Source organism: Streptomyces sp. NPDC046909 (genome assembly GCF_040644695.1).
GTDB lineage: Bacteria > Actinomycetota > Actinomycetes > Streptomycetales > Streptomycetaceae > Streptomyces.
Map to the genome: position 1 here is coordinate 1 of NZ_JBEYXC010000001.1, position 56,003 is coordinate 56,003.

General features: G+C 69.7%; 54 protein-coding genes and 3 pseudogenes (1 of these 57 running past the window's edge). 22 read left to right on the forward strand and 35 right to left on the reverse strand.

Annotation, left to right across the window (positions count from 1 at the left end; translation table 11 throughout):
- The 5 genes and pseudogenes from ABZ928_RS00005 to ABZ928_RS00025 all read left to right on the forward strand — a co-directional run.
- Positions 1-240, forward strand: a pseudogene (locus ABZ928_RS00005) (hydrolase TatD); the annotation flags it as partial.
- Between the two features lie 6 nt (positions 241-246).
- A complete protein-coding gene (gene eboE, locus ABZ928_RS00010) occupies positions 247-1,410 on the forward strand; it encodes a metabolite traffic protein EboE (protein ID WP_361513947.1) in 1,164 nt (387 codons plus the stop codon).
- Between the two features lie 42 nt (positions 1,411-1,452).
- Positions 1,453-2,829, forward strand: coding sequence for a nucleotide pyrophosphatase/phosphodiesterase family protein (locus ABZ928_RS00015; protein ID WP_361513950.1), 1,377 nt, complete (start codon positions 1,453-1,455; stop codon positions 2,827-2,829).
- A 17-nt stretch (positions 2,830-2,846) separates the two neighbouring features.
- On the forward strand, positions 2,847-4,028 hold the full coding sequence (locus ABZ928_RS00020; RefSeq protein WP_361513953.1) for a cytochrome P450: 1,182 nt from the start codon (positions 2,847-2,849) through the stop codon (positions 4,026-4,028).
- 90 nt (positions 4,029-4,118) lie between these two features.
- Complete coding sequence (locus ABZ928_RS00025) at positions 4,119-4,562, forward strand: TetR/AcrR family transcriptional regulator (protein ID WP_361513956.1); 444 nt, start codon at positions 4,119-4,121, stop codon at positions 4,560-4,562.
- 164 nt (positions 4,563-4,726) lie between these two features.
- Here the strand turns inward: ABZ928_RS00025 and ABZ928_RS00030 are convergent, their stop codons facing one another.
- The 5 genes from ABZ928_RS00030 to ABZ928_RS00050 form a co-directional block, all read right to left on the reverse strand.
- Entirely contained in the window at positions 4,727-6,295 is a 1,569-nt protein-coding gene (locus ABZ928_RS00030) for an MDR family MFS transporter (protein ID WP_361514896.1), read from the reverse strand.
- Between the two features lie 135 nt (positions 6,296-6,430).
- Positions 6,431-7,363: an ester cyclase gene (locus ABZ928_RS00035; protein ID WP_361513958.1), complete on the reverse strand. Its 933-nt coding sequence runs from the start codon at positions 7,361-7,363 to the stop codon at positions 6,431-6,433.
- Positions 7,364-7,417: 54 nt separating this feature from the next.
- Positions 7,418-8,275, reverse strand: coding sequence for an SDR family NAD(P)-dependent oxidoreductase (locus ABZ928_RS00040; protein WP_361513961.1), 858 nt, complete (start codon positions 8,273-8,275; stop codon positions 7,418-7,420).
- 209 nt (positions 8,276-8,484) lie between these two features.
- Positions 8,485-9,096, reverse strand: coding sequence for a TetR/AcrR family transcriptional regulator (locus tag ABZ928_RS00045; RefSeq protein WP_361513964.1), 612 nt, complete (start codon positions 9,094-9,096; stop codon positions 8,485-8,487).
- A gap of 98 nt (positions 9,097-9,194) precedes the next feature.
- The gene (locus tag ABZ928_RS00050; RefSeq protein WP_361513967.1) at positions 9,195-9,824 is read right to left on the reverse strand and encodes a TetR/AcrR family transcriptional regulator; all 630 of its coding nucleotides are present in this window, start codon (positions 9,822-9,824) and stop codon (positions 9,195-9,197) included.
- Positions 9,825-10,096: 272 nt separating this feature from the next.
- Here ABZ928_RS00050 and ABZ928_RS00055 point away from each other — a divergent pair, with 272 nt between their 5' ends.
- The 4 genes from ABZ928_RS00055 to ABZ928_RS00070 all read left to right on the forward strand — a co-directional run bounded on the left by ABZ928_RS00055 (position 10,097) and on the right by ABZ928_RS00070 (position 12,771).
- Positions 10,097-11,221: an oxygenase MpaB family protein gene (locus ABZ928_RS00055; RefSeq protein ID WP_361513970.1), complete on the forward strand. Its 1,125-nt coding sequence runs from the start codon at positions 10,097-10,099 to the stop codon at positions 11,219-11,221.
- A 23-nt stretch (positions 11,222-11,244) separates the two neighbouring features.
- Positions 11,245-11,892: an LUD domain-containing protein gene (locus ABZ928_RS00060; RefSeq protein WP_361513973.1), complete on the forward strand. Its 648-nt coding sequence runs from the start codon at positions 11,245-11,247 to the stop codon at positions 11,890-11,892.
- 45 nt (positions 11,893-11,937) lie between these two features.
- Entirely contained in the window at positions 11,938-12,291 is a 354-nt protein-coding gene (locus ABZ928_RS00065; protein ID WP_361513976.1) for a DoxX family protein, read from the forward strand.
- Positions 12,292-12,396: 105 nt separating this feature from the next.
- Positions 12,397-12,771 (forward strand): hypothetical protein, encoded by a 375-nt coding sequence (locus ABZ928_RS00070; protein ID WP_361513979.1) that lies wholly within the window; start codon positions 12,397-12,399, stop codon positions 12,769-12,771.
- A gap of 57 nt (positions 12,772-12,828) precedes the next feature.
- On the opposite strand, the pseudogene ABZ928_RS00075 reads toward ABZ928_RS00070, so the two are convergent.
- Positions 12,829-13,076 (reverse strand): annotated as a pseudogene (locus ABZ928_RS00075) (transposase family protein); the annotation flags it as partial.
- A gap of 75 nt (positions 13,077-13,151) precedes the next feature.
- On the opposite strand from ABZ928_RS00075, the pseudogene ABZ928_RS00080 reads away from it, so the two are divergent.
- Positions 13,152-13,374 (forward strand): annotated as a pseudogene (locus tag ABZ928_RS00080) (IS5/IS1182 family transposase); the annotation flags it as partial.
- Positions 13,375-13,402: 28 nt separating this feature from the next.
- Here ABZ928_RS00080 and ABZ928_RS00085 read toward each other — a convergent pair.
- From ABZ928_RS00085 to ABZ928_RS00135, 11 genes are all read right to left on the reverse strand, one after another.
- Positions 13,403-13,873, reverse strand: a complete 471-nt coding sequence (locus ABZ928_RS00085; RefSeq protein ID WP_361513981.1) for a GNAT family N-acetyltransferase — start codon at positions 13,871-13,873, stop codon at positions 13,403-13,405.
- A gap of 291 nt (positions 13,874-14,164) precedes the next feature.
- Positions 14,165-15,250, reverse strand: coding sequence for an ATP-binding protein (locus tag ABZ928_RS00090; protein ID WP_361513984.1), 1,086 nt, complete (start codon positions 15,248-15,250; stop codon positions 14,165-14,167).
- Positions 15,251-15,439: 189 nt separating this feature from the next.
- Positions 15,440-15,910, reverse strand: coding sequence for a nitroreductase/quinone reductase family protein (locus ABZ928_RS00095; RefSeq protein WP_361513987.1), 471 nt, complete (start codon positions 15,908-15,910; stop codon positions 15,440-15,442).
- A gap of 48 nt (positions 15,911-15,958) precedes the next feature.
- Positions 15,959-16,915: a pirin family protein gene (locus ABZ928_RS00100; protein ID WP_361513989.1), complete on the reverse strand. Its 957-nt coding sequence runs from the start codon at positions 16,913-16,915 to the stop codon at positions 15,959-15,961.
- A 42-nt stretch (positions 16,916-16,957) separates the two neighbouring features.
- Complete coding sequence (locus ABZ928_RS00105; RefSeq protein ID WP_361513991.1) at positions 16,958-18,637, reverse strand: NAD-dependent malic enzyme; 1,680 nt, start codon at positions 18,635-18,637, stop codon at positions 16,958-16,960.
- A gap of 83 nt (positions 18,638-18,720) precedes the next feature.
- Positions 18,721-19,161: an SRPBCC family protein gene (locus ABZ928_RS00110; RefSeq protein WP_361513993.1), complete on the reverse strand. Its 441-nt coding sequence runs from the start codon at positions 19,159-19,161 to the stop codon at positions 18,721-18,723.
- Positions 19,162-19,233: 72 nt separating this feature from the next.
- Entirely contained in the window at positions 19,234-19,980 is a 747-nt protein-coding gene (locus tag ABZ928_RS00115; RefSeq protein ID WP_361513995.1) for an Asp/Glu racemase, read from the reverse strand.
- A gap of 18 nt (positions 19,981-19,998) precedes the next feature.
- Positions 19,999-20,853, reverse strand: coding sequence for an alpha/beta hydrolase (locus ABZ928_RS00120; RefSeq protein WP_361513997.1), 855 nt, complete (start codon positions 20,851-20,853; stop codon positions 19,999-20,001).
- A gap of 11 nt (positions 20,854-20,864) precedes the next feature.
- Positions 20,865-21,617, reverse strand: a complete 753-nt coding sequence (locus ABZ928_RS00125) for an acetoacetate decarboxylase (RefSeq protein ID WP_361513999.1) — start codon at positions 21,615-21,617, stop codon at positions 20,865-20,867.
- Between the two features lie 13 nt (positions 21,618-21,630).
- Entirely contained in the window at positions 21,631-22,809 is a 1,179-nt protein-coding gene (locus tag ABZ928_RS00130; RefSeq protein WP_361514001.1) for a cupin domain-containing protein, read from the reverse strand.
- A gap of 50 nt (positions 22,810-22,859) precedes the next feature.
- Positions 22,860-24,176 (reverse strand): hypothetical protein, encoded by a 1,317-nt coding sequence (locus tag ABZ928_RS00135; protein WP_361514003.1) that lies wholly within the window; start codon positions 24,174-24,176, stop codon positions 22,860-22,862.
- A gap of 136 nt (positions 24,177-24,312) precedes the next feature.
- Between ABZ928_RS00135 and ABZ928_RS00140 the strand changes: the two genes are divergently transcribed.
- A complete protein-coding gene (locus ABZ928_RS00140; protein ID WP_361514005.1) occupies positions 24,313-25,122 on the forward strand; it encodes a GntR family transcriptional regulator in 810 nt (269 codons plus the stop codon).
- 63 nt (positions 25,123-25,185) lie between these two features.
- Here ABZ928_RS00140 and ABZ928_RS00145 read toward each other — a convergent pair whose 3' ends face one another.
- The 4 genes from ABZ928_RS00145 to ABZ928_RS00160 form a co-directional block, all read right to left on the reverse strand.
- The gene (locus tag ABZ928_RS00145) at positions 25,186-26,640 is read right to left on the reverse strand and encodes an aldehyde dehydrogenase (protein ID WP_361514007.1); all 1,455 of its coding nucleotides are present in this window, start codon (positions 26,638-26,640) and stop codon (positions 25,186-25,188) included.
- Between the two features lie 110 nt (positions 26,641-26,750).
- Complete coding sequence (locus ABZ928_RS00150; protein WP_361514009.1) at positions 26,751-27,518, reverse strand: 3-hydroxyacyl-CoA dehydrogenase; 768 nt, start codon at positions 27,516-27,518, stop codon at positions 26,751-26,753.
- Between the two features lie 38 nt (positions 27,519-27,556).
- Entirely contained in the window at positions 27,557-28,732 is a 1,176-nt protein-coding gene (locus tag ABZ928_RS00155; RefSeq protein WP_361514011.1) for a thiolase family protein, read from the reverse strand.
- 54 nt (positions 28,733-28,786) lie between these two features.
- A complete protein-coding gene (locus ABZ928_RS00160) occupies positions 28,787-29,584 on the reverse strand; it encodes a crotonase/enoyl-CoA hydratase family protein (RefSeq protein ID WP_361514012.1) in 798 nt (265 codons plus the stop codon).
- Positions 29,585-29,782: 198 nt separating this feature from the next.
- On the opposite strand from ABZ928_RS00160, the gene ABZ928_RS00165 reads away from it, so the two are divergent.
- The 7 genes from ABZ928_RS00165 to ABZ928_RS00195 are packed head-to-tail and all read left to right on the forward strand — an operon-like array spanning position 29,783 to position 37,801.
- Positions 29,783-30,979, forward strand: a complete 1,197-nt coding sequence (locus ABZ928_RS00165) for an acyl-CoA dehydrogenase family protein (protein WP_361514014.1) — start codon at positions 29,783-29,785, stop codon at positions 30,977-30,979.
- Entirely contained in the window at positions 30,976-32,610 is a 1,635-nt protein-coding gene (locus tag ABZ928_RS00170; RefSeq protein WP_361514016.1) for a long-chain fatty acid--CoA ligase, read from the forward strand. Before ABZ928_RS00165 ends, ABZ928_RS00170 begins: the two co-directional genes overlap by 4 nt.
- Entirely contained in the window at positions 32,607-33,812 is a 1,206-nt protein-coding gene (locus ABZ928_RS00175) for a CaiB/BaiF CoA-transferase family protein (protein WP_361514017.1), read from the forward strand. The genes ABZ928_RS00170 and ABZ928_RS00175 overlap by 4 nt, the downstream gene beginning before the upstream one ends.
- Positions 33,809-34,855: an LLM class F420-dependent oxidoreductase gene (locus ABZ928_RS00180; protein ID WP_361514019.1), complete on the forward strand. Its 1,047-nt coding sequence runs from the start codon at positions 33,809-33,811 to the stop codon at positions 34,853-34,855. The genes ABZ928_RS00175 and ABZ928_RS00180 overlap by 4 nt, the downstream gene beginning before the upstream one ends.
- Positions 34,856-34,866: 11 nt before the next feature.
- The gene (locus ABZ928_RS00185) at positions 34,867-36,033 is read left to right on the forward strand and encodes an acyl-CoA dehydrogenase family protein (RefSeq protein WP_361514021.1); all 1,167 of its coding nucleotides are present in this window, start codon (positions 34,867-34,869) and stop codon (positions 36,031-36,033) included.
- Positions 36,030-37,076: a phosphotransferase family protein gene (locus ABZ928_RS00190; RefSeq protein WP_361514023.1), complete on the forward strand. Its 1,047-nt coding sequence runs from the start codon at positions 36,030-36,032 to the stop codon at positions 37,074-37,076. The genes ABZ928_RS00185 and ABZ928_RS00190 overlap by 4 nt, the downstream gene beginning before the upstream one ends.
- Positions 37,077-37,099: 23 nt before the next feature.
- A complete protein-coding gene (locus ABZ928_RS00195) occupies positions 37,100-37,801 on the forward strand; it encodes an SDR family oxidoreductase (protein ID WP_361514025.1) in 702 nt (233 codons plus the stop codon).
- 27 nt (positions 37,802-37,828) lie between these two features.
- Here the strand turns inward: ABZ928_RS00195 and ABZ928_RS00200 are convergent, their stop codons facing one another.
- Positions 37,829-39,244 carry a phosphotransferase family protein gene (locus ABZ928_RS00200; RefSeq protein WP_361514027.1) on the reverse strand — a complete coding sequence of 472 codons (1,416 nt, stop codon included), beginning with the start codon at positions 39,242-39,244 and terminating at the stop codon, positions 37,829-37,831.
- Positions 39,241-39,894, reverse strand: coding sequence for a TetR/AcrR family transcriptional regulator (locus tag ABZ928_RS00205; protein WP_361514029.1), 654 nt, complete (start codon positions 39,892-39,894; stop codon positions 39,241-39,243). The genes ABZ928_RS00200 and ABZ928_RS00205 overlap by 4 nt, the downstream gene beginning before the upstream one ends.
- Positions 39,895-40,031: 137 nt before the next feature.
- Here ABZ928_RS00205 and ABZ928_RS00210 point away from each other — a divergent pair, with 137 nt between their 5' ends.
- The 4 genes from ABZ928_RS00210 to ABZ928_RS00225 all read left to right on the forward strand — a co-directional run bounded on the left by ABZ928_RS00210 (position 40,032) and on the right by ABZ928_RS00225 (position 44,480).
- The gene (locus ABZ928_RS00210) at positions 40,032-41,282 is read left to right on the forward strand and encodes an acyl-CoA dehydrogenase family protein (RefSeq protein WP_361514031.1); all 1,251 of its coding nucleotides are present in this window, start codon (positions 40,032-40,034) and stop codon (positions 41,280-41,282) included.
- A gap of 1 nt (position 41,283) precedes the next feature.
- On the forward strand, positions 41,284-42,891 hold the full coding sequence (locus ABZ928_RS00215; RefSeq protein WP_361514032.1) for an AMP-binding protein: 1,608 nt from the start codon (positions 41,284-41,286) through the stop codon (positions 42,889-42,891).
- A 42-nt stretch (positions 42,892-42,933) separates the two neighbouring features.
- Entirely contained in the window at positions 42,934-43,950 is a 1,017-nt protein-coding gene (locus tag ABZ928_RS00220) for a cyclase family protein (protein WP_361514034.1), read from the forward strand.
- Between the two features lie 116 nt (positions 43,951-44,066).
- Positions 44,067-44,480: a DUF6069 family protein gene (locus ABZ928_RS00225; RefSeq protein ID WP_361514035.1), complete on the forward strand. Its 414-nt coding sequence runs from the start codon at positions 44,067-44,069 to the stop codon at positions 44,478-44,480.
- Between the two features lie 72 nt (positions 44,481-44,552).
- Here ABZ928_RS00225 and ABZ928_RS00230 read toward each other — a convergent pair whose 3' ends face one another.
- The 12 genes from ABZ928_RS00230 to ABZ928_RS00285 all read right to left on the reverse strand — a co-directional run.
- Positions 44,553-45,482, reverse strand: coding sequence for an NAD(P)H-binding protein (locus tag ABZ928_RS00230; protein ID WP_361514037.1), 930 nt, complete (start codon positions 45,480-45,482; stop codon positions 44,553-44,555).
- Positions 45,483-45,536: 54 nt separating this feature from the next.
- Positions 45,537-45,878, reverse strand: a complete 342-nt coding sequence (locus ABZ928_RS00235; protein ID WP_361514039.1) for a hypothetical protein — start codon at positions 45,876-45,878, stop codon at positions 45,537-45,539.
- A gap of 285 nt (positions 45,879-46,163) precedes the next feature.
- Entirely contained in the window at positions 46,164-47,681 is a 1,518-nt protein-coding gene (locus ABZ928_RS00240) for a carotenoid oxygenase family protein (RefSeq protein ID WP_361514041.1), read from the reverse strand.
- Between the two features lie 246 nt (positions 47,682-47,927).
- On the reverse strand, positions 47,928-48,599 hold the full coding sequence (locus tag ABZ928_RS00245) for a TetR/AcrR family transcriptional regulator (RefSeq protein WP_361514043.1): 672 nt from the start codon (positions 48,597-48,599) through the stop codon (positions 47,928-47,930).
- 34 nt (positions 48,600-48,633) lie between these two features.
- Complete coding sequence (locus ABZ928_RS00250) at positions 48,634-49,791, reverse strand: thiolase (RefSeq protein ID WP_361514045.1); 1,158 nt, start codon at positions 49,789-49,791, stop codon at positions 48,634-48,636.
- Entirely contained in the window at positions 49,788-50,240 is a 453-nt protein-coding gene (locus ABZ928_RS00255; RefSeq protein WP_361514047.1) for an OB-fold domain-containing protein, read from the reverse strand. Before ABZ928_RS00255 ends, ABZ928_RS00250 begins: the two co-directional genes overlap by 4 nt.
- Entirely contained in the window at positions 50,237-51,085 is an 849-nt protein-coding gene (locus ABZ928_RS00260; protein WP_361514049.1) for a MaoC/PaaZ C-terminal domain-containing protein, read from the reverse strand. The genes ABZ928_RS00255 and ABZ928_RS00260 overlap by 4 nt, the downstream gene beginning before the upstream one ends.
- A 1-nt stretch (position 51,086) precedes the next feature.
- On the reverse strand, positions 51,087-52,025 hold the full coding sequence (locus tag ABZ928_RS00265; RefSeq protein ID WP_361514051.1) for an SDR family oxidoreductase: 939 nt from the start codon (positions 52,023-52,025) through the stop codon (positions 51,087-51,089).
- A gap of 14 nt (positions 52,026-52,039) precedes the next feature.
- Positions 52,040-53,482 (reverse strand): aldehyde dehydrogenase family protein, encoded by a 1,443-nt coding sequence (locus ABZ928_RS00270; RefSeq protein WP_361514052.1) that lies wholly within the window; start codon positions 53,480-53,482, stop codon positions 52,040-52,042.
- Positions 53,483-53,505: 23 nt separating this feature from the next.
- Positions 53,506-54,753, reverse strand: coding sequence for a cytochrome P450 (locus tag ABZ928_RS00275; protein ID WP_361514054.1), 1,248 nt, complete (start codon positions 54,751-54,753; stop codon positions 53,506-53,508).
- Complete coding sequence (locus ABZ928_RS00280) at positions 54,750-55,928, reverse strand: FAD-dependent oxidoreductase (protein ID WP_361514056.1); 1,179 nt, start codon at positions 55,926-55,928, stop codon at positions 54,750-54,752. Before ABZ928_RS00280 ends, ABZ928_RS00275 begins: the two co-directional genes overlap by 4 nt.
- Positions 55,925-56,003: the 3' portion of an NAD(P)-dependent alcohol dehydrogenase gene (locus ABZ928_RS00285; protein WP_361514057.1), read on the reverse strand. 1,022 nt of this gene lie beyond the right edge of the window; 79 of the gene's 1,101 nt are visible here — the last part of the coding sequence; its start codon lies off the right edge, out of view; the stop codon is at positions 55,925-55,927. The genes ABZ928_RS00280 and ABZ928_RS00285 overlap by 4 nt, the downstream gene beginning before the upstream one ends.

Below are 56,003 nucleotides of genomic sequence, written 5' to 3' on the forward strand. Positions count from 1 at the left end.
GGCACCGACCGGATGCTCGTCAACTCGGCCGCCGACTGGGGCCGCAGCGACCCCCTCAAGACCCGCAAGACCGCCGACGCGATGCTCACCGCCGGGTTCGACGACAACGCTGTCGACCAGGTCATGTGGCACAACCCGGTCGCTTTCTACGGACAGAGCGGCCGGCTCGACCTGGAGGACGTCAAGCCCGACGACACGGCCCTCTTCCAGGGCAACTCGATCAAACGCGGCGGGGAGTGACCCGCCGTGCGCTTCCTGCACCCCGACGGCACGACCGTCCACCTCGCCTACTGCAGCAACGTCCACCAGGCCGAGGACCTCGACGGAGTGGTGGACCAACTCGCCGCCTACGCCGAGCCCGTACGCGAAACCCTCGGCGCCGACCTGCTCGGTATCGGCCTATGGCTGGCCAACGACGTCGTGACCGAGCTGCGCGAACGGCCCGACGCCGTACACCGCCTGCGTGCCGAATTGAGCGCGCGCGGCCTGGAGACCGTCACGCTCAACGCCTTCCCCTACGGCGGCTTCCACCGCGAGGTCGTCAAGAAGGACGTCTACCTGCCCGACTGGGCCGACCCCGCCCGCCTGCGCTACACCGTGGACTGCACCCGGGTGCTCGCCGGACTGCTCCCCGAGGACGCGCGGCGCGGCAGTGTCTCGACCCTGCCGCTCGCCTGGCGCACACCCTGGCCCACCGAGGCGCGTGACACCGCCCGCCGCGCATTGGATCAACTCGCCGTAGAACTGGCTGAGTTGGAGCGCGAGACGGGCCGTACGATCCGGGTCGGCTTCGAACCCGAGCCCGGCTGCGTGGTCGAGAACACCGTCCAGGCCGCCCGGGAACTGGGGGGAGTGGACCCCGAGCGGCTCGGCATCTGCCTGGACACCTGCCACCTCGCCGTGCAGTTCGAGGAACCCGCCGCCGCGCTGCGCCGCCTCGCCGACGCCGGGCTCCCGGTCGTCAAGGTCCAGGCGTCCAGCGCCCTCCAGGCCGACGACCCCGCCGACCCGGAGGCGCGCCGAGCGCTCGCCCGGTTCGCGGAACCTCGCTTCCTGCACCAGACCCGTACGGCCCCCGATGGCGCCGTCATCGGGGTGGACGACCTCCCGGAGGCCCTCTCCGGTGGACTGGACGCCGGCTCCGCCTGGCGGGTGCACTTCCACGCACCCCTGCACGCCGATCCCGAACCGCCGCTGCGCACCACGGCCACCGAACTGACCGGTGCCCTGCGGGAGTTGCTGGGTGGACCGCAGGCCCTCTGCGACCACATCGAGGTCGAGACCTACACCTGGTCGGTCCTGCCCGAACACCTGCGGCCGCACGACCGGAAAGGCCTCGTCGCGGGCCTGGCTGCTGAACTGGCCTGGACCCGCGACCGGTTCGAGGAGCTCGGCCTCAAGCCCCGCTGAGGACTCCGGCCACACCCCCCACCACGAAAAGGAGCCCGTCTCATGACCCGACTGGTCGTCCTCGACATCGTCGGCCTCACCCCCCGCATGCTCCGGCACATGCCCGCCGTCTCAGCCGTCGCCGAACAAGGCTTCCAGGCCCGCCTCAACACCGTGCTGCCCGCCGTGACCTGCTCCGTGCAGTCCACGCTCCTCACCGGCGCACTGCCCTCCGAACACGGCATCGTCGGCAACGGCTGGTACTTCCGCGACCTCGGCGAGGTCTTCCTGTGGAGGCAGCACAACGCCCTCGTCGGCGGCGAGAAGATCTGGGACGCGGCGCGCGCCCAGAACCCCGACTACAAGGTCGCCAACGTCTGCTGGTGGTACGCCATGGGCGCCGACGTCGACTGGACGGTCACCCCGCGACCCGTCTACTACTCCGACGGCCGCAAGGAACCCGACTGCTACACGCGCCCGCCCGCCCTGCACGACGAACTCACCGACCGCCTCGGCACGTTCCCCATGTTCACCTACTGGGGCCCCAACGCGGACCTGCCCTCCAGCCAGTGGATCCTGGCCGCCGCCCGCCAGATCTTCGACGAGAAGCAGCCCGACCTGACCTTGGTCTACGTCCCGCACCTGGACTACGAGCCCCAGCGCTCCGGCCCCGGCTCCCCGCAGTCCGCCCGCGAGGCCCGCCGCCTGGACGACGCCCTGCGGCCCCTCCTGGAGCACTTCCGGCGGGAGGATGCCACGGTCGTCATTCTCAGCGAGTACGGGATAGCCCCGGCCGCCCGTCCGGTCGACATCAACCGCGCCCTGCGCCGGGCCGGACTCCTCGACGTCTACACGCAGGACGGCATGGAGTACCTCGACCCGTGGACCTCCCGCGCCTTCGCCGTCGCCGACCACCAGATCGCCCATGTCTATGTCCGCGAATCCGCCGACACCGAGGCAGTGGCGAAGATCGTCGCCGAACTCCCGGGTGTGGACCAGGTGTTGGACGCTGAGGGCAAGGCGGCCCACGGCCTCGACCACGACCGTTCCGGAGAGCTGGTCGCCGTGGCGGACTCCGACGCCTGGTTCACGTACTACTACTGGCTGGACGACGACCGCGCCCCGGACTTCGCCCGTCAGGTCGAGATCCACCGCAAGCCCGGATACGACCCCGCCGAACTCTTCTACGACCCCGCCGTGCCCGGTGTGAAGGCCCGCGCCGCCGCCCAGGTCGCCCGCAAGAAGCTCGGCATGCGCTACCGCATCCAGACCGTCCCCCTCGACCCCTCCGGCATCCGCGGCAGCCACGGCCGGCTCCCGGACGACCCGCAGGACAGCCCCGTCCTGCTGTGCTCGCGGCCCGGTCCGGCGTCCGAGGAGATCCACGCGACCGACGTCAAGGACCTGCTGCTGACCCTGGCCGGCCTCACCTCCGACTGACCACTGGAGCCACCCTCATGAACACCCCGTCCCTGCCTGGCCGCCGCCCTCTCCTCGACCCCGCCGCCGAGTACCGTCGCTGGATCGAGGAACGCCCCCTCGCCCGCATCTCGCTCTGGGGCGACACCCACCCCTGGCTCGTCACCCGGCACGAGGACGCCCGCGCCGTCCTCAGCGACCCCCGGTTCAGCTCGCGGAACACCAGGCCCGGCTTTCCTGGCCTGCAGCCGACCCCGCCGCCGGTCACGCCGGGACAGCTGTTCGCCATGGACCCGCCGGACCACACCCGGCTGCGCCGCATGCTCATCCCGGAGTTCACCTTCCGCCGGGTCGAGCAACTGCGGCCCGCCATCCGGAACATCACCGCCGACCTCCTCGACGGCCTCGCCAAACAGGAGCAACCGGCCGACCTGGTCGAGCACTTCACCCTCCCGCTGCCCCTCCTCGTCATCTGTGAACTGCTCGGAGTGCCGTACGCGGACCGCGACTTCATCAACACCCACGCCGCCGCATTCGCCACCGTCTCCGCCGGACCGGAGGCCATGCGGGCCGGCTGGGGAGCGCTCTTCGGCTACCTCCAGGAGCTCCTCGCCGCCAAGTCGCGCGAGCCCGCCGACGACCTGATGAGCAAGCTCGCGACCGAACGGGTAGCCACCAGCGAGGCCACCTCGGCGGAAGCGGCCGGGATGCTCGTCCAGCTCCTCATCGCCGGGCACGAGACGACCGCGAGCATGCTCTCCCTCGGCGTCATCGCCCTGCTGCGCCACCCCGAGCAGCTGGCCGCGCTGCGCGCCGACGAAGAACTCGTGCCGGGCGCGGTGGAGGAGCTGCTGCGCTATCTCACCGTCGTCCACATCGGCCTGCGCCGCATCGCCACCGAGGACGTCGAGGTCGGCGGCGTCACCATCAAGGCCGGCGAAGGCGTGGTGGTCGCCCTCCAGGCCGCCAACCGGGACCCCGCGGTCTTCCCCGACCCGGACCGCCTCGACCTCACCCGCGACGCCGACCGCCACCTCGCCTTCGGCCACGGCCTCCACCACTGCCTCGGCCAGTCACTCGCCCGCGCCGAACTCCAGATAGCCCTGCCGATGCTGTTCGAACGGCTTCCGGGGCTGCGGCTGACGGGGCCCGAGGCGGAGGAATTCGCGTTCGAGGGGCGCGCCATCCATGGGGTGCGGGAGCTGCCCGTGGCCTGGTGATCCCGGGCGCACAACGACTGTGAGACTGTGCGTAACAGAAGAGGAGAGTCACTTCCCGTCTCGCAGTTCTCGTGTGGACGAGGTGCGTCGATGTCGCGGACCAGTGACGACCTCCGGGCCCGCCGCAGTGGTGTGGCCGCACTGGCAGCCGCCACCGAACTCCTTCTGGAGGGCAGCCCGGAGAGCGTCACCCACGCGTCCGTTGCCGCACGTGCGGGCGTCGGCCGGGCCACCGTCTACCGGCACTGGCCCGATCTGGAGTCGCTGCTGCTCGACACCCTGGCCGGTGCCGCCCGTTTGCTGCTCACGCTGAGGACGGTCCCGTGCGTGAGCAACTTGTCGGGTATCTCAAGCAGCAGTCGCAGTGGTTCAACCAGCCGGTCTCCGCCTCCGTCATCGACCGGGCCGAACGGGATGACGGGGTGCGGCGCATCCGCGACGAGAGGTTCGGCCGTGCCGACGAGCACCTGGCGGACGCAGCGGTCGAACGTGGTGAGTTCCGGCCCGGTATCGAGGACGACGTCAGGGAAGTGATCTCACGCAGGCATTCTCGGCCCCCTGCTGTTCCGGCGTCTCATGCTGGGCGCGTGGCTCGACGACGACACCGTCGTGCCTACCGTCGAGGCCGCGCTCTCCCTGTGGCGGCCGGAGGAGTGAGGCCCGATTCGATCGGCCGGTCCCGCTGAACCGGGGCGGCTCTACGCGCTGGCCCCGGGCACCGCGTCCGCGCCGGTGGTGGGGGTGTCGCCCGACGTGGAAGCGGGACGTTCGGATTCGGGGGTCCGGTCCCTGAGTGCCGTCTCCCGGATGAACAGGGTGAGCAGCAGACCGAGCAGGGCTGCGGGGGCGGCGAACATGAACACGTCGGCGATGCCGTCTCCGTACGCGCTCTTGACCACGGTGCGCAGAGGCTCGCGCAGCTCGGACACGTTCGGCACGGCTCCCTGCGTGTCGGACGCTCCTGCCGGGGCGTCGATCCGAGCCAGCCCGTCGGCGACATAGTGGGTCACCCGGTTGGAGAGAACCGCGCCGAGCGCCGAGACGCCGATGGTGCCGCCCAGGGACCGGGTGAACGCCACCAGGGAGCTCGTGGCGCCGAGATCGGTGCCGTCGGCCTGGTTCTGTGCCGCGAGCACCAGGTTCTGCATGCTCATGCCGAGGCCGAGTCCCGTGAGCGCCATCGCGACGCCGACCTGCCAGTACGGAGTGTCGTAGTGGAGGCCGCCCAGCAGGGCCACACCGGCGGTGAGCAGCGTGCCGCCCGCCACCAGCCATCCCTTCCAGCGCCCGGTACGGGTGATGAACCGGCCGGAGACGGTGGAGGCGAGGAACAGCCCGGTGATCATCGGGATGGTCATGAGCCCGGCCTTGGTCGCGGAGTCGCCCCGGGCGAGCTGGAAGTACTGACTGAGGTAGACCGTGGCGGCGAACATGGCGGAACCGACGAACAGCGAGACGGTGCCGGCCAGGGCGATGGTGCGGTTGCGGAACAGCCGCAACGGGATCACCGGATCGGCCGCGCGGTTCTCGGCCAGGATGAACAGGGCCGCCAGAACGAGGGCGCCGCCGACCATCGCGTAGGTCTGCCAGGAGTTCCAGGCGAACGAGTCCCCGGCCAGCGTCACCCAGACCAGTAGCAGGCTGACCGTGGAGGTGAGCAGTGCCGCACCCGACCAGTCCACCCGCTTGCCGCCGTCGCCGACCGGCAGGCGCAGCGTTTGCTGCAGCACGGCCAGGGCCACCACGGCGAACGGTACGCCGACGTAGAAGCACCAGCGCCAGCCGAGCCATGACGTGTCGGTGACGACGCCTCCGATGAGCGGGCCGGCGACGGTGGCCACGGCGAACACCGCACCGAGATAGCCGTTGTAGCGTCCTCGTTCCCGTGGCGGGATCATCGAGGCGAGGACGATCTGGGAGAGCGCGACCATGCCACCGGTGCCGATGCCCTGCACGGCGCGCATGGCGATCAGGAGTGCCGTGCCGTGGGAGAGTCCGGCGAGGACCGAACCCGTCACGAAGATCACCAGGGCGGTCTGGATCAGCCGCTTCTTGTCGTAGAGGTCCGCGAGTTTGCCCCACAGGGGGGTCGACGCCGTCATCGCGAGCAGGGTCGAGGTGACGACCCAGGTGTAGGAGGACTGGGAGCCGCCCAGATCCGCCACGATATGCGGGAGCGCGTTGGAGACGATCGTGGACGACAGAATTGCCACGAACATGCCAAGCAGAAGTCCGGACAGCGCCTGCATCACCTGGCGCTGCGTCATGGCTGCCGGAACGACGGTGGAGGGTGCGGTCTGCGGTCGATCGGTGGTCGTCATGAGTGCTCTCAGGAGTCGCGGTGAACGCGGGCCGGGAGTGCGCAGGTGTTGATCCGTACGCCGTTCCCGGCCCGCGGTTGATCAGTGGTCGCCCAGAACCCCGAGGGAGCCGAGCATCGCCAGGAAGTCCGTGGTGTCCCAGTGCTCGACGATCACGCCTTCCTCGAAGCGGAAGGTGTCGGCCGTGGTGAAGTCGACGGCGCGTCCGGTGGCCGGCAGCGGGCCCAGGTCCCCGAGGTGGTAACCGTCCCAGCGGCTGCGCGTGATCACACGGTCCCGCTCGGCCACGATCTGCACCGGATACGAGCGGCCCTTCTGGAAGACCTGGCGGAATCCGACGAACTCCTGGTTGAAGTGGGAGGCGCCGTCGGGAGCGCGGCCGGTGTTCTGGATGTAGGAGTCGGCCATCCCGTAGGCGTCCTCGGCGTTGCCGGTCGCCACGACTCCTTCGTACATGGCTCGTACCTGGGACTTGTGCCAATCGGGCCTGGTGGTCTGCTGGTTGACGGCGATGCCGAAGGGGGAGCCCGGCTTCTCGTCGAAGAGCGGAATGCTCGCGGGGATCAGGCCCAGCTCGGCGAGGATGCGGTAGCTGTCCTCGACCTCCCAGTGTTCGACGAGGCGGCCGTTGCGGTGACGGAAGAAGTGGTGGTTGCCGATGCGGAAGCTCTTGCCCGTCGGGTCGTGACCGGCGTACGGCCCCTCGTGGGTACCGGAGACGTAGGTGCGCAGGGCGAGCAGGTCGCCTTCCACGACGACACCGACGTTCTCATGGACCTCGTAGGTCAGGTCCGGGAAGGCGGTGCGCAAGGTGAGCAGACGGTTCTTCTCGCCGTTGCGGCCGGTGGTTCCGGTGCGTCGGTGACTCTCGAAGGTCGGGGCCAGAAGCCGGTCGACATCGTCGTCCGTTCCCTCGTTGAGGGCCTGGAAATACTCTCGGACGAGGACGTCTGCCTGCTGGTTCTCCCATGTGAGGTGGAACCCGTCGAGGCTGGTGGCAGGGATCAGACTCATGGTGGTGCCTTTCGTGCTGAGCCAGGTTGTTGGAGCCCCCCTCCGGCTGGTCGGTCAGAGGACGCCCATCATGCGAGCGATCTTCTGGTCGGCGTCCTGGTCGGACAGGGAGTCGACGAGGTCGAGGATCTTCTGGTCCTCCGGGTCGGTGAGCACCCGTGTGGGCGGGTTCGGGTCGGCCAGCAGGCCGGCGATCTGGGCGGCCACGTCCTTGGGATCGACGCCACCGTCGGCCGCTTCGAGATCCGCCTTGGCGAACCGACGCAACGACTCCCCGTACAAGGCCTCCTGCTCGGGCGTGAGACCGTCGATGAGAGCCTGCTGATTGCGTGCCGCCTTGGGGAGCGCGTTGGTGCGCATCTTCCCCGCCCGGACGATGGTGACGGGGATGGACCAGGGCAGCAGTTCGCGACGCAGCAGGTCCATCAGGCCTTCCATGGCGAACTTGGAGCCGGCCAGGATGCCCTTGTACGGCAGGGCGACGTGTCCGGTGAGCGAGCCGATCTCGACGATGCGGCCGCGGCCGCGCCGGAGGGCCGGCAGCAACGCTTTGATGGTGGCCACGTGTCCGAAGACGTTCACATCGAACTGCCGGCGAATCCCTTCTATGGAGACGATCTCCATCGGCCCGGGAACGAGGATGCCGGCGTTGCTGATCAGGGCGAACAGTCCCTGGTCGCCCACTTGTTCATCGACGGTGCGCGCCATCTCCTCGACCTGGGCGTCGTCGGTGATGTCCATGACGATCGGAGTGACCCCGCCGCCGGTGGCGGAGGAGAGGTCGTCGGACTCGGCCTCACTGAGGGTGGTACCGAAGACGCGATAGCCCTCTTCGGCCAGCAGGATCGCGGTGGCCCTGCCGAGGCCCTCGGAGGCTCCGGTGACGACGACGGCTCGGGGATTGCCGGCCATGAATTTCCCTCTCCGGAGGGTGGCACCCTCCTTGATCCGGCATATGTGAATATTTCGGACTGTACTCATTTCTGAGCGTGGTCGCATTCGATCCCACCACAAAAGCGGTAATCACATATTCATACGTGAATTATCGGCTGTCAAGGGGATGGCGAGATGCTCCGTAGGGCAACAGCCGGGTGACTGGCAGTGGCATGTGCGGCCCTGATTCAGTGGAGGCCGATACGGCTCGCGAGTCCGGCGAACTGCATGGCGAAGGCGCGCTGCAGCAGTGCGCGGGCGCGATTGAGGTCGCTGTCCAGGCGCAAACCATCCAGGGCGGCCTGCCACAGGGCGTAGAAGTTCCATGCCGCCTGCGCGGGGTCGGCGTTTGGGTGCACCTCGCCGTGCCGCTGTGCTGCATGGATGAGATCGACCGTGGCTTCCAGGGTGTGGCTTCGGATGGCGGCGGCCTGGGCGGCGTACTCGCCGGTGCCCCGCCGCCGTGCTTCGGCGAGGAAGATGCGCAGGTTCCGGTCGTCGGCCACGTCGTCCAGCGCCTCGCCGTACAGCCGCCCCAATTGCTCGAGCAGTGTGCTGTCGGTCTCCAGTGAAGTCAGCCGCTGGTCAAGGCGCTGCTGGATCCGCTCACCGTAGACCAGCATCAGGAGTTCGGACTTGTCCTTGACGTACAGGAAGAGCGTTCCGGTGCCCACGTCGGCCGCCTCCGCGACCTCCCGGGTGGTCATCTGCTCGTACCCCTTGGTGTCGAGCAGTGTGGCCGCCGCGGCCTTGATGCGAGCCAGTTTCTCCTGCTTGTTGCGCTCTCTGCGACCAGTCACGGGCTCCGCACCTCCCAGGGAAACTGAGCGTACTCAATTATGAGCACATACCTGAGGGTGTGGCCTGGTGTGGGTGGTACGCCCGATGGGTGAGGTCGTCACGCCTGACTGCGGGGTACCGGCCGCACTCGTGCGCCTACTGTGCGCAGCGAGATCGCCACGTACCGGTCGGCGATCTCCTCCGGCGTCAACGGGCCTCCGGGGTGGAACCACGCGGCCACCGCCTGGCACATGCCGAGGAGTGCGCGACCGGTGTCGGGGGCGCGGTCCACCTCGAACAAGCCCTGTGTCACGCCCTCTTCGATGATTCCGAGGAGAAGCTCCTCCAGCTCCTTGCGCAAAGCCGCGTACTTCTTCCGGTTCGCGGGCTCCAGATAGCGCAGCTCCGAGTCCAGGCCGGCCGTCGCCGCCCGGTGGGTCATGTGGAGCACGATGCACTCGACGACGTTGGCGAACCGCTCCAGCACCCGGCCTTCAGCCGCCGCGTCGGCAAGTCGGGCCCGATGGAGCACTTCGCTGATCGCGTCCTCCAGGAGCGCCACGAGCAGCCCCTGTTTGTTCTCGAAGCGGTAATAGATCATCGGCAGGCTGACTTCGGCCCGGCGTGCGACGTCTCTCACTGAGGTGCCGTGGTAGCCGTGTTCGCGGAACTCTTCCAGTGCCGCCGCCAGGATGGGGTGCAGTTCGAGCGGGGCGAAGGCTCGCCAGTCGTCGATGCGCGCGTCCATGTCCGAAGGGGCGCTCCCGCCGGGCTTCGTGGCCGACATCCACTGCTCCTCGTGTTGTGGCCGACAGGCCGGTTGCACGATTCTAGCGAACGTTAGCTTCGGCTGGTTGGGTGGGGTCCGCGGCCTTCTCTGCGGGGGCCCGGGCGGTGCGGCGACTTGACCTTTCGCTAAATCACAGTAACTTAGGTGATTAAGTGATCGGCGGTGCTCGGTGACCACACCCGCGTAGTGCACGACCGGTCAAGGAATCCAAGCCTCCTTGGAGGTCAGGCATGACAACGCAAGCCGCCGCAGACGAGCGCATGGCCCTCATCGAACGGTCTCTCAAGGCCGGGGACCCGCTGGCCGACGCCGTGATCGCGGAGATGGACGAGCTGGGGGCACCCGCCCGGCGTCTCTTCAACGAAGGTCTGAAGAACGGGCTCGCGTCGCTGGACGACGCGCCCCCGGCGATCGCTGCCCTGTTGCGCGAGGTCCAGGCCGTACCCGAGTGGGTGGACACCGAGAAACTCGCCGAGGGCGAGACCGCGTACCTGTCCGTCGAAGTGCAGTGGACCCAGATCGCGCTCGCGCTCGGTTCCCTTCTGCCTGAGTACAGCGCGCCCCGCATCGCGGGTGTTCTCGCCGGTACGGGGCGGCTGGTGACCATCACCCAGCGCCGGCTGCAGGAGACGGGCAAGTGGCTCAACAGCGTCGCGTTGCCCGGAGGCATGCTCCTGGGCGGGCCCGGATACCTCGACACGGTCCAGGTGCGGCTGATGCACGCGCGAGTGCGCGCGACCCAGCAGAAGCACGGCTGGGACGTGGAGACCCTCGGTACCCCGATCAACCAGGTCGACCTGGTGCGCACCTGGCTGGACTTCACTTACAGCCCGTTGAACGCCCTGAAGACGCTGGGGATCACGTTCACCGACGAGGAACTGGCGAGCATCTACCGCTATTGGCACTACGTCGCCTACCTCCTGGGTGTCGACCCCGCGCTGTACCAGAGCATCAACGACCACGAGCAGGCAGGCGAGTGGTACGCCGCGATCGAGAAGGTTAACGGCGAGCCGGACGAGAACTCCATCGCTCTCACCTCCGCCACCCTGGAAGTGCTGATCGCGATGCTGTCGCAGATGACGCTCAAGACCCCGCTGCCCCTGACCGAACAACTCGTCTCGGCCTTCGCCCGCCGCATCCTGGGCGACGAACTGTGCGACCAGCTGGGTGTGGGCCACTCCGAACTCGGTCCCCTGGTCGACCTGTTCGCCCGGACCAACCAGCAGACCCGACGCTGGCAGCGCTCGTCCCCCGAAGCCTGGCAGCAGGCACTGCAGGAGACCATCGAGGCCCGGCGGTTCCTGGTCAGCCTCACCGAGGGCGCCACCGTGTACGAGAAGAACCTGGCTGCCTGAGCCGCAAGACAAGGAATCCCCCCATGACTGAGAGCATCACCAGCGAACTGCTGCCCGTGGACGAGTCCTTCGGCGTCCCGGTGTCGGCGGCGAGCATCGACCGAGCGGCGGACGCGTTGAGCGCGCACGGCTTCACCGTACGGATCGTCGACACGGCCGCGGACGCACGCCGGCTCGTGAACGAGATCCTGCCGACGGACAAGACCGTCTTCACCTCCACCAGCGAGACGCTGCGGCTCACCGGCATCACCGAGGACATCGACGGCTCCGGACGGTTCATGAGCGTCCGGGCGAGCCAGGCGGACTGGGACCTTCGGGCACGCTACGACGAGGTCCGCCGGTCGCGATCCGCCCCCGACGTCGTGGTCGGCAGCGTCCACGCCGTCACCGAGGACGGGCGCCTGGTCACCGCGTCGGCCAGCGGGAGCCAGCTCGCTCCCTACGCCTCCGGTGCGGCGAGCGCCGTGTGGGTCGTCGGGGCCCAGAAGATCGTCCCCGATCTGGAGACCGCCCTGCTCCGGATCGACAACTACTCGTATCCCAAGGAAGACACCCGTGCTCAGCAGGCCTACGGCCAGCGCAGTGTCGTCGCCAAGATCCTGATCAGCAGCCGGGAAGTCGTCCCCGGCCGCGCCACCGTCGTCCTCGTGCGCGAAGCCATCGGCTTCTGATGCGTTCGCGCGCCTGATTCTTTCAAGCACCCCCGGAGTTCAGTCATGTTCATCACCGCCGCGATAGTCGCCGTCCTGCTGGCCCTGGCCTTCCTGGCCGCAGGCGTACCCAAGGTCGCTGCTCAGGCCAAGGCCGTGACGCAGGCGGACCACCTGCGCGTGCCCCACGGTGTCAACCGTGTCATCGGGGTCCTCGAAGTCCTCGGCGCCGTAGGTGCTCTGGTCGGCCTGTGGCTGGCCTGGCTCGGCGTCGCGGCCGGCGCCGGGCTCGCTCTGCTGATGGTCGGCGCCCTTGCGGCGCACGCTCGGGCCAAGGATCCGGGCAAGGCGATGGCCCCGGCCGCCGTGTTCGGACTGATCGCCGTGGTGTACGTCGTGCTTCGGGCAGCGACCGCCTGACTTGGGCAATGCGCCGGGGGGCGGTACGCAGTGACCGACCGCCGGCCCGTGGGCCCCAGGGCACATGGGCCGGCGGCAGTCCGTTTTCCAAGATATGGAGGGGCGATGGACCGTCTGGAGTGGGTTCGCAGGCACTATGCGGAGTCGGCTGTCGCACTGGACCCCGACGCCTTTGTCGAGGGTCTGGGCAAGAACGTCCGGATGAGCCGCGGAGCTGCGGTCATCGTGGGACGGGACGAGATTCGGGACGCCGTCGAGAGGATGCGAGCCGCCGGCCTTCTCGCCATCCGGCACGACGTCAGTGGCCTCTGGGAACCCGAACCCGGAGTGGTGATCGCTGAGGCCACCGTGACGTACCAGTACGAGACCGAGGTGACTCCGGCTGCACCGGTCGTGAGTGTGTTCCGCTGGGAAGCGGACGAGGTCGTGGACCTTCGCGTGTATATGGACAGTGTGCGAGGGCCGCAGGGGACCGCCTGAAGCGCGTTGCAGAACGCCTCGATCAGGCAGGCGGAACTGGGCGTTTTGCGCGTCCGGTCACGCGGTGAGGGCGAGGTTGTGCATGCGGGCGACGGCCTGGGCAGCCTGATGGAGGCCGGCGCCATGTTGCTGGCAGTCGCGGAGGATCTTGTAGTTCTTCATCCGGCGATTACGTGCTCGACGCGGGCGCGGACCTTGCGGTGCATGGCGTTGTCCTCCTCCTCGCCCTTGAGTTGCGGTCGGCCGGGCCGTTTGCGGTGCGGGACGATCAGCCCGGTGTTGATGTAGGTGCTGTCGCCGGCCAGGACGTGCCCACCGTGCGGCCGCCGACCTCACCTGGTGCACCTCCGCGACCGCAGAGTGGCAGCCTGGCGGTGGTGATCGGCCTGCCACTGTCCGGCAGCCGCAACGACTGCCGGACGTTCACGGAGTCCGGCGTCGACCGGGTCTGCCGCGGCACGCCGACCATCGCCGACGGCGGATGTTGGGGCACCGGACTGCTCATCCCACATCGCGAACCACGAGGGCAGGCAACTCAAGGGCAATGGCGTTCTCCAGGTCATGCTCGATATCGCCCGCCTGCACGACTTGGCATCGGCTGGTGGAGCAGTTCTGGCAGCGGCGGGGGTGCTCAGCGCAGCGTCAAGTGCACCAGGTCGATGTCCTGGTCACGAGCCCGGGCGAAGCACCGGCTCTTCCCCGTGACGATGAAGCCGCACTTCTCCAGCACGCGGATGGAGCCGGCGTTGTCAGCGGCGGCGTCAGCATGCAGCGGCCGCGCGGGCTCCAGCTTGATCAGTTCAGCCAGGGCCGCGGTGGCAATGCCCTGGCCCCAATGCACTCGCCCAATGACGTACGTGACCTCACGTTCCGACGGCGAGCCGAAGACAGCGGCGTGCCCTGCTACAGCACCGTCGGCGAGAACGGTTCGCAAGATCACGGACGGATCCGAGCGCACCTTCGACCAGTGCTGGTCGAAGTGGCCGCGATCATAGTGATACTTCCTGGTCACCGCTGCCATCCGCTGCACCTCGGGATCCGTCAGCTGCTGCCAGAAGATCGGCAGGTCGCTGTCGTCAAGCTCGCGCAGGAATATGCCCATAGGCGCAGTCTCACTCTCCAGAAGATCGGTACCCAGGTAGAGCTGGTCCAGCCTAGGCCCAGCTCGCAGTTACGGGACAAGCTTTAAAGCCCCCTGATGCGCACCCGCCCCGCTGTCACTCGGCGAGCCGGCCACGGGCCGCCCGGAGCCTCGCCTTCGACCGCGGCTCCCCACATTCGCCGGCACCGTATCCATCCACTGACCTCTTGTTCGGTCTCGACCGCCGGAACCAGGATCTCGCCGACCCGGGGCGGGCCGCCGCCATGCCCGTCGGGCGTGATCTTCGCGGAATCAGTCATCCGGTACCCGCCGCGGTAGCCGCACAGTGAAGACGGCGCCGTCGTCGCAATGCGCGGCCGCATGACCGCCGAGGCGCATCGCCGCCTGCCGGACCAGCGCAAGCCCGAGTCCGCGATGTCCCTGGACGGCGGTCGGCTTTGTCGACCATCCCGACTCGAACACGCGTGGCAGGTGCTCAGGCGCGATTCCCGGTCCGTTGTCACGTACCTCGATCACCGCTTCGGCGCCGTCGACGCACAGGCCGACCTCCACTCGCGGGTGCACCACCTCCGCCAGAGCGTCCATCGCGTTGTCGATGAGGTTCCCGACGATCGTCACCAGCTCCGCAGCGGGCAGAACCGCGCTGGTGAAACTCGGATCCGGAGCGATCACCAGGTCGATGCCGCGCTCGCGCGCGACGGCCGTCTTGCCGAGCAACAGCGCGACCAGCGCCGGCTGTTCGATCTGTTCCTGCAACCCGCTGAGCAGGTCCTGGGCAACCTCCACCTGCTCGGTGGCGAAGCGCACTGCCTCCTCGTAGCGTCCCAGCTCGACCAGAACGACGATGGTGTGCAGTTGGTTGGCCGATTCGTGCACCTGTGCCTGCAACGAGTTGGCGAGCGCGCGTACCGTCTCGAACTCGCGCGAGAGTTCAGCCTGCTCGTAGGCGAGCTTGCCGCGCTCCTGTTCCGCTGCCAGAGCTCGTCGGCTGGTCGCTTCGGCGAGCGCCCCGACCAGGACACCGAGGCCGAGGTACATGGCGACGGCCAGGAAGTTCTGCCAGTTCTCAGAATTGAAGGGGCGCAACGGCGGGATGTAGAACGAGTCGAAGGCCAGGGCCGCCGCAATCGCCAGCGGGATGCCGTACAGCGGACCACGGCGCCTGGCCACCACGACCACCGCGCACAGATAGGCCATGCCCCAGACCACGATCAGCACGATCTGGTCCCGGAACGGGACCGCCGCCGCCACGCTGACGAAGAAGACCACGCTGACGACGAAGGCCGACGCAACTTCGGCCAGTCGACGCCCGTTCACGCCCCGAATCCAGCCCATCAAATGCACCTCCACGCCGTTGACGCCGAGGTCCGCCTTCAAGAAAGCCCGCGGCTGGGCTCGCCCTGATCAGCTCGGCCACCTGTTCCTCGGGGCTCGCGAAGCCGACAGCTTACGGCCGGACGCTCCCGGCCCGGCCCGACACGTCTCCTCACCTGGGGCATGCTCCTTTCCTCGCAGCCGAATGGACTTGATCGCTCCTCGGAGTGGCCGCCTTGCGAAAAGGCGAGGTCAGCGGGCGGAACGGGGTGTCAGCCGGATGACCGGAATCTCCCGATCGGTGTTCACCTGGTACTGCGCGAACCGCGGTGCGGCAGTCGTGATCTGCCGCCATGCCTCCTCTCGTTCCGCACCTTGGAGTTGCTCGGCGTCGACGTACACCTTGCGGCCCCCCAACTCCACCTGTACCTGGTCGGGGTGAGCGGCGAGGTTGAGGTACCAGGCCGGGTTCTTGGGCGCTCCGGCTGCCGATGCCACGATCAGCCAGCCGCCGCTCTTGCCAGGAAACCAGCCCACGGGCGTCGAACGCGGCTCACCACTCTTGCGACCGGTGGTCGTGAGGACGAGGGCGTTGAGGCCCCTCAGCTTGGCACCGCCCTTGCGGCGTATCCGCTTCATCATCCACTTGTTGAACCACTTGGCCGCTCGGCCGGGTTGGCGGGCGCCACGGGTGCCTGCGGACGTGTTGAAGCTGCTGCTCATGAGATCTCCTGCTACTCAAGACAATGACCGGTCAAGTGGAAGGTTGAGCTACGTTGCGGGGACCACGCCCATCCGCCCGCTGCGATAGTCCGCGATGGCCTGGACGATCTCGTCGTGCGTGTTCATCACGAACGGGCCGTACGCCGCGAGGGGTTCACCGATGGGAAGTCCGCCAAGCAGCAGGACCTCCATCTCGCCGGTTCGATTCGACTGACGGTCGTCCGCCGTCACGGTAAGCGCTCCGCCCGCGCCGAAGTAGGCGATCTGTCCCTCGGTCACAGGACGCCGCTCGGTTCCCACGGAACCCTGGCCGGACAGCACGTACGCCATGGCGGAGAACTCGGGCCGCCAGGGGAGCCGCAGCCGGGCACCCGGCGCGATCGAGGCGTGCGCGAGCGTGATCGGGGTGTGCGTGACCCCAGGGCCGTGTTGTCCTGCGATCTCCCCGGCGATGACACGAAGCAGTGCCCCGCCGTCATGCGAGGCCAGCAACGCCAGCCGGGAGCCGGCGATGTCCTGGTAGCGCGGCGGCGCCATTTTCAGTTCGCTCGGGAGGTTCACCCACAGCTGCACGCCCTGGACGACACCGCCCTCCATGACCAGACGTTCCGACGGGCTCTCGTGGTGCTGCACACCGGAGCCCGCGGTCATCCACTGAGTGTCTCCGCCCCGGATGATCCCGCCGCCCCCGTGCGTGTCCTCGTGCTCGATCTCACCGTCGATCAGATACGTGACGGTTTCGAAGCCCCGGTGCGGATGCCAGGGGCGTCCTTTCGCCGTCCGAGGCTCGAGGACGGTGTCGGCGCGGTGGTCGAGCAGGAGGAACGGGTCGGACATGCGCATCCCGGCACCGGGGGCCGGGAACACCCGACGGACACCGAAGCCCTCCGTGGGTTCCTCGTCCACTCCGGTCTTGAGATGGGCGACGGGTCGGTCGACGGTGGCCCCGGGAAGGTCGGGAACGCGGGGCAGGACCAGCAGGTCCGGAACGGATATCGCGGGCATGGGAATCTCCTGTGTGTCAGTGGGCCGGGCAGGGCCGCTCGGTCAGCGCGAGACGTCCGTGTCGCTGTAGCCCGGTGTCCATTGCGCCGAGGCGATCGCCTTGCGCAGTTGCCTCTCGGTCGCCTTCGGCGCCACACCGTCCTCGACCGCGGCCAGTGCGGCGGCCAGGGCGACATCCCGGGCGGCCGCTCTCATCCCGCCGAGCGGCGGGAGCAGTCGCGCCGGACCGTCGTCGTCCTGGGCCTCCGCGGCACAGCGTGCGATGGCCCGGGCGGCGGCGACCAGCATGCGGTCGGTGACGCGGTCGGCCCGGCTCGCGGTCACCGCGAGTCCGATGGCGGGGAAGACATACACGTTGTTCGCCTGGGCCACCGTCACCTCGTGCCCGTCGGCCTTCAATGGCGCGAAGGGCGAGCCGGTGGCGATCAGGGCCGTGCCGTCGGTCCAGCGGTACAGGTCCGCCGGGTCCGCCTCGGCGTTCGAGGTGGGGTTGGAGAGGGGGAAGATGACGGGCCGTTCGCAGGTGGAGGCCATCTGCCGCACGATGTCCTCGGTGAACGCGCCCCGGGCCGTCGACAGCCCGATCAACGCTGTCGGGGCGGTGCGGCGCACCACCTCGGCGAGACCGAGGCCGTCCCAGTCGGCCACTTCTTCGTCGTCGCGCGCGTAGAGCCGCTGCTCCTCGGTCAGGTCGGTGCGTGAGCGCACCAGCAGGCCTTCGGCATCGACGACCCAGAAGCGGGCGGCGGCCTCGGTCGTCGTGAGCCCCTCCTCGGTCATCGCCGCGCGGATCATGTCCGAGACACCGATGGCGGCCGAACCCGCGCCGAGCACCACGAGACGCTGCTGTGCCAGGGGTGTGCCGGCTATGTCCGCTGCGGTGGACAGGGCGGCGAGCGCCACGGCGGCGGTGCCCTGGATGTCGTCGTTGAAGGTGAGCAGACGGTCGCGGTAGCGGGTGAGGATGGGACGCGCGTGGTGGGTGGCGAAGTCCTCCCACTGGAGCAGGGTGTTCGGCAGCTCCGCCTCGACGGCCGAGACGAAGGCCTCGATCATCTCGTCGTACTTCGCGCCCGTGAGGCGGTGGCTGCGGCGGCCCAGGTAGCGCGGATCGGCCAGCAACTGCTCGTTGTCCGTGCCGACGTCCAGCAGGATCGGCAGCGTGCGCGCCGGGTCGATACCGCCGATCGCCGTGTACAGACTCAGCTTGCCGATCGGGATGGCCATGCCGCCCACGCCGAGGTCGCCCAGGCCGAGGATGCGCTGTCCGTCGGTGACCACGATGACGTCCACGTCCTCGTCGCCGTGCGGCCGGTTGCGCAGGATCTCCCGAAACCTGTGCCGGTCCTCCCAGCCCAGGAACATTCCCCGCGGTCGGCGGTATATCGAGTTGAACAGTCGGCAGGCATCCCCGACGGTCGGTGTGTAGACGATCGGGAGCATCTCTTCGAGGTGCTCGGTCACCAGGCGGTAGAAGAGGACCTCGTTGGTGTCCTGCAGCTGTCGCAGGTAGATGTGCTGGTTGAGGGGCCTGGCATAGTTGCGGAAGGCATCGTAGGCCCGGGCGACTTGCTGCTTGAGAGTCTCCACGGCAGGCGGCAGCAGACCGTCGAGGCCGAGCCGGGCGCGTTCGTGCGGGCTGAACGCTGTCCCCTTGTTGAGGAGGGGGTCGGCGAGGACGGCGGTGCCGCGGTGTTCGGCGTGCGAGTGGTTGTCGGGCATCACGGATTCCCAGGGGTTACGGACAGTTGAGGAGACCGTGGCCGACGACGTCGGTCGCGACGCCGCCGGCCACCGTTCCCGGGTCAGGGGAAGATGGGCCCCTTCTTCTCGTGCGCGAGAACGTCCTCGACCAGCGCCTTCAGGTTCGCCACGGACTGCGCCTCGGTCTCGGGCGTCGCCGTCCTCGACTCCTGCGAACCGCTGCCGTTGACGACGCGACGGAACAGGGTGCCCTCAGGGACCTGCTCGAACGTGTACGAGATGGACCCGGGGCCGGGCACGAGCTCGATGGTCACGTGCTTGGCCCGCTCGTACTCAGCGACCCGCCAGGTCAGTTCCCTGGACCCCTCGGCGGTGCGGATGAACTCGGTGAACTCGTCGCCCGGGAGGAACGGCCGCTGGACCGTGCCCGTGACGGCGCGGGTGAGGATGTGCCACTGCGGCCAGAAGCGGGCCTGCGTGATGATGTCGAAGACCTGCTCGGGAGAGCCGTTGATCGTGGTTTCCATGGGAATGGGGGCCATGGACGTGCTCCTTCGCTTGGTGCTTGATGTGGGGGGCTGCTGGGCGGGGCGCAGATGCGCCCCGCCCGGTGGTCAGTTCTGCTTGAAGAGCGCGCCGGCGCCGTCGGCGACGGTCTCCAGGCCGAGAGTGCGCAGCACCTTCCAGGACGTGGCCGCGGCCGCCGTGACGACGGGCAGGCCGAGGCGCTTCTCGGCGTCCGGGATGGCGGGAAGGGAGGGCATCTGGACGCAGGCGGAGAGTACGACGGCGTCCACGCCGCGGGTGTCGAGGCCGGCCGCGATGTCCGGCAGCCGGGACGGGTCCAGGCGGCCGACGGCGAGGTTGTCGTCGACCTCCAGGCTGATGGAGTCCTGTACCTCGATGCCCTCGGACTCGATGTAGTCGGCCACCAGGGCGGTGAGCGGCTTCATGTACGGGGTGACGATGGACACCTTGCGGGCGCCGAGGTGGTGCAGCCCCTCCACAAGCGCTCCCGCGCTGGAGAGCACGTCCACGGCGCAGCCGTTGTCGGCGGCGGTGCGGGTGAGATCGGCTTCGATGCCGCGGTGCACGCCGTTGCCCTGGGACATGATCGCGACCAGGCAGGCGTAGGCCATCACTTCGACCTGGGCGTCGGCGAGTTCGATCGCCGCCCGGCCGGCGTCGGCGTTCATGGCGGCCAGCTCGCTCTTCTCCACGGTCTTCATCCGCATACGGCTGGCGTGGAAGGTGAACTGATCACCCGTCAGCGCGCTCTGCCGACGGAGGATCTCCGGGATCTCGGTCTCCATGGTGGTGTTGGAACTCGGTACGAGCAGGCCGATCCGATGACTGGACATGGTTTTCCTCAGGTGTGATCAGGAATGGGAGAGGGTCTGGGCGCTCGGGGAATGGTGGAGCGCCGACAGGAGCAGGTGGTCCAGCAGAGGCCACACGAACTCGGGATTCTGGAGATGGGGGCAGTGGCCGGCGCCGGCCAGCACGGTCGCCTCGGGGTACAGCCGTACGAGCTCGGCCGGTGGGCACAGCGGATCACGTTCGCCGGCGACGAGCGCGATCTCCTGAGCCCGGCACGAGGCCATCAGCCCTCGCAGATCCGGCGCGCCGACGGAGAGAACGGCGGGATCCGCCACGGCTTCCCACTGATTGCCGTCTCCGATGACGAGGGAGTCGCACAGCGCCGAGTCGGGGTCCACCACGTCGTCCATCGCGGCGACCGTGAGTACATGGCGCACGGCTTCGTCCCGGGAGGCGAACACTTTGGCGGGCGCACCCGCGACTGCGGCCACTACCATCTTCTCGTGGTCGGACCAGGCAGGTTTGACACCGATGGCGCACACCGTGGAGACCTTGAGGCCGAACCAGCCCGTGGCCAGCGTCAGAGCAACCGCGCCGCCGAGCGAGTGACCGAGGACGTGGACGGGCACGCCCCGGGGCGCGGTCTCCAGGACGGCGTCGGCGACCTGTGCGGCCAGCCGTCCGTGGCTGTAGCGGCTCAACCGCGGAGAGCGGCCGTGGCCGGGCAGGTCGGGAACGATCCAGCCGCCTGACCAGCGCTCCTCCAGGATCCGCTCGACGCCGTGCCAGACGTCGCCATTGGCCAACGCGCCGTGGAGCAGCACCAGTACGGGTCCGTCGGGGTTGCCTCCTCGGCGCACGTACATGCCGCCCGTGGACACGGTCCGGTCTTGCAGAGAGGTGCGGGTTGACATGGTGGAGCCTCCTACGCGCGCGGAGCCCGGTCGAGGTAGTCGAAGACCGGCTTGGCGGGGGCCAGCGACAGGTCGGTGACGATGTGGCTTGCCGACACGACCTCGACGACCGGCAGGTCCGCGAGCGGGGCGAGCACGTGCTGGAAGAGCTGGAGGCGGGCGGGACCGCTCCAGGCCTCCTTCACGACTATGTCCGTGATCTGGGTGCGGACGAGATCGGCGACCCGCGGTTTGAAGTCGTAGCCGGGCACGATCTTCACCATGTAGGTCGGCACCGTGATCTGCTGCAGGGCCTCGTCCGGATCCAGCCGCCGGTGCTTGTAGCCCATCGTCGCCGTGGCCACGCGCAGGGTCCCGAAGTCGAGGGTGCCCACGAGCGTGCCGTGGTCGACGTAGAGGCGCGGCGTGCCCAGCACCTTGGGATAGGCGGACAGTTCCCGGCCGCCGGCGGTGGCCGGGAAGTTGTCCAGGTACATGGCGTGCAGGTACTCGCCCTGCTCGCCCTCGAAGTCCACCGGGATCGCGACGCCGGCCTCCGTGTAGGGGCCGAAGCCCCCGACGTCGCCCATGTGCATGATCTCGAAGCGCACGAGGGGTTCGCCGACTGCCAGCGGTTCCGGAACGACCGCCCGCAGCGCCTCCGGGTCGGTGCGGTAGACGATGTTGAGGTACTCCCGGTCGATGAACCGGGTGCCGGACGGCGTCGGGTAGGCGGGCGCGGTCAGCGGCGTGTTGAGGCTTCTGATGACCTGATCGGCGTGCATGGCAGGTCTCCGATCAGGCGTTGCGCCAGCTGGCGAGGTAGTCGGAGTCCTCGCTGGCCAGGGCGGCTTCGCCGATGTCGAGCGGGCGGAAGGTGTCGATCATGACGGCGCGCAGGTTCTTGATCTCGATGCGGCCCGCGTTGTAGGCGTCGACGGACTTCTCCAGCTCGTCGGTGTGCGGGCCGTGGATGAAGCCGGCGGGGTGCCAGGTGATGGCCCCTGTCTCGATGCCGTGCCCTGCGCGGGCGCCGCCCGCCGCCTCCACGTAGAACATCAGCTCGTCGGAGTCGACGTTGGCGTGGTTGTAGGGGACGATCACCGCGTCCGGGTGGTACTCGACCTTGTGCGGCACGAACGAGCAGATGACGAAGCCCGGCGCCTCGAAGGTCTGGAAGGTGGGCGGCGGCTGGTGGATCCGGCCGATGATCGGCTCGTAGTCGTCCATGCTGAACGCGTACGGGTAGAGCTGTCCGTCCCAGCCCACGACGTCGAACGGGTGGTGGGCGTAGGTGTAGCGCGTGCCGCCGGCCCGGTGACGCACGTACACGTCGACGTTGTCGCCCTCCACGACGAGGGGCTCCGACGGCCCGCGCAGATCCCGCTCGCAGTACGGGGAGTGTTCCAGGAACTGGCCGCGGGCGGACAGATAGCGCTTGGGCGGTCGGATGCCGCCGGTCGATTCCGCGATGAGGAGCCGTACCGGCTCGTCACCCGTCGGGACCCACCGGTGCGTCGCGGAGGTCGGCATGATGACGAAGTCGCGCGGGCCGACGTCCAGTGAGCCGAAGACGGTCTCGACGCGGGCGGTGCCGGACTCGACGAAGTACATCTCGTCGCCCATGGCGTTGCGGTACAGCGGGCTGGGGCGGTCGGCGACGACGTAGCTAACCCGCACGTCCGGGTTGGCGGCCAGTAGGCGGCGGCCGGTGACCGCGTCGCCTCCCTCGTCCACTTTGTGGGTGCGGACCAGACGGGGCTTGAGGGGGTGGTTGGGTGTGGTGTCCTGCCCCGTGATGTCCCAGGCGTCGACCGCGACCACGTCGGTGGGCGCGTAGGTGTGGTAGAGCAGGGCGGAGTCGGACGAGAAGCCCTCGGTGCCCATCAGTTCCTCGCGGTACAGCCCGCCGTCGGGCTTGCGGAACTGGACGTGTCGCTTGTGGGGCACCTGTCCCACGGAACGGTAGAACGGCATTGCTGCCTCCAGGGGGGTTGGGTGGTGCTGTGGCTCGGGCGATGACGGCGTCAGGACGCGTCGAGGCGCTCGCCCAGCCACTTGGTGACGATCTCTCCGGCGGCCTCGCGCGGGTTGTAGTCGAGAGGCGCGTTCGGCAGCAGGAAGAGGTAGTGGTGGGCGTGGGCGAGCGTCATGAACGTCTTGTCGGTCGCCGGGATGCGGGAGAAGATCTCCTCCTGCTCCTCCGGGTAGGCGTCGGTGTCGCCCAGCGGTGCGACGACGAGCGTGGGCACGTCGATGTGCTCGGCCGCGTGGGTCCACTCCGCCTGGGCCGACAGGCCGCTCCAGGTCGACAGCCAGGCGCGTGCGGTGAGGATCCGGCCCAGCGCGTTGGGGCCGTAGGAGCCGCGGAGCGGGTGGCCGCCCGAGAAGATGCTGCCGGGGACGCGGTGGTTGGGGTGGATGCTCGGGTCGGTGTGCGCCGGGTTGGCGACCGTTCCGTAGATGCTCATGAACGGTGACATCAGTGCCCGGCGTGCTGTCGGCGAGCCGAGCTTCTCCCGGTCGACGGCCTGGCGGGCTTCCTCGTAGTCGGCGATGAGGGAGCGGGCGATGACGTCCAGGCGACGGGCGCGGGCGCGCTGGCCTTCGCGGTAGGCGGCGAGCCACTCGGTGTCGTACTTGCTCGGCTCCGGGAACGGCTGGTAGCCGTTGTCGGGGTTGAACATGTCCAGCGCCGGGTCGATCGCCGTCGGGTTGGACTCGTCGACGATCGCCGGGTCGAGCATGTTGAGCATGATGATGCCCTCGCCGGCGTGCGGGGCCAGGGCGACATAGAAGTCGGCCGCAGGCATGTCCTCCGCGGCGAACCGGGTCGGCGTGCCGTGCGGGCCGTGCGTGTGGCGCTCCTCGGGCGGGAGCGCGGCCTGCCACTGGTAGTACGACAGCAGTGAGGTGCCGCCGCTGCTGCCGATGAGCACGATCTTCTCGAAGCCGCGCTCCTTGAGCATCCGGATACCCGCAGCGGTGTCGAGGACGACCTCCTCGTGGACCATGTCGCTGTCGTTGTTCAGTGCGCGGCTGGTCTGTCCCCACACCGCGTACCCCGCCGCCAGCAGATACGGGCTCAGGTACTGCCGGGACTGGTTCTCCCGCGGGTGCATGAACACCGCGACCGTCCTGGGCCTCGGGCCCGGCGGCAGGTGCAGCAGGCCGAACGAGAAGGCACCGTCGGAAGCCGTGATGTCGATGAACTCCCGCTGCGTCCCCGCCGGAAGCTGGTCCATCCGGTAGGCGTTGACGCTGCCTCGCGCCCGGCGCTCGGGAGTGACGAACAGTTCGGGAAGGGGGGTGTCGGGGAGTCGGTACCTGCTCTGTGCAGTCATGTCGGGTCCTCACAAGGGCGACAGAAAGGGAAACCTCGTAATCACATATTCATATGGGAAAGATGGAATGTCAAGCGAGGGTCGGTCATAATGGGCCGGAGACGCTCACGCAGTTTGGTCAGGAGAGGCCGTGTACATGTCGAACGAGTCCTGTGTCGACGGGATCCCGTGTCCCGCGACGGACGACGGGGACGTCCTCAATCCGGACGTGCCGATGCAGCAGCAGATCTATCGGCAACTACGCGCGGAGATCCTCGACGGGCTGTGGGTGGGCCGCACGGACTTTCCCGGCGAGCGCGAGCTGGCCGAGCGCTTCAAGGTCAGTGTGGTGACGGCCCGGACTCCGCTGGAGCGCCTCGGCGAAGAGGGTCTGGTCGAGCGCGGTCGCGGCAAGCGCCCACGGGCCGTCTACATACCGCCGAGCCCGGGCGACGACAACGACCTGCCGGTCTTCTATCCGGAGGAGGAGTCGTCGGAGTACGGGTACGAGCTGCTGCAGGTCGGCGTCGATGTCGCCCCCGCAGAGGCCTGCCGGGTGTTCGGGCTGCCGCCGGGAAGCAAGCTGTGGCAGTGCGTCCGCCTGCGGATCTACCAGGGCCTTCCGCACGTCGTCTCGCACAATGTGCAGCTGCCCGAACTGGGCGAGCGGCACAGCCTCGAAGACCTCAGGACCAAGCCCATGATGTCGATCCTGGCCGGGGAGGGCATCGACGTCACCACGATCCGCAGACGGCTGCACGCCGGTACCCCGCCGCCGATCGTCTCGCGCCACCTGGGTCTGTACCTCGACACCCCGGTGTCCGTGTGCGTGCTGACACTGCTCGACGAGAACGACGCCCCTGTCGAGTGGATAAGGGCGTACGTCGACCCGAAGCTGCCGGTGCGTGAAGAGGTCCGCGACGTGCACAAAGGGTACTGGGTGATCCCGAGCCGTCAGCAGGGCTGACCGGCCATATGCGGATGGCGCCCAGGAGTATGGGGGACTCCTGGGCGCCATCCGTATGTCGGCTCAGGCCGGCAGGAACACCGACTGCAACTCCAGGTATGCGTTGAGGCCTTCGGGGCCCAGCTCACGCCCCAGACCGCTGGCGCGGCGGCCGCCGAAGGGGGAGTTGAAGTCCAGGCGGTAGCCGTTGATACCGATGCTGCCGGTGCGCACCCGGCGGGCGATGGCGGCGCCGCGCTCCACGTCGGTGGTCCAGACCGTGCCGCCGAGCCCGTACTCGGAGTCGTTGGCGAGAGCCACCGCCTCGTCGTCCGAGCCGTAGGGCGTGACGACGAGAACGGGGCCGAAGATCTCCTCGCGGAAGATGGTCATGTCGGGACGTACGTCGGCGAAGACCGTCGGCTCGACGTACCAACCGCGGTCGAGTCCGGCCGGGCGTCCGCCGCCGGCCGTGAGCCGGGCTCCCTCGGAGCGGCCGGACGCGATGTACCCCTCGATGCGCTCGCGCTGCGCGGCGGAGACCACGGGACCCACGGCGGTGGCCGGGTCCAGGGGATCGCCGACCCGCAGACCGGTGGCCATGGCGGAGACGGCGTCGAGCACCTCGTCGTAGCGGCTCGCGGGTGCGAGGAGCCGGGTACTGCCGTAGCAGGTCTGGCCGTTGTTGAAGAACGAGACGCCGGGAAGCCCCTTGATGGTGGCGTCGAGATCGGCGTCGTCGAGGACGATCGCGGCCGATTTGCCGCCGAGCTCCAGGGTGACCGGGCGCAGCAGCCGCCCGCAGACCTCGGCGATCGACCGGCCGGCCGGCGTGGAACCGGTGAAGCCGATCTTGTCGACGCCGGGGTGGGCGACGAGGGACTCACCCGCTTCGAGGGCGCCGGGCACGATGTTCAGTACGCCGGCCGGCAGGCCCGCCTCGGCGGCGGCCTCGGCCAGCAGGTACGCGTCCAGCGAGGTCTCCAGCGCGGGCTTGAGGACGATCGCGCAGCCCGCCGCGAGCGCGGGTGCGACCTTCATGATCGCGAGCGTCTGGGGGTAGTTCCACGGCACGATCGCCCCGACGACCCCGACCGGTTCCCGTCGGACCAGGGTGGTGGTGCCGGTGAAGGAGGGGCGCCGTTCCTCCCACTCGAAGGTGCGGGCGAGCCCCGCGTAGTACCTGAGGATCGCCGCCGTGCTGTGCGCGTTGGCCTGCGGGGACATGGCGATCGGCATGCCGTTCTCGCGGGAGACCAGTCGGCCGAACTGGTCGGCCCGCGCCTGGATGGCGTCGGCGAACCGCTCCATCGCGTCCGCGCGTTCGGCGGGGCTCGCCGCGGGCCAGGGGGAACCGGGTGCGTCCAGCGCACGCCGGGCCGCGGTCACCGCGGCGTCGATGTCCTTGCCGCCCGCGACGGGGACTCGTCCGATCGGTTCCTCGGTGGACGCGCCGATGACGGTGTAGGTCTCCGAGCCGAGCGGCTGCCGCCAGTCGCCGTCGATATAGAAGGAGGTGTGCTCCGTGAAGCTGTCCATGTGCATGTTCCCTGCGTGGGGGTCCGCAGGCTGCCGGGCCACGTCCGCGTGCCCGGACAGCCTCCTAAACGACTATTCATATGTGAATATACGTGCTAGGGGTGGGTGTGTCAGCGAGGAGCCATGCGAATCGCTCCGTCCAGTCGGATGACCTCGCCGTTCAGCATCGGGTTCTCGGCGATGTGCTGGACCAGCGCGGCGTACTCGGAGGGGTGGCCGAGGCGGCTGGGGTGGGGGACCTGGGCGCCGAGCGATGCCTTGGCGTCTTCGGGGAGCCCCGCGAGCATCGGCGTCTCGAACAGCCCCGGGGCGATGGTCATGACGCGGATGCGGTGGCTCGCCAGGTCCCGGGCGACGGGCAGCGTGAGGCCGACCACGCCTCCTTTGGAGGCGGAGTAGGCGGCCTGTCCGATCTGACCGTCGTAGGCGGCCACGGAGGCGGTGTTGACGATCACGCCTCGTTCCTCGCCGCCGTCGGCCGGTTCCAGCGCGGCCATCCTCTCGGCCGCCAGCCGGATCACGTTGAAAGTGCCGACCAGGTTGACCTGCACGGTGCGCGCGAAGTCGGCGAGCGGGAAGGGGCCGTTCTTCGAGAGTGTCCGGGCGGCGGTACCGATGCCGGCGCAGTTGACGGCGATCCGTGGCGCACCGAGCTCGGCGGCCGCGTCGAGCGCGGCGTTCACGTCGGCCTCGTCGGTGACGTCGGTGGAGACGAAGACGGCCCGGTCGCCGAGTGTGGCGGCGACCGCCTTGCCTTCGGAGGAGGGGAGGTCGGCCAGAACGACCGAGGCTCCGGCGTGGAGCAGCCGCTTGGCGGTGGCGAGGCCGAGGCCCGAGGCTCCGCCGGTGATGAGGGCGACGCTGTCTGCGATGTTCATGGTCTGTGCTCCCGTGCGGCGTGGGGTGTGAGTGGTGGTCAGAGGCGTTCGATGATGGTGGCGTTGGCCATGCCGCCGCCCTCGCACATGGTTTGTAGCCCGTAGCGGCCGCCGGTCGCCTCCAGGTGGTTGACCAGGGTGGCCAGCAGCCGGGTGCCGGAGGCGCCGAGCGGATGGCCGAGCGCGATGGCGCCGCCGCGCGGGTTGAGCCGCTCGGGGTCGGCGTCGAACTCGCGCTGCCACAGCAGCGGAACGGGCGCGAAGGCCTCGTTGACCTCGTAGGCGTCGATTGCGTCGAGGGACAGACCGGAACGGTCGAGGACCTTGCGGGTCGCAGGGATCACTCCGTCGAGCATCAGCAGCGGGTCGGAGCCGGAGACCGCGAAGGAGTGGTAGCGGGCGCGGGGGCGCAGGCCGAGTCGCTCGGCTGTGGCGGCGCTCATGATGAGGGCGGCGGAGGCGCCGTCGGTGAGCGGGGAGGAGTTGCCGGGCGTGATGCGCCAGTCGATCTCGGGGAAGCGCTCGGCACCGGGGGCTCCGGCGAATGCGGGCTTGAGTCCGGCCAGACCCTCCGCGGCGGTCGCCGCACGGATCGTCTCGTCCACGGTGTGACCGTCGACGGGAACGATCTCCTTCCCGAAGCCGCCGGTCTCCGTGGCCTCCCAGGCGCGCTGATGGGAACGGGCCGCGAAGGCGTCGAGCTCCTCGCGCTCCAGCTTCCAGCGCACGGCGAGGAGTTCCGCGGACAGGCCCTGGGATATCAGCCCCTCGGGGTAGCGTCGGGACAGCCCGTCGCCAGAGGTGTCGGCACCGGCCGAGCTGGAGCCCATCGGCACGCGGCTCATCGACTCCACGCCGCACGCGATCACGATGTCGTACGCCCCGGCGAGCACCCCCTGAGCCGCGAAGTGCCCGGCCTGCTGGCTGGAGCCGCACTGCCGGTCGACGGTCGTGGCCGGAACCGAGTCGGGGAAGCCGGCCGCCAGCAGTGCGGTGCGGGTGATATTGAAGGCCTGCTCGCCGGACTGGGAGACGCAGCCGCCGATGACGTCGTCGACGAGGGCCGGGTCGAGACTGTTGCGCTCGACGAGGGCGGTGAGAACGGTGGCCAGGAGGTCGGCGGGGTGGTGGCCGGACAGGGCACCGCCCGGCTTCCCCTTGCCGGACGCGGTACGGACCACGTCGACGATGACGGCGTCGTTGCTGTTGGGCATCAGAGATCCTTCACTGCTACAGGCTGACTGGTGGGTGCGGCAGGGGGCCGGAGGTCAGCGCCCGGTCCATCGGGGTGCGCGCTTCTCGGCGAAGGCGCGTGGACCTTCCTTCGCGTCGTCGCTGACCAGGACCTCCTGGAAAGCGCGGTCGTTCTCGATCCAGGCCTCGGCTTCGCTCCGGTCTTCGCCCCAGGACATGAGCCGCTTCACGACGTGCACGGACAGGGGTGCGGCGGACGCCACCCGCTCGGCCAGCTCCAGGGCGGCGTCGACCGACTTGCCCGCCGGGGCGACCTGGTTGAACAGGCCCCATCGCGCGGCCGTCACGGCGTCCACCGGGGTTCCGGTGAGCGCGATCTCCCGGGCGATGTTTCGCGGCACCCGGTGCTGCAGCCGCAGCACCCCGCCCGCGGCCGGGAACAACCCGTGATGTACCTCGGGCATCCCGAACGTGGCGTTCTCGTCGGCGACCACCAGGTCGCAGGCCAGGACGATCTCGGCGCCACCGCCCAGCGCGGGGCCGTTGACGGCGGCGACAAGGGGTTTGCCGACCGGGTGCCGAACGATGCCGGCGAAGCCCCATTCGGGGTGCAGGGGATCGTTCACGGAGCGGCCCGCCGCCGCTTCCTTGAGGTCCATGCCCGCACAGAACGCGCGCCCCGAGCCCGTCACCACCGCGACCCGCAGGCCGGCGTCGGCGTCGAACTCCTCCAGGGCCGCGCCCAGGGCCGCCGAGAGGTCCGCGTTCACGGCGTTGAGGGCGCGGGGTCGGTTGAGGGTGATCAGAGCGACGGCACCGCGTCGCTCCAGTGTGACCACTGGTGCGGGTGCGTCCGTCTCGGCTGGCGGCATGGTCCCGGGCTCCTTCGGTTTCGGTGGAGGTATATTTAACGCTCGTTAGAGACGCTAGGTTGGGTCGATCGGTGACGTCAAGGTTTCGGCGCCAGGACAGGCGCGTTTCCCTGTCGAGAGCTTGACCTTTGCTGTTGTCTGCTCCTAGCGTTCGAACGAACGTTAAGTAATCGCCACTCCGAGAGCCGCGAGGACCCCATGGCGATCGATTTCACCCTTGAGCCCGAACTCATCGAACTGAGAGACCGCACCGCGGAGTTCGTCCGGACGACGGCGCTTCCCGCCGAGGCGGAGATGCTCGGCGGGCCGGGCGCGCCGGACGACACCCTGCGTCGCACACTTCAGCGGGCAGCCCGCCAGGCCGGGGTCTTCGCCCCGACCGTTCCGGAGGACCTCGGCGGCCTCGGCCTCGACCTGCGCGGACAGTCCGTGGTCCTTGAGGAAGCCGGCCGCAGCCTGCTGGGGCCGCTCGCCCTGCACTGCGCGGCGCCCGACGAGGGCAACATGCTCCTGCTGGAGCGGGTTGCCGACCCCGCGCAGCGCGACCGCTTCCTGAAACCGCTGGCCGCCGGGGATGTGCGGTCCTGCTTCGCGATGACCGAACCCGCCCCCGGCGCGGGTTCGGACCCCTCCCAGCTGGCCACGGCCGCCCGTCGGACGGACCGGGGCTGGGTGCTGGACGGCCGCAAGTGGTTCATCACCGGTGCGGACGGCGCCGCCTTCGCCATCGTCATGGCGCGTACCGGCACGGGTCCCGATCCGGCGGCGACCATGTTCCTCGTGCCGACCGACACGCCCGGCTTCCGCCTCGTCCGGCACATACCGAGCCTCGACCAGGGTTTCACCGGCGGGCACTGCGAGATCGAACTGGACGGCTGCGAGGTCGGGGACGACGCCGTCCTCGGCGAGGTCGGCAAGGGCTTCGCCTACGCCCAGGTGCGTCTGGCCCCGGCCCGGCTCACCCACTGCATGCGCTGGCTGGGCCTGGCCCGCCGGGCCCATGAGCTGGCTCTCGGCTACGCGGCCGAGCGCACCGCGTTCGGCAGTCGGCTCGGTGAACTCGGCATGGTGCAGCAGCAGTTGGCGGACAACGAGATCGATCTCGCCGCCGCCCGAGCGCTGGTCCGCGAGACCGCGTGGATCCTCGACCAGGGCCGTCCCGGGAAGCACGAGTCCTCCGTCGCCAAGACCTTCACCGCCGAGGCCGTCGGCCGGATCGTCGACCGCGCCGTGCAGGTGTGCGGCGCTCTCGGAATCTCGGCGGATCTGCCTCTGTCGGCGTATCTGCGGGAGGTGCGCCCCTTCCGCATCTACGACGGTCCGTCCGAGACCCACCGCTGGTCGATCGCCCGCCGAGCACTCAGAGCCATCGCGACAAAGGAGTCGAACCGATGAAGAGCACCATGATGGACCGGGACCTACAGGTCAGCGATCTGCTCCGGCACGGACAGCGGGTGCACGCGCACAGTCGTGTGGTGCGCTGTTCCCAGGACGGCGGCGGGTCCTGGACCTTCGCCGAGACCGCCGAGCGCGCGGAGCGTCTCGCCGCCGCCCTGAGCAGGCTGGGCGTCGAACGGGGCGACCGCGTCGCCACCCTGAGCTGGAACACGCTCGAACACATGGCGGCATATCTGGCGGTGCCGTCCATGGGCGCCGTACTGCACACCCTGAACCTGCGGCTCCACCCCGACCAGCTCGGCTACATCATCGAGCACGCCGAGGACCAGGTCATCGTGGTCGACTCCACCCTGCTGGGCCTGCTCGGCCAGGTGCGCGACCGGCTGTCCACCGTGCGCCACGTCATCGTCGTCGGCGAGGGCGCACCTCTGGACCTGCCCGCCCACATCGAGGTCCACGATTTCGACGCCCTGCTCGACGCGGAGGAGCCCGGCTTCGTCTGGCCCGACGTCGACGAACGCTCCGCCGCCGCGCTCTGCTACACCACCGGTACCACCGGCGACCCCAAGGGCGTGGCGTACAGCCACCGCTCGATCCTGCTCCACACCCTGGGCATCTCCAGCGGCAACGCCGCGGCCATGTCAGACCGGGACCGGCTGCTGCCGATCGTGCCGATGTTCCACGCCAACGCCTGGGGCTGGCCGTACGCCGGCTGGTTGGCGGGCGCCGACCTCATCATGAACGGTCGGCACCTCACCGTCCCCGACCTCGCCCGCATCATCGACGAGGAGCGGCCCACCGGGGTCGCCGCCGTCCCCGTCCTCTGGAACGGCCTGCTGCACCACGGCCGGCAGCACCCGCTGAACCTCTCCTCCGTCCGGCTCGCCGGCTGCGGCGGCTCCAGCCCCTCGCGTGCTCTGGTCGCCGGGTTCAAGGAGCGCTACGGCATCCAGCTCGCCCAGGGCTGGGGGATGACCGAGACCAGTCCGCTGGCCAGCTGGTCGGGACCGCCGCGCGGCACCGCGCCGGAGGAGGACGTCGACTGGCTGGTCAAGAGCGGCCGGGTGATGCCGCTGGTCGAGGTCCGCGTCATGGGCATGGACGGCACCGAACAGCCCTGGGACGGCGAGTCCGCCGGCGAACTCCAGCTGCGTGGGCCGTGGGTGACCGGCTCCTACCTGCACACCGAGAACACCGCCGAGAAGTTCGACGACGGCTGGCTGCGCACCGGCGACCTCGGCACCGTCGCGCCGGGCGGCTGGATCGTCGTACGCGACCGCCTCAAGGACGGCATCAAGAGCGGCGGCGAGTGGATCTCCACCGTCGAGCTGGAGAACGCCATCGCCGAGCATCCCGCCGTCGTCGAGGCCACGGTGGTCGGAGTGCCCGACCCGAAGTGGGACGAGCGCCCCCTTGCCTGCGTCACGCTCGCCGAGGGCGCTGCCGCCTCCACCGCCGAGCTGCGGGACTTCCTCAAGGGCCGGGTCGCCGGCTGGTGGATCCCCGAGCGCTGGACATTTCTGGAGGCCATCCCGAAGACCAGCGTCGGCAAGTACGACAAACGTGCCGTGCGGCGGTTGTACCGGGACGGCGAGATGACCATCGAGATCGGCGGCAAGGACACGTGAACCACGACGGAAGTGAACGCGCGAACCCGGCCGCACGCGGCCCTCTGACGGGCCTGCGAGTCCTGGAGATAGCCAGCATGGCCCCGGGCCCCTTCGCCTGCACCGTCCTGGCCGATCTGGGCGCGGAGGTTCTCCGCGTCGACCGCGCCTCGGACGTCGACCCCCGCACACACGACTCGCAGGACCCGCTCGCCCGGGGCCGCCGCTCCGTCGCCGTCGATCTCAAGCATCCCGACGGCGCCGCGCTCGTCCGGCATCTCGCCGCCCGGGCCGACGTCCTGGTGGAGGGCTTCCGGCCCGGGGTCGCCGAGCGTCTGGGCATCGGACCCGAGGACTGCCGGGCCGTCAACCCCCGCCTGGTGTACGGGCGAATGACCGGCTGGGGGCAGAGCGGTCCGCTCGCGCCGCGTGCCGGGCACGACATCACCTACCTCGCCGTCTCCGGCGCCCTCGGCCTCATCGGCCCGCCCGACCGGCCTCCGGTGCCGCCGGTCAACCTGGTCGGGGACTTCGGCGGCGGTGGCATGCTCCTGGCCCTCGGCATCCTGGCCGCTCTGCTCGAACGGGAGCGCTCGGGCCTCGGCCAGGTCGTCGACGCGGCCATGGTCGACGGCGCCGCCCTGCTCACCACCGCCCTGCACGGTCTGCGGGCCACGGGCGACTGGCAGGGCGACCGGGGCGAGAACCTGCTCGACGGGGGAGCGCCGTTCTACACGACGTACGAGACCGCCGACGGCGGACACATGGCCGTCGGACCGATCGAGGAGCGGTTCTACGCCGAGCTGCTCACCGGCCTCGGACTGTCGGACGACCCGGACCTGCCCGCGCAGTACGACCGCGCACGCTGGCCCGAGCTGAGGCAGCGCCTGGCCGCCGCGTTCAAGGAGCGCACCCGCGACGAGTGGACCGCCCTGTTCGAACCGACCGACGCCTGTGTGGCCCCCGTGCTCAGCCCCTGGGAAGCACACCTCCACCCGCACAACACGGCACGCTCGGTCTTCACCGAGACGGACGGCGTACGGCAGCCCGCCCCCGCACCCCGCTTCGACCGCACCCCGGGCGCCGTCCAGGGACCCCCGCCCGTGGTCGGCCGGGACACCCGAACCGCCCTGGCCGACTGGGGCGTCGACGCCCCCGAGACCGACCGGCTGCTCGCCGCGACGGTCGTCGTCCAGCACCCGCACACAGGAGAGAACCGATGAGACTGGGCCTGAGCATGGGCCACTGGGGCCGGGACGGAGGCGCCGAGCCACTGGCGCTCGCCCTGGAGGCCGAGCGCCTCGGCTACGACGTCGTCTGGGCCGCCGAGGCCTACGGCTCCGACGCCGTCACCGTACTGTCCTGGCTGGCCGGCCGGACCACGCGGATCGGACTCGGCTCCGCGGTGATGCGGATCCCGGCCCGCACCCCGGCGATGACCGGCATGACGGCCGCCACCCTGGACGCCCTGTCGGACGGCCGGTTCCAGCTCGGCCTGGGAGTCTCCGGGCCGCAGGTGTCGGCGGGCTGGCACGGCGTCGAGTTCGGCAAGCCGCTGGCCCGCACCCGCGAGTACATCGACGTCGTACGCAGTGTCGTACGGCGTGAACTCGTCCGCCACGAGGGCGAGCACTACCCGCTGCCCCTGCCGGGACCGGGCGGCGCCCCGGGCAAGCCGCTGCGCCTGATCATCCATCCCGTGCGCCAGGAGATCCCCGTCTACCTGGCGGCCGTGGGCCCGCGCAACATCCGTCTGGCCGGCGAGATCGCGGACGGCTGGCTCGCCCTCTTCCACGCCCCCTCCCACACGGACGAGAACCTCACCCAGCTCCGCGAAGGACGCGGTGAGCGGGGCCTTGCCGGCTTCGACATCGTGGCGAGTGTGCCGGTGTCGGTCGGGGAGGACCTGGACGCCTGCGCCGACCGCGTCCGTGCCTACACGGCGCTGTACGTCGGAGGTATGGGCAGCCGGGAGCGGAACTTCTACAACGCCCAGGCCCGCGCGCTCGGTTACGAGAAGGAGGCGCGGGTGGTGCAGGACCTCTACCTCACGGGCGAGGCCGACGCCGCGGCCGGCGAGGTGCCGTTCGGTCTGATCGACGAGACGAGTCTGCTCGGACCCGTGGACCGGATCGCCGACCGGCTCGCCGCCTTCGCCGCGAGCGGTGTCACCACCCTGTCCGTCATTCCCCACGGCGACTCCTACGAGGAGAAGGCGGCCTGTCTGGCCACCGTCGCCGAGGCCCTGAACCGCGCGAACATCTGAGGAGACACACAGTGGAACGCACACTTTACGACCAGGATCACGAGGACTTCCGGGACATCGTGCGGGAGTTCGTCGCCCGCGAGGTCGTCCCGCATCTGGAGCGCTGGGACGACGACCACCTCATCGACAGGGGCGTGTGGACCGCCGCCGGGAAGCAGGGGCTGCTGGGGCTCGCCGCGCCCGAGGAGTACGGCGGCGGGGGACAGGACGACTTCCGCTACCGCACCGTGATGATGGAGGAGTTCGCCAAGGTCGGCGCGGCGTCCCTCGGCTCGGGGTTCAGCGTCCAGGACGACATCGTGCTGCCCTACCTCCTCGACCTGGCCACCGAGGAGCAGCAGCGGCGCTGGCTGCCCGGTGTGTGCGCGGGCGAGACCATCACGGCGATCGCGATGACCGAGCCCGGCGCCGGCAGCGATCTTCAGGGCATCCGCACCACCGCCGTCCGTGACGGCGACGAGTGGGTACTCGACGGGGCCAAGACCTTCATCACCAGCGGCATCCTGTCCGATCTGGTCATCGTGCTCGCCCGCACCGACCCGGCGGCCGGAGCGCGCGGCATGAGCCTGTTCGTCGTCGAACGCGGCATGCCCGGCTTCACCCGCGGCCGCAAACTGGACAAGATCGGGCTGCACGCGCAGGACACCGCCGAGCTGTTCTTCGACTCGGTGCGGGTCCCGGCGGCCAACCTGCTGGGAGCGGAGGGGCGGGGCTTCATGCATCTGATGGAACGACTGCCACGCGAGCGGATGGCCATCGCGGTGTCGGCCCAGGCCGTCACCGAGACCGTGCTGGCACAGACCCTGGAGTACTGCGCCGACCGCACCGCGTTCGGCCGTCCGGTCGCCGACTTCCAGCACAGCCGTTTCCTGCTGGCGGAGCTGACGACGCAGGCCGACATCACCCGCGTCTACCTCGACCGGGCCATCGAAGCCCTCAACGACGGCACGCTCACCGCCGTCGACGCCGCCAAGGCGAAGTGGTGGGCCACCGAACTCCAGACGAGGACAGTGGACCGCTGCCTCCAACTCCACGGCGGGTACGGCTACATGAAGGAGTACCCCATCGCGCGCGCCTTCCTGGACTCCCGTATCCAGACCGTGTACGGCGGGACCACCGAGATCATGAAGGAGATCATCGGCCGGGACCTGGCCGCCAGGACGGAGACCGCTCGATGACGCAGGCGAGCCCCGTCGCCGTCACCAGCGATCCACCAGGCCTCGAACTAGGCGCCCTGAACCGCTGGTTCGACGCGAACGTGCCGGGTTGTCAGGGACCGTTGTCCGCGACGCTGCTGCACGGCGGACGTTCCAATCTGACCTACCTCGTCACCGACGGCCATACGCGATGGGTGGTCCGCAGGCCTCCGCTCGGCGGACTCACCCCGTCGGCGCACGACGTCGGGCGGGAGTTCCGAGTGATGTCCGCCCTCAGGGCCAGAGGCGTCGCCGTGCCGGGCACCGTCGCCCACTGCACGGACCAGTCGGTGACTGGTGCGCCCTTCACGGTGGTCGCCCACGTCGAGGGGCGCGTCCTGCGCACCCGCGCCGACACCGCCGGCCTCACCCCGCACGAACTGCTCCGCTGCGCGGACGGCCTGGTCGATCAGTTGGCCGCACTGCACGCCGTTCCGTACGCCGAAGCGGGACTCAACGGCTGGGGACGGCCGGACGGCTACCTGCGGCGGCAGCTCGACCGCTGGCGTGCCCAGTGGAACCTGGTCGCGACCCGCCCGCTGCCCGAACTGCCCCGCCTTCACGCGCTGTTGGAGGCCGCGCTGCCGAGGGAGAGCGGCGCGTCGATCGTGCACGGCGACTTCCGGGTCGACAACACCATCCTGGATCCGGCGGACCTGAGCCGGGTACGCGCCGTCGTGGACTGGGAACTGTCCACCATCGGAGATCCCCTCGCGGATCTCGGCACCTTCCTCGCCTACCGCGATCCCGCGGTCGACGCCTTGCTCGACTCACCGGCCGCGACCGACCCGAGATTCCCTGACCCACTCCAACTCGCCGAGCAGTATGCCCTGTTGAGCGGCCGGGACATCTCACTGCTGCCGTTCTACCAGGCCCTGGCCTACTTCAAGATCGCCGTGATCGCGGAGGGTGTGCACGCCCGCCATCTGGAGGGCGTCACGGTCGGCGAGGGCTTCGCCGGAGCAGGCGAATCCGTCCCCCGTCTGGTGAAGGCCGGGCTCGCCCTTATGGGACGCAGGCGGTGACCCGGCCAGGACGGGCCGCGCTCGTGACCGGTGCCTCGCGCGGCATCGGCCGGGAGATCGCCGGCCGCCTCGCGGAGGAGGGCTTCGACCTCACCCTCAGCGCCAGGGGCACCGACGCGCTGCGCGAGGCGGCGGCGGAGTGCGCGAAGCGGGGTGCCACCCAGGTGCGGACGGTGTCGGCCGACATGGCCGTCGAGGACGATGTCCGCCAGGTCGCCGAGGCACATCGCACGGCGTACGGCCGTCTGGATCTGCTGGTCCTGAGCGCGGGCGTGGGATCGGCCGCGCCACTCGGCAGCTATCCGGTGCACCGGTTCGACAAGCAGTTCGCGGTGAACGTCCGAGCCCCGTTCCTGCTCATCGACGCCTGCATGGAACTCCTGAGAAGCACCGCGCCGGCGCGCGTCGTGGCGGTCTCCTCCATCACCGGCCGGGCTCCCGAGCCCGGCCTCGCCGCCTACGGGGCGAGCAAGGCCGCGCTGACCGCCCTGTGCGAAGCCGTCAACACGGAGGCGTCGGCGGACGGAGTGGCGGCCACCGCGATCTGTCCCGGTTACGTGGACACCGACATGAGCGCCTGGAACCACGAGAGTGTTCCGCCGAGCGAGATGATCACCAGCAGTGATATCGCGGAGCTGGTCATCGCGGTGACTCGCCTGTCGTCGCGGGCCGTCGTTCCGTACCTGCCGGTCGTGCGTACCGGGTCTGCTCTGTGGCGTGCTTGAGGAGGTTCCGCCGGCACCCGTGAGGGGCTACTCGGTGGTCTCGTCGAAGTAGCGGGGGTTGGCGACGCTCAGCCGCGCGACGGCGGCGAAGCGCATGACGTCGGCGACCGCGGCATCGGTGTGCGGGCAGACCGAGCCATGGCGGATCGCCAGCGCCAGATCCCGCTCGGTGTCGAAACCGAGGCGGTGGAGCGCGGCCACGTGCCGCGCGCGGGCGGCCGGGCCCAGGGAGAGTTCGCGTGACACCGTGTCGAGGACGTTCGCGGCGATCCGGCCGAGGTGCCGGGAACGAGGATCCGCCTCCCGACTCAAGGCGGTCAGCAATTCCCGGACGGGAGTGAGGAGTTCGGGCGCGGACGGATTCCCGAACAGGTCGGCGTCGGCGGTGCTCACCGCCTCGGCAATAGGTACGGGGGCCGGGTCCAGAATGCCGAGGAGGCGCAGGAGGTCGTACTCGCATTCGGCCACGCGACGCCCGACGGCCAGCAACTCCAGGGCGTCCTCGGCGCCCCGCTGCCGCGCGCGCCGAGCCTGGAGCCCGCAGAGCACGGCCCAGCGCAGGGTGCCGTACACCTCCCACCAGTGGACCGCCTCCGGATCGGGCGTCGTGCCGCTCTCCTCCGCATAGCCCCGGAAGAGCTCCGAGCGCGGACCGAACCCGCCGACCGGCGCCTCGGCTCCGAAGCGCCAGGCCCGGACGCAGAGCCAGCCCAGGTCCTCCATGGGGTCGCCCCGGTGGACCAGTTCCCAGTCCAGCACCGCACGGATGCCGTCCCTGTCGACGATGACGTTGCCATTGCGGAAGTCGCCGTGCACCACCGCGTCGCGGTCGGCCATGGGGCGGCGTTCGGACAGCCGGCGGAAGGCGAGCTCCAGGACGGGGAGAGGGTCGCCGATGGAGTCGTATGTGTCACGGAGTTGTTCCAGCTGGTCTCCGGCGGTCAGCCCGGGGATCCGGGCGGGGTCCATCCGGTGGTGGATGCGGGCGAGAACCCGTCCCAGCTCGTACGGCAGCCGTAGTCGGACGTCCGCGAACTCCTCGTCGCGCAGCAGCTTGCGGGGCAGCGCCTCACCCGGAACCCTCGTCATGAGGAGGTAGGACGGACCGAGACCAGCCCCTTCCGCAGACGGTACCCGGGGGCTTCGGTCAAGCAGCCGAGGTACCGGTACACCCACTCGCGCCGCCTCGTCGAGCGCGTCCGCCTCGCGGGCCATGCGCGCGGGGTCCTCGGCGCCCGGCGCGTCACGTCGGAGGATGAGCTCGGCCGCCGGATCATCCGCGGTGGCGGCCGTCAGGGACCAGGTCTCGGCGCTGGCGCCGCCGGTCAGCCGCCGCAGTCCGCTGATTGTGCAGGGGGCGTCGCGCAGCTGGGAGAGCCGGGTGGACAGCGCGGTCGTCAAGGACCGTGCCCGGGAGGTCTCCTGCTCCTGAGGGGGCGTCAAGCCGTGGCTCCTTCTCCGACATGGCCGACCGCCGAGAGCGCGATCTCCTGGTACCGCCGCACCACGTCCTGTGCGGAGAGTGCCCCGTCGGGACGGAACCACGTGGCCACGGCGGTGCAGGCCGTCACCACGAACAGGGCGGCCTCCTTGGGGGACGCGGTGGTGAAGACGCCCCGCTCCACCCCGTCCGTCGTCACGCGATCGAACATCCGCTGCTGGACATCCCGCTTCGCGGTCACCAGCCGCAGTTCCGCGGGCTCCAGGCTGCGCAGTTCGGAGTTGCCGATGAGGCTCTCCAGCGGGCCGGCCGTGTGCGCGCCGACATGGGCGCCGACGATCGCGCGCAGCCGGTCCGCCGGATCGGTACCGGCATGGAAGAGGGCGTCCTCGGTGGCCTTCACCAGATGGTCCATGGCGCGGTTCATGATGACGACCAGCAGGTCGTACTTCGATCCGAAGCTGTTGTAGACGGAGCCCACACTGAGCCCGGCCGCCGTGGCGATGTCGCGGACCGAAGTGCCGTGGTAGCCCTTGGCGGCGATGACGTGGACGGCCGCGCTGATCAGAGCCGCTGCCATGGGGTCGTCGTCGTCCTCGACCAACGCGCTGGCCGCCGGTGCCGACGACGCCGATGTGACTGATGCAGGCACGCGCACCTCTCATTGACCGGTGAATGAACGTTCATAGCTCAGCCTAATGCTTCGAACTGCGCCTTGCCAGAGGGTCTATCGAGCGTTAGCTTCGATGAACGTTCGTTCATCGCACCTCACTGGAGAGGGCGGGAGCCATGGATTTCGGCATCACCCAAGACCTGCGGACACTGCTGACGGAGCTGGACCGCTTCATCGAGTCGGAGATCGTTCCCCTGCAGGCGGAGGACGACAACCAACGCTTCTTCGACCACCGGCGCGAGTGGGCGCGCACCGACTTCGAGGCCGGCGGCCTGCCCCGTCCGGAGTGGCGAGTGCTTCTGAGGGAGATGCGCCGGCGGGCCGACAAAGCGGGGTTCCTGCGCCGTGACCTGCCCGCCACGCTCGGTGGCGCGCAGGCGAGCAACCTGGAGATGGCCGTGGTGCGCGAGCACCTCGCGCACCGGGGGCTCGGCCTGCACAACGACCTCCAGGACGAGTCCTCAGTCGTGGGCAACTTCCCGTTCGCGCATCTGATCCTGCGCTTCGGCAGCGACGAGCAGCGCGAGAGCTTCGGGGAGTCCCTGATCACGGGGGAGCGCGCGCTGGGCTTCGCCCTGACCGAGCCCGACCACGGCTCCGACGCCACCTGGATGGAAACCACGGCGCAGAAGTCGGGCGGCGACTGGATCATCAGCGGGGAGAAACGCTGGAACACCGGCGTCGACACAGCCACCCACGACCTGGTCTTCGCCCGTACGTCCGGCAAGCCCGGAGACGCCCTCGGCATCAGCGCCTTCATCGTTCCCATCGACGCGCCCGGCGTCGAAGTGGGCCTGTTCCGCTGGACGTTCAACATGCCCACCGACCACGCCGACGTCACCCTGCGGGACGTACGGGTGCCCGACGCAGCGATCCTCGGCGAGGAGGGGCGGGGGCTGGAGGTGGCGCAGGCCTTCGTGCACGAGAACCGCATCCGGCAGGCGGCGTCCAGCCTGGGGGCCGCGCAGTACTGCATCGACCGCTCGGTCGCCCACGCCCGCGAACGGGTCACCTTCGGCGAGCCGCTGGCGATGCGCCAGGCCGTGCAGTGGCCGCTGACCGAACTGCACACGGATGCCACGGCGCTGCGCCTGCTGGTGCGTACGACCGCGCAGGACCTCGACCAGGGGGCGCACGCGGAGGTCTCTCACCTGGTCTCGATGTGCAACTACCGGGCGAACCGGCTGGTGTGCGAGGCCGCCGACCGCGCCATGCAGGTGCACGGTGGGATGGGATACAGCCGGCATCTCCCGTTCGAGCACATCTACCGTCATCACCGGCGCTACCGGATCACCGAAGGCGCCGAGGAGATCCAGATCCGCAAGGTGGCGGGCCACCTGTTCGGTCTCACCGGCGGGGGGAAGTGAAGTGCGCGGCGAGCAGGCGGCCGACGAACCCCTCGCCGACATGTCCCGGTACCGCTCTCTGGCCCACGGCGAGCAGCTGGCGCGGCACGCGAGGCAGCGACCCGGTCGGCCCGCTCTGAGCTTCGGCGGCCGCACGCTCACCTACGCCGAACTCGACCGTCGGGTCAACCAGTTGGCCAGGACCCTGAGGAACCTGGGTGTCGACGCGGGCGACCGCGTCGCGGTCCTGATGCGCAACCGCCTTGAGGTGGTGGAGTCCTACTTCGCGGTGATGCGCCTCGGGGCGATCGCCGTTCCGGTCAACTTCCGGATGGTCGCGGCCGAGGTACGCCACATCCTGTCCGACAGCGGGGCGAAGGTGCTGATCGCCGATGGCGAGGCGACGGGGACCGTACGGGAGTGCCTGACCGGAGACGGGCTGCCCGTGGAGGTGTCGTCGGTCCTGCTGGCCGGTGGTGACCCGTCGGCCGTCGGGCCGGAGGCGACCCCCTACGACGACGCCCTCGACCCGGACACGGCACCCCTGGACGTCGTGGTCGACGACCACGACCCGGCCTTCATCATGTACACCTCGGGGACCACTGGCCGGCCCAAGGGCGCGGTGCTCACGCACCTCAACCTCGCGATGAACTCGATCAACTGCCTGATCCTGCAAGGCGTCGCGGACGACTCCGAGGTCTGGTACTCGGGGCTGCCCCTCTTCCACATCGGCGGGCTGAACGGCGTCCTGATCTACCTCACCGTCGGTGGGCACTCCGTCATCACCCCGTCAGGGGACTTCAGCGCCGCCGGCGCCGTGGCGGAGATGGAGCGCGAAGGAGTCACCGCGTGCTACTTCGTTCCGACGCAGTGGAAGGAGATCTGCGCGCTCCCCGGCATGGCCGACCGAGGCCTCGCCCTGCGTCGCATCTCCTGGGGGGCCTCCGCGGCACCGCCTTCCGTGCTGGAGGCGATGGCGAAGACCTTCCCCGGTGTGCCGAACTTCAACATGTTCGGGCAGACCGAGATGAGCTCGGTGACGTGCGTGCTGCGCGGTGACGACGCCATCCGCAAGATGGGATCGGTCGGCAGGCCCGTGCCGAATCTCGAGGTCAGGCTGGTGGGCCGGGACGGCACCGAAGCGGGCCCGGGCGAGGTCGGGGAGATCGTCTACCGCGGGCCGACCGTCATGCTCGGTTACTGGAACGACCCGGAAGCCACCCGGGAGGCATTCCGCGACGGATGGTTCCACTCCGGTGATCTCTGCACAGTCGACGAGGACGGCTTCTACCGGGTGGTCGACCGGGCCAAGGACATGATCATCTCGGGCGGGGAGAACATCTACTGCGCCGAGGTGGAAGCGGCCGTCGACGCCCACCCCAAGGTCTCCGAGGCCGCCGTAGTCGGTGCCGCGCACCCGAAGTGGGTGGAGACCCCCGTCGCCTTCGTGGTGCCGGCCGACCCCGACGACCCGCCCACCGAGCAGGAGATCATCGCCCACTGCCGGGAACGCCTGGCGTCGTACAAGAAGCCCACCCGCGTGATCGTCATCCGCTCGCTGCCGCGCAACGCGACCGGCAAGGTTCAGAAGTACCTGCTGCGCGAGCGCCTCGGCACCGGCCAGGGCTGAGATCGACCTGGTGACAGGCAACCTCTTGAGAAGGGAAGAACCATGGGCAGGACAGCCGGCGGGGAATACGTCGAAGGCGCGTGGACGGCACCCGGGTTCAGCGTCGACGGCAGAGGCAAGGTTGTCGGCCTCGTCAACGACAACGTGCCCAACAACTGGGGACGTTGGGGCGAGGACGACCAGCGTGGCACGGTCAACTTCATCACGCCCGAGGTGGTCGCCGCGGCGGCGGCGCTGATCAGGACCGGGCGGACGGTCAGTCTCGCGGTGCCGCTGGACGCCACCGGCCCCGTGCATCCCACCCGGCCGGGCGTGGTGCACCTCTTCGGCTACAGCGGCGCGGACCACGTGGTGGGAAGCGACCTCGGTCGCATCGCCCCGGGGTTTCAGGGAGCCGACGACTACCTCTTCATGCCGCTCCAGGGGAGTACGCAATGGGACGGCCTGGCGCACATCTTCCACCGGGACGCGATGTACAACGGCTTCTGGATGGGCAACGTCGAGGGGTTCGCCGGCGCACGCAAGTGCTCGATCCAGCTGCTCAAGGACAGCCTCACCAGCCGGGGTGTCCTGCTCGACGTCGCCCGGCATCTGGGAGTCGACCGCTGTGAGCCCGGGGTGCCCATCACCGCCGACCTGCTCGACGCCTGCGCCGATGCGCAGGGAGTGGGGATCCGCACCGGGGACATCCTGCTGGTCCGCACCGGACACGTCCCCTGGTTCTACCGGCTTGAGGACAAGCGGGAGTTCTGGTCCGTCGGCGCGCCGGGACTCGCTCTCGACACCGTCGAGTGGATCCACGGCAAGGAGATCGCGGCACTGGCGGTCGACAACATCGCCGTCGAGGTGGAACCCGGTGAGGATCCTGAACAGCCGGTATACCCCCTGCATGTACGGCTCATCCGGGACCTCGGTCTGACTCTCGGCGAGGTGTGGTGGCTGGAGGAACTCGCCACCGAGTGTGCGGAGCACGGGCGGTACGAGTTCTTCCTGACGGCGTCACCGTTGACCATCACGGGAGGCGCCGGCTCGCCGGTCAACCCGATCGCCGTCTTCTGACGCGGGTCAGCCGTGCGACGCACTAGAGCTTGAATATTCAAGCAAGGTCGACCATGCTTGTGCTTGATTCTTCAAGCACTCTCTGTGCTCGCTCTCGTCACCGCCATGGAGTCGCCATGTCCCTTGCCTCTGACGACGTCGCGGTCCGCCGTGGGCCACTCGTGGTGGCGGGAGGTGTCGTCGCCGCGATCGTGGTGGCCGCCGCGGCGGACGCCCTGATCGCTGTGCTCGCCCTCGCCGCCGGGGCGCCGGACGACTTCCAGCCGCTGATGGTCTCCTCGTACGTTTTTCTGACGGCGGTCGGTGTGACCGGGGGTGCCATCGGCTGGTCCGTCGTGCGCAAGGTGTCGAAGGACCCCGCCGCGCTGGTGCGGTGGCTGGCGCCGGTCCTCGTCGTGGTGTCCTTCGTGCCCGACTTCCTGCTCTTCGGTGACGGCGGCGTGACCGGTGTTGCTGCGCTGCTGATGATGCATGTCGTGGTCGCGGTGGTCGCGGTGTTCACCTACCGCAAGGTCATGCCGCTGTCGTAGGCGTGGCCCACGGGGATACAGAGACCGACAGGTGAGGCCCGGCGCCGCTCTCAGTGCGCCGGGCCCCGGGGTTCACCCCAGCAGTGCTTCCCTGTTCTCCTCCAGCCACTCCCGCACGGTGATCGGCTTGCGTCCGAGGGTGCGCTCGACGAAGTCGTTGAGGGCCCAGACGACCTCGTTCTCCCGCTCGTACTCGAAGAAGTCCCAGAGCCTGAAGGCCTTCAGCGGGGGATACGCCTCGTAGAAACCCTCCTCGCTGCCGTCGTGTGTGATCTTCTCGCCGAACACCTCGGTCATCAGCTCGGCGACATCGCTGTGACGCATGAAGTCATGGCCGTTGTTCAGCGTGTGGAACTGGCCGATGTGCCGATGGTTGTCCGAGAGGAACAGGCGACCGGCGACCTCGGCGATGTCACGACGATCGATGAACGGAACCTTCCGGTCGTTCCAGATGAGCTTGCGCTCGCTGCGCAGGCCTCCCTGCATCCACAGGAAGTTGTCCGTGAAGGCGGCGCCGATGTTGAGATAGGTGACCGGCAGATCGCTCTCGTCGAGGATCCGCTTGGCTATCGGATGCTGAACGGGAAGGCCCACCCCCGCTTCTCGCATGGCCTTCGGAATGCGCCGCGGATTGGCCTCCGGCTGCATGCCCAGCAGGCGCAGGACGTGCACCGCGCTGTCCGCCTTCTTGAGGGCGGACACCAGGTTCGTCATGGCTGTCCGTTCGTCCGTGCCGCCGGTGGCGATGACGAACACTCCCTCCATTCCCTCCACCGCGGCCTCCAGCGAGGGAAGGTCGAAGTAGTTGGCCTCGACCGCCTCGGCGTACGGGAAGTCCTTGCGCAGCGCGTCGACGCCGTCCGGTTTGGTGCTCGACAGACGCAGCTCGATCTGCGGCGCCTCGCGGTGCAGGAAATCGGTCAGCAACCTTCCGGTTTTTCCGTTCGCACCGAAGACGAGGATGCTGCGGGGGATGGGCTTGGTGTTCGCGTACTCAGACATGTGGGTGTTCCTCTGGAGATGGCTGCGAGGCCGTGGATGAGAGGGGGCGGGGCCTCAGAACAGCTCGACCGCGTCGGAGGCGCCGGGGGTGTCGACTCGGCCGGGCCGGGCCGGCGCCCCGTCCGTGTGGCCGGCGTCGGCGTTTGCTGCCGCGGCGGACGCCTTGCGCTGGTGGCCCAGAAGGCCGAAGAACGCCGCGGTGAAGCCGCTGATCAGGCCGCTCACGGAGTGGTTGATCGCGTTGCCGACCGCGCTGCTCGGCTCGCCGACGAGAAGGTAGTTGATCAGACCGCTCAGCACAGCCCCGACCGCTCCCCCCACCAGACCTGGCCTCAACGCGATACGCACGGCGGATGGCTCCTCGCGGGCGCGGCCCGTGGCGTTCCGTTCGGTCATCGTCGTCCACCCCTCGTGAGGCGCTCGGCGCGCGACCGGCCGGAGGCCGTGCCGCATGCGGCCTGCGGGAAGCGAGCAACGTGGGGGTGTGTCGTCATTGACTCCACCTTCGATGGGGTTGTGCCTGCGGGGACGCGACACGAGGTCTGAGTGGGTGGGCGAGGAGCCCGCCGAACCGGGCCCTGAGGCTGTCCTGTGCGGCATCCGCCGGACAGGACAGCCTCAGGGACAGTGGGTGTGAGGGTCTGTCACCGCACGTGAGCACGGTGGGTCTCACTCCATCCGTCAGCTGGGTTCGAGTTCGTTGCCCGGGATCCAGGTGCCGTGGAAGCCGTAGCGGAGCCGGAAGGGGATCCGGACGGTGGCGATCGGCCCCGCACTCACGTCCTGGGCGTCCAGGATCACGAAGTCGGTGCGCATCTCGTTCCGGCGGCTGACGAGCGCCATGAGGTAGCCCTCGCCCTCGTCCGCGTCGTCGTTCTTGGGGGCGAACACCGACTCCTCGGGCGCCGAGTTCTCGCCCGGGTAGTAGCTGGACTGCTTGCCGGTCTCGGCGTCCAGGTGGACGATGCTGTTGAACGGCGGGCCCATCGGGCCGAACTCGGGCAGCGGACCCAGCGTCGGGTTGAACGTACCGAGCCAGGTGTGCCGGTGCTTCGCCATCATGGCCCGGGGGTCGATACGGGGGAAGTCGGCGGGGAACTGCCAGAGCCGGGTGGAGGTGTGCTGGTTGCCGCCGTCCATGACCGGGCTGTCACTGCCGTGCGTCAGGTCGAGGACCCAGTGCTCCATGAAGGGCGGGGCCTCCGGGATCTCCTCGCCCGTCGCGGTCTTGGGGAACTGCGAGAACCATCCGCTGGCCGAGACGGAGTGCTCCAGGGTGACGGTGCCGTCGTCGTTGGACCAGCCGTTGATGGTGTGGCCCTCCATGATGACCTCGTCCACCCCGAACCACTTCATGCCGGCGACGCCCTCGTCCCGGGGGATGACCGCGATGTGTGAGCGTTCCCGGGGGTCCCACATGAAGTACTGCGGTTCGGTCTTCAGCCGCTCGGCGTCGGCGATGAAGGGCCCGAAGGTGAAGACGAGGTGGTCGCGGGTGACGATCCAGTCGTGCACGGACGAGGCGTACGGGGCGAGGAACTTCTCGGTCCGGGTGAACACGCCCTTGGGGTCGATCTCGAACAGGTTGATCTCGTTGTCCGGCTTCCCGCTGGGGAAGTAGGAGTAGGCGAGCATCTGCCCGGTCCGGGGGTCGATCTTGGGGTGGGCCGTGAAGGTCTTCCCGGTGATCTGGCCGTTGAAGTCGTAGATGCCCTTGGTCTCCAGTGTGTGGGGGTCGAGCTCGTAGGGGAGCCCGGCCTCCTTCAGAGCGAGCATCTTGCCGGCGTGCCAGACGATGGAGGTGTTGGCGTTGTTGTCCGCCTGGATGCCGGCGACCAGCGGGTCGTCGGTGTACCAGTTGCGGTAGGCGCCGACCAGGGACCGCCGGGCCTTGCGCTCGGCGAGGAACCTCTCGGTACGGACGAACCGGGTCTGGAGGTCCGCGTGGCCGTCCTTGATGCGGATCTTGGTGACCATGCCGTCACCGTTGAGGAAGATGTCGAGAGGGTGGTTCGGCGGGTACTGGGCGTCGGCCGCGTTGCGCAGGAACGCGCCGTCCAGGTCCCGGGGGATCTCGCCCTCGACCTCCAGGTCGTAGACGTCGGCCTCGATCCGGGAGGGGGCGAAGTAACCCCGGTAGACGATCGTGTCGGGGAAGCGGACCGGGGCAGCGGTGGCCCGGTCGGGAGTGGTTGTCACGTGAACCGCCTTCAGCAACGACGAGTCACCGGCCGTCCCGGCCGATGATCAGGTTACGGAGATGGGTGCGCCGTCCGGAGGGGGTCCTGTGGCTGCTCGGCGGAGTACCGCGAACTGGACCGCGTCCGTTCGTGCCACCGTAGGAAGCCGATGGCTGTCGGGGAAACGAAACCTGTCGATGCCACACATGAACGAGGTCAATGACGACCTTCCGTCGCCATGGAGAGCGACGTCCAGCTGTTGTCGTCAGCCGCCGGTTCCGTCAGCGCCGCCGCCCTCGGCAGGCCGGTGGTCGGCATCGGGCTCGTATCCGGCCGCGCTCAGCACGAAGTCGACGACCCGCTCGGCGTAGTTCGCGCTGTTCGCCTTGAGCTCGGGCAGTCTGGCCACCGGGGTCATGAGGACATGGTGGATGATCGTGCCCGCCACGGCGTCGAGGATCAGGGCGGGGGAGGTGTCGCGAGGAAGCTCGCCGCGCTCGACAGCGCGGAGCACGATCTCGCGACCCACCTGTGTCCCCTGCCGGTCCAGGTCCTCCACCGCATGGCCGAACAGATCGGGGTAGAGCTTCGCCTCGATCATCGCGCGGACCTGGAGCAGTCCTTCCGAGCCGAAATACTCTTCGAGCATCATGGTCGCCACCAGCAGAAGGTCGCCCCGCAGCGATCCGGTGTCGAAGAACTTCGGCTCCTTCCGCAGCCGGGAGGCCAGGGCGGCGAGAATGAGCTTCTCCTTGGTGGGCCACCGCCGGTAGAGCGCGGCCTTTCCCACGCCGGAGCGGCGCGCCACCATGTCCATGGTGAAGCCGGCCCAGCCGACCTCCGCGTACACCTCGATGGTCGTACTGAGCACACGGGGCTCGATGTCGGGATCGGCGCGGCGGCCTCTGCCCGGTCTGGCGGGGACGGCATGGGACATGTCCGTGAGTCTGCCATGCGACGAGGCGGGCACGTCACGGCCGTTGGTTGGTGAGGATCAGGCTCGCGGCGGCGGCGAAGAACAGACCGACGCCCTGGACGAAACTCGTACGCACCCCGGGAACCTGCGCGGCGGCCTCGCCGCGGAGCTGGCGGACGGCCTCCTGGATGGCGAACATGCCGTACATGCCGGTGTGGGTGTAGGACAGCCCTCCGCCGTTGGTGTTCGTCGGCAGGCTGCCGCCCGGCCCGGTGTGCCCCTCGGCCACGAACGCCCCGGACTCCCCGTGCCCGACGAAGCCGATGTCCTCCAGCATGTACAGGGGCAGATGGGCGAAGGCGTCGTACGCCATCAGGTGGTCGATGTCCGCGTGGCCGACTCCGGCGGTGGCGAACGCCTCGGCGCTCGCGCGGCGGAACGCCTGGAACGACCCCACCTCCTCCATCTGCGAGACCAGCGTGGACTCCGCGGACTCGCCGGAGCCGAGCAGGTGGACGGCGCGTGCCCCGGAGGGCAGGTCGGCGGCGCGCTCGCTGCTGGTGAGCACCAGCGCCCCGCCGCCGTCGGTGACCACACAGCACATGTCCTTGGTGAACGGGTAGGAGACCATGGGCCCTTGGAGGACCTCGTCGACGGTCACCATGTCCCGGCGCAGTGCACGGGGGTTCTTGGCGGCCCACTCCCGCTGGGCGACGACGACCCGGGCGAGATCCTCGGGTCCCATACCGCGGTCGTGCAGAAAGCGCAGCGCCGGCACGGTGAACGTCGAGTACGGGGTGACGGCACCGTAGGGCGTCTGGAACTGGCCCCCCGGGCCGGAGGGGCTCGGGCGGAACGGAGCCGCGCCCACCCCGGACCGGCCGGACTCGCCGTGGGTGATGAGGACGACATCGGCGGCGCCGGCCGCGATGGCGGCGGCGGCATGGCGGACGTGCAGCATGAAGCTGCCGCCGCCGATCATGGTGCCGTCGAGCCAGCGCGGGGTGATGCCGAGGTGGTGGGAGACCTCGATGGCCATGGGCCCGGCAGTCGCCAGGCCGTCGACGTCGGCGGGAGTGAGTCCCGCGTCGCGCAGGGCGTTCAGGCCCGCCTGCGCGTGCAGTTCCAGGACCGACATGCCGGGCAGACGTCCGATCTCGTCGGTCTCCGCGGCTCCGATGACGGCGATGTCGCCGCCGTGCATGCTGGTCATGCTGTCGGTTCCTCCTTCTGTCCGGCCGCGCCCGCGGGGCGGAAGACCGGGAGCACCATGTCCCCGCGTTCCTCGAACGCGACCTCCAGCGGCATGTCGAGGGGCAGGTGGTCCGGGAGCGGCGGCACTCCGATGATGTTGGTCATCAGGCGCGGCCCCTCGTCGAGTTCCACCAGGGCGATCACCGGTGGGAGCGAGGCGAAGGGCGGCAGCGGCCGGTGGTTGATGGTGTATGAGACGAGCCGTGCCCGCCCGGAGACGGCCGTCCACTCCACGTCGGACGACGCGCAGTAGCGGCAGAACGACCGGGGGTAGAAGTAGTGCCGGCGGCAGCTGTTGCAGCGCTGGATGCGGAGCACGCCCTCACGCGCGCCTGCCCAGTAGGGCTCGGTCTCGGGGGTCGGCTGGGGGAGCGGGGGCGGGGGCGCGGGACGCGCGGTCGCTGTCATCGGGCCTTCCTCGTGAACGTGCCGCGGTCCAGCACCACCGTGTCGCCCACCATCGTCCGGAACAGGCAGGTGTCGCCCTCGTCCCAGATGTGGACGCTCAGTTCCTGGCCGGGCAGGACGGGGGCGGCGAACCGCACGGACATGCCGCCGAACGACGCGGGGTCGGAGTCGCAGACGGCGTGCAGCAGGACGCGGCCGGTGAAGCCGTAGGTGCACAGGCCGTGCAGGATGGGCCGGTCGAATCCGGCGCGGGCGGCGAGCCAGGGGTCGGAGTGCAGCGGGTTGCGGTCACCGGAGAGCCGGTACAGCAGCGCCTGGTCCTCGCGGGGGCGGCTGACCACGACATGGTCGGCCGGCCGGTCGGGTACGGCCCAGGGCTCGCTGGTGCCGCGGTCGCCGCCGAAGCCGCCCTCGCTCCGGAAGAACAGACCGGTACGGGACTCGGCCAGCAGCTCTCCGGTGCTCTCGTCGGTGCTGGACGACTCCATGACGGCCAGGGCGCCGGACCCCTTGTCGTAGAGGCCGGCGAGGCGCGAGGTCACGCGGACGGTGCCGGCGACGGGCAGCGGACGGTGCAGCGTGACCGACTGCTCGGCGTGCAGCATGCGCGCCAGGTTGATCTCTCCGAGGCTCGCCGGTGGTCGGCCGCCGCCGAGCGTGACGGCGAAGGTCGGCAGCACCTGCTGGCGCACGTCGTGCGTGTTCTCGGTGGTGAACGCCAGCTCCGCGAGGGGGTCCTCGGCGCCCGCGCCGACGCCGAGGGCGTAGAGGATGGCGTCGGTGGACGTCCAGGTCCGTGTCCCGCCGTCCCATTCCAGGCCGACGGCGTCCGGGTTCAGCGCCATCTCAGTGCTCCCCCTGCGCCGGGACCCCGCGCATGGTCACGTTCGGGGCGGCCTTGGCGACCAACTCGGGCACGACCGAGCCGAGTTCGGCGGCGTTCCAGACGCCGTCCGACGTCGCGACGGGGCCCAGCCGCCAGGCCTCGGCCACCCCGATCCGGCCGCCACCGACGTCGAAGACGCGGCCGGTCACCTTAGTGCTCTCGGGGCTGGCGAGCCAGGCCACCAGCGGCGCGATGTGCTGCGGCCCGAAGGTGTCCGGCATTCCCTGTGACTTCCCGTCCGGCTTGCTGCCCGGCTTCGGCCCCAGTCCCGCGGTGAGCCGGGTGGCGGCGACCGGCGCGATCGCGTTGACGGTCACGCCGTACGACTTCAGCTCGATGGCCGCGATGAGGGTGAACGAGGCGATACCGGCCTTCGCGGCACCGTAGTTGCTCTGGCCGAAGTTGCCGTAGATGCCGGAGGCGGAGGTGGTGTTGATGATCCGCCCGCCCGTCGGCCCGCCTGACTTCTTCGCCTGGGCCCGCCAGTACGCGGCGGCGAAGTGCGAGGGCCCGGCGGTGCCCCGCAGATGCACCCGGATCACCGAGTCCCACTCCTCGGAGCTCATGGAGACCAGTGCCCGGTCCCGCAGGATGCCCGCGTTGTTGACGAGGATGTCGAGCCTGCCGAACTCGCTGATCGCCTGCCGCACGAGACGCTCGGCGCCCTCCCAGTCGGCGACGTCGTCGGTGTTGGCCACGGCCTTTCCGCCGGCCTCGACGATCTCGTCGACTACCGTCTGGGCCGGACCGGTGTCGGCGCCGGACCCGTCCGGGCTCCCGCCCAGGTCGTTGACGACCACGCTGGCCCCCTGGCGGGCGAGTTCCAGGGCGTACTCCCGGCCGATGCCACGGCCGGCGCCGGTGACGACGGCCACCCTGCCTTCGCAGATTCCAGTCATGTCGGGTTTTCTCCTCAGTTGTTGTCGTTGGCGGTGTCGGAGGGGCTCCGGCGCGCGGGGCGGGCCAGAACCTGGAGGTCGGTGAAGCCGTACAGGCCCCAGGGGCCGTTCTCGACGCCGAGACCGCTCCACTTGTGGCCGCCGAAGGGCAGGTTGGGCCGTACGGCGCCGCCGTGGGCGTTGACCGAGACCTGACCGCAGTCCAGCCGGGACGCCACGGACGAGGCACGGTCGAGGTCCGGCGACCAGACGGAGGCGGTCAGGCCGTACTCCGTGGCGTTCGCCCGCCCGACCACGTCGTCGAGGTCGCGGTACGGCAGCACGGGAAGAGCCGGGCCGAACTGCTCCTCGGCGACGATCCGGGAGTCGTCCGTCACCCCGGTCAGGATCGTGGGCGCGTAGAAGTACCCGGGTCCGTCCAGCGGGGCGCCGCCCGCCACGGCCACGGCGCCGTTGCCGAGCGCGTCGTCGACCAGCTCACGGACCCGGTCGAACTGGGGCCTGTTGTTGACCGGCCCGAGCTGGACGCCCTCCGTGGTGCCGTCGCCGACCCGTACCGAGCGGGCCTGCTCGGCGAGTGCCTCGACGAGGTCGGCGTGGTGCCGTTCGTGGACGTAGACCCGCTTGACAGCGAGACAGACCTGTCCGTTGTTGCGGAAGGCGCCCCAGAACAGGCTCTCGGCGATCTGCCGCGGGTCGGCGTCCTCCAGCACGATCGCCGGGTCGTTCCCGCCGAGTTCGAGGGTGACGCGCTTGAGGTCCTCTGCGGTGGCGGCGGCCACCTTCTTCCCGACCGACGTCGAGCCGGTGAAGCTGACCTTCCTGACCGCCGGATGCCCGGTCAGCCAGGTGCCGAGCGGTTCCGGTCCGGTGACGACGTTGAACACCCCGGGCGGTACGACGTTCCGCCACACCTCGCCGAGGACCAGCGCGGAGAGTGGGGTGTACGGGGAGGGCTTGAGAACCATGGTGTTGCCGGCCCGCAGCGCCGGAGCGATCTTCCACATCGCCAGCAGGAGCGGGAAGTTCCACGGGGTGATGGCGGCCACCACGCCCAGCGGGCGGCGCACCACCTCGGCGAAGCCCTGCTCGTCGTCCTGGACCACCTCACGCGGCAGGTCCAGGTCGGCGTAGTACCGCAACCAGAGCACCGACATGAAGATCTCGGTGCGGGCGTCTCCGAGCGGCTTGCCCTGTTCGGCCGTGAGGACCGGGGCGAGCCGGTCGGTGGCGGCCTGCAGGGCGTCGGCCATCTCCCGCAGGACCACCCGGCGGGCCTTGTCGTCGGTCTGCCAGGCCCGGTACGCGGTCGCGGCGGCGGCCATCGCCGCGTCCAGCCCGGCCCGGTCGCAGACCGGTGCCTGGGCGAAGACCTCGGCGGTGGCGGGGTTGACGACGTCGAAGGTGTCGGCCGCCGACGCCGCCGCCCCGTCGATCGTCATGGTGAAGTCGGACATATCGGCTCCAGGTCGTCCGGGTGTCACCAGGTGACGGGAAGCTTGAACACGCCGTTGATGGGCGAGAAGACCTTGAACGGCAGTTCCTCGACCGGTACGGCGAGCTTCAGGTCCGGGATGCGGCGCAGCAGCGTCTCGAAGATCACCTGCAGTTCCACCCGGGCCAGGGGCTGGCCGAGGCACTGGTGCATGCCGTACCCGAAGGCGAAGTGGTCCCGGGCCTTGCGGTGGATGTCGAACTTGGCGGCGTCCGGGTAGTGGGCGTCGTCGCGGTTGGCGGAGAAGTTGAGCGGGATGATCCCCTCCCCGGCGGGAATGACCACGCCACCGATCTCGATGTCCTCGGTCGCGACCCGCACGATGATCAGGTTGACCACGGTCAGGTAGCGCAGCATCTCCTCGACGGCGTCCGGGATCAGTTCGGGTTCGGCCTGCAACTCGGCGAGCTGTTCGGGGTGCTGGAGCAGGGTCAGCAGGCCCATCGCGGACATGCTCGCCGTGGTGTCGTGGCCCGCGACGGTGAGCACGAACCCCACTTCGGCCACGTCGTCGAAGGTGATGGTCCCCTCCAGGGCGGCCTTCACCAGCTGGCCCAGGATGTCGTCACCGGGATCGTCGGCCGCCGCCCGCTCCTGGGCCAGTTCGGTGACGTAGTTGACCAGGGCCATCTGGTTCCGCTGGAACTGCCGGGCCGACTCGGGGTCGGTGGGGTCCCCGGTCAGCAACTCCTCGGCCGCGCCGTTGAAGAACGGAATGTCCTTCTCCCGTACGCCGAGGATCCAGCTGAGCACCGTCGAAGGCACCGGCAGCGCGAGGGACTGGACGAAGTCGACGGGGTGCTCGGGGGCGGCGAGCATGGCGTCGATCTTCTCGTCGACCAGCTTCTGGATGGCCGGGCGCATCGCCTCCACCCGCTTGACCATGAAGTTCTTCGACAGCATCCGCCGGTACACGGTGTGCATGGGCGGGTCCTGGCGCAGCAGGGCGCCGCTGCCGAACTCCTCGGTCTTCGTCCCTGCCACGAGGGCGGGCAGACCAGGGTTCTGCATGTCGGCGCTCACCCTGGGGTCGGACAGGATGGCCCGGACGTCGTCGTAGCGGGTGACCAGCCAGGCGGGGTCACCGGCGTGGGTGATCACCCGGGTGACCGGGCGCTCCTCACGCAGCCATTGGTACACCTCCGGCGGGTCGATGCGCGGGCGGGGCCACGGGAAGCGGCCGGCGACTGTGGCTTCCGCGGCCTCCGCGGTGATGGTGGTGGTGTCGGTCATGCCGTGCCTCCGGATACGGGTTCGTCGATGAGCTGCTGTCGGTACTGGCGGGCCTGTTTGGCGCTGTTCCAGCCGAGGACGCCGACGGTCCGGCCGTCCTCGCGCCAGAGCGCCACGAACTTGTTTTCGGCGGGACTTCCCTCGACCACCTCCGGCTCGTGGCCGGTCGGGAAGACGCCGTGGGCCTGGATCTTGACCTCGTACTGGTCGGTCCAGAAGTAGGGGACCGGGTCGAACACCTCGGTATTGCCGCGCAGGAGATTGCGGGCCGCGGTGGTGCCCTGCTCGGTGGCGTTCAGCCGGTGTTCCAGGCGCAGCCGGCGTCCGTAGCGCGGGCTGGGCCAGGAGGCCACGTCACCGGCGGCGTAGACGCCGGGTGCGGCCTGGCAGTACTCGTCACACCGGATGCCGTCACCGAGCGCGAGGCCCGAGGAGCTCAGCCATCCCACGGCGGGGACGGCTCCGATGGCGACCAGCACGCAGTCGGCGGGCTGCACGGTGCCGTCGTCCAGCTGGACGCCGGTCACCCTCCCGTCGGAGCCCAGCAGGTCCGTGACGCCGACGCCGGTACGCAGCCGTACGCCCTGATCTCTGTGCCGATCGGCGATCAGCTCGCCGATCGTCGTGCCGAACTGCCGGACCATGGGCGTGGGCAGCGGGTCCACGACCGTGACGTCCAGGCCCAGGGAACGGGCCACGGCGGCGACCTCCATCCCCAGGAACCCGGCCCCGACCACGACCACGCGCGGCTGCCCGGCCAGCGCGACGCGCAGGCCGACGGCGTCTTGTGCGCCGCGCAGTACGTGCACTCCGTCCAGGTGATGACCGAACGGCAGCCTGCGCGCGGTGACGCCGGTGGCGATGATCAGGCCGTCGAACGGCAGCCGTTCGTCCCGGTCGAGGAGCAGTGCCCGCTTCGGCAGGTCGAGCCCCACCGCGCGGCGGCCGGTGAGCAGTTCGATGCCTGCTTCCTGGTAGTGGTCGTGCTTCCGCAGCATGGTGCGGTCGAGGTCCCAGGTCCCGGCCAGGACTTGCTTGGACAGGGGCGGCCGGTCGTACGGCGGGGTCGGCTCCTCGCCCACCAGGGCCAGCCGACCGGTGAAACCCTCCCGGCGGAGAGTCTCGGCCGCGCTGAGCCCGGCGGCACCCGCGCCGATCACGGCGATGGTGTTCATACGGTGCTCAACTCCCCGGGCAGCAGCACGGGCTTGACGGTGTCCCCACCGGCCGCGTCGCGCTCCGCGTCGTTG

Excerpts from the sequence above, each read along its gene's own strand:
- ABZ928_RS00015 (WP_361513950.1), top strand. The coding sequence starts at position 1,453 with ATGACCCGACTGGTCGTCCTCGACATCGTCGGCCTCACCCCCCGCATG.
- ABZ928_RS00020 (WP_361513953.1), top strand. The coding sequence starts at position 2,847 with ATGAACACCCCGTCCCTGCCTGGCCGCCGCCCTCTCCTCGACCCCGCC.
- ABZ928_RS00025 (WP_361513956.1), top strand. The coding sequence starts at position 4,119 with ATGTCGCGGACCAGTGACGACCTCCGGGCCCGCCGCAGTGGTGTGGCC.
- ABZ928_RS00030 (WP_361514896.1), bottom strand. The coding sequence starts at position 6,295 with ATGACGCAGCGCCAGGTGATGCAGGCGCTGTCCGGACTTCTGCTTGGC.
- ABZ928_RS00035 (WP_361513958.1), bottom strand. The coding sequence starts at position 7,363 with ATGAGTCTGATCCCTGCCACCAGCCTCGACGGGTTCCACCTCACATGG.
- ABZ928_RS00040 (WP_361513961.1), bottom strand. The coding sequence starts at position 8,275 with ATGGCCGGCAATCCCCGAGCCGTCGTCGTCACCGGAGCCTCCGAGGGC.
- ABZ928_RS00050 (WP_361513967.1), bottom strand. The coding sequence starts at position 9,824 with ATGGACGCGCGCATCGACGACTGGCGAGCCTTCGCCCCGCTCGAACTG.
- ABZ928_RS00055 (WP_361513970.1), top strand. The coding sequence starts at position 10,097 with ATGACAACGCAAGCCGCCGCAGACGAGCGCATGGCCCTCATCGAACGG.
- ABZ928_RS00060 (WP_361513973.1), top strand. The coding sequence starts at position 11,245 with ATGACTGAGAGCATCACCAGCGAACTGCTGCCCGTGGACGAGTCCTTC.
- ABZ928_RS00065 (WP_361513976.1), top strand. The coding sequence starts at position 11,938 with ATGTTCATCACCGCCGCGATAGTCGCCGTCCTGCTGGCCCTGGCCTTC.
- ABZ928_RS00070 (WP_361513979.1), top strand. The coding sequence starts at position 12,397 with ATGGACCGTCTGGAGTGGGTTCGCAGGCACTATGCGGAGTCGGCTGTC.
- ABZ928_RS00085 (WP_361513981.1), bottom strand. The coding sequence starts at position 13,873 with ATGGGCATATTCCTGCGCGAGCTTGACGACAGCGACCTGCCGATCTTC.
- ABZ928_RS00095 (WP_361513987.1), bottom strand. The coding sequence starts at position 15,910 with ATGAGCAGCAGCTTCAACACGTCCGCAGGCACCCGTGGCGCCCGCCAA.
- ABZ928_RS00100 (WP_361513989.1), bottom strand. The coding sequence starts at position 16,915 with ATGCCCGCGATATCCGTTCCGGACCTGCTGGTCCTGCCCCGCGTTCCC.
- ABZ928_RS00105 (WP_361513991.1), bottom strand. The coding sequence starts at position 18,637 with ATGCCCGACAACCACTCGCACGCCGAACACCGCGGCACCGCCGTCCTC.
- ABZ928_RS00110 (WP_361513993.1), bottom strand. The coding sequence starts at position 19,161 with ATGGCCCCCATTCCCATGGAAACCACGATCAACGGCTCTCCCGAGCAG.
- ABZ928_RS00115 (WP_361513995.1), bottom strand. The coding sequence starts at position 19,980 with ATGTCCAGTCATCGGATCGGCCTGCTCGTACCGAGTTCCAACACCACC.
- ABZ928_RS00120 (WP_361513997.1), bottom strand. The coding sequence starts at position 20,853 with ATGTCAACCCGCACCTCTCTGCAAGACCGGACCGTGTCCACGGGCGGC.
- ABZ928_RS00125 (WP_361513999.1), bottom strand. The coding sequence starts at position 21,617 with ATGCACGCCGATCAGGTCATCAGAAGCCTCAACACGCCGCTGACCGCG.
- ABZ928_RS00130 (WP_361514001.1), bottom strand. The coding sequence starts at position 22,809 with ATGCCGTTCTACCGTTCCGTGGGACAGGTGCCCCACAAGCGACACGTC.
- ABZ928_RS00135 (WP_361514003.1), bottom strand. The coding sequence starts at position 24,176 with ATGACTGCACAGAGCAGGTACCGACTCCCCGACACCCCCCTTCCCGAA.
- ABZ928_RS00140 (WP_361514005.1), top strand. The coding sequence starts at position 24,313 with ATGTCGAACGAGTCCTGTGTCGACGGGATCCCGTGTCCCGCGACGGAC.
- ABZ928_RS00145 (WP_361514007.1), bottom strand. The coding sequence starts at position 26,640 with ATGGACAGCTTCACGGAGCACACCTCCTTCTATATCGACGGCGACTGG.
- ABZ928_RS00150 (WP_361514009.1), bottom strand. The coding sequence starts at position 27,518 with ATGAACATCGCAGACAGCGTCGCCCTCATCACCGGCGGAGCCTCGGGC.
- ABZ928_RS00155 (WP_361514011.1), bottom strand. The coding sequence starts at position 28,732 with ATGCCCAACAGCAACGACGCCGTCATCGTCGACGTGGTCCGTACCGCG.
- ABZ928_RS00160 (WP_361514012.1), bottom strand. The coding sequence starts at position 29,584 with ATGCCGCCAGCCGAGACGGACGCACCCGCACCAGTGGTCACACTGGAG.
- ABZ928_RS00165 (WP_361514014.1), top strand. The coding sequence starts at position 29,783 with ATGGCGATCGATTTCACCCTTGAGCCCGAACTCATCGAACTGAGAGAC.
- ABZ928_RS00170 (WP_361514016.1), top strand. The coding sequence starts at position 30,976 with ATGAAGAGCACCATGATGGACCGGGACCTACAGGTCAGCGATCTGCTC.
- ABZ928_RS00180 (WP_361514019.1), top strand. The coding sequence starts at position 33,809 with ATGAGACTGGGCCTGAGCATGGGCCACTGGGGCCGGGACGGAGGCGCC.
- ABZ928_RS00190 (WP_361514023.1), top strand. The coding sequence starts at position 36,030 with ATGACGCAGGCGAGCCCCGTCGCCGTCACCAGCGATCCACCAGGCCTC.
- ABZ928_RS00210 (WP_361514031.1), top strand. The coding sequence starts at position 40,032 with ATGGATTTCGGCATCACCCAAGACCTGCGGACACTGCTGACGGAGCTG.
- ABZ928_RS00220 (WP_361514034.1), top strand. The coding sequence starts at position 42,934 with ATGGGCAGGACAGCCGGCGGGGAATACGTCGAAGGCGCGTGGACGGCA.
- ABZ928_RS00225 (WP_361514035.1), top strand. The coding sequence starts at position 44,067 with ATGTCCCTTGCCTCTGACGACGTCGCGGTCCGCCGTGGGCCACTCGTG.
- ABZ928_RS00230 (WP_361514037.1), bottom strand. The coding sequence starts at position 45,482 with ATGTCTGAGTACGCGAACACCAAGCCCATCCCCCGCAGCATCCTCGTC.
- ABZ928_RS00235 (WP_361514039.1), bottom strand. The coding sequence starts at position 45,878 with ATGACCGAACGGAACGCCACGGGCCGCGCCCGCGAGGAGCCATCCGCC.
- ABZ928_RS00245 (WP_361514043.1), bottom strand. The coding sequence starts at position 48,599 with ATGTCCCATGCCGTCCCCGCCAGACCGGGCAGAGGCCGCCGCGCCGAT.
- ABZ928_RS00250 (WP_361514045.1), bottom strand. The coding sequence starts at position 49,791 with ATGACCAGCATGCACGGCGGCGACATCGCCGTCATCGGAGCCGCGGAG.
- ABZ928_RS00255 (WP_361514047.1), bottom strand. The coding sequence starts at position 50,240 with ATGACAGCGACCGCGCGTCCCGCGCCCCCGCCCCCGCTCCCCCAGCCG.
- ABZ928_RS00260 (WP_361514049.1), bottom strand. The coding sequence starts at position 51,085 with ATGGCGCTGAACCCGGACGCCGTCGGCCTGGAATGGGACGGCGGGACA.
- ABZ928_RS00265 (WP_361514051.1), bottom strand. The coding sequence starts at position 52,025 with ATGACTGGAATCTGCGAAGGCAGGGTGGCCGTCGTCACCGGCGCCGGC.
- ABZ928_RS00270 (WP_361514052.1), bottom strand. The coding sequence starts at position 53,482 with ATGTCCGACTTCACCATGACGATCGACGGGGCGGCGGCGTCGGCGGCC.
- ABZ928_RS00275 (WP_361514054.1), bottom strand. The coding sequence starts at position 54,753 with ATGACCGACACCACCACCATCACCGCGGAGGCCGCGGAAGCCACAGTC.
- ABZ928_RS00280 (WP_361514056.1), bottom strand. The coding sequence starts at position 55,928 with ATGAACACCATCGCCGTGATCGGCGCGGGTGCCGCCGGGCTCAGCGCG.